Raw genomic sequence first — 57,671 nt, 5'->3', positions numbered from 1 at the left:
CACAAATTTCACTGTATAGTCTTCAACCTGACCATACATTAATTGTCCACAAGGAGTCATATTAGGGTTCTCATCATCTACAAGAACTCTCATTCTTAGCGGAGTGTTAAGCACCACTGAAGCAGGAGCCGTAATGGTAGTACTGTAAGTACCGATAGCTGTAACCGGATCTGCCACAATATTATCTGCTGAAGCAACCAATTCAGAAGCTTCAAAAGTACCGTTATTATTATAATCGATCCACACTCTTACTTCATTATTTGAATCCGTTACATTTACCTGAAGAGTATGAGTTCCAGTTGCAGAAAGCTCAGTTGATGTAGCTTTTAAACAGCTTGATCCTGTATAGTCTTCATAAAAAACGGTAGAACCCTGCCAATATCCGGTTGTGGCATTATTAATATTTCCCAATTTTACAAGAGTTGGCCCTACAAAATAATTACTTGATGCATTTAATATACCACTTGGATTACAGGTTGCGGCAATAGGTGTACCAATGGAAGCAGCAGTTGAAGGAGCAGTTGCCCCTAATGAAGTACTCAGAGAGCCTCTCATTAAAAAGAAGTAAAGAGCAGCTCTGTCATGTTGTCCATTTGTAAATTTAAATGCCGTTGGATTGGTATAATTCATCATGTTATACTGTACTCCCTGATAATTTGATCCTGTACAATAATTCATGTCACTGTTGGTAGGGGCAGGAAAATCATTCAGTAAACTTCTTGATCTTTCTGTATCACAAACCTGGTCGTCAGCTGTAGCACAATTATTGGTAGCTGCCGGGCAGTAAGTTGTAGAAGTTGTTCCTTGTGGCGGTTGAGCATTAGCATTACCAAATGTATGAAGCAGTCCCATACTATGTCCAAATTCGTGAGCAAGCGTAATATCGTCCTGTAGTGTAACCACAAAAGATTTCATGAAGGACTCGTAGTTAGCATCAGCATTTTGAGGCAGCCCGGCCCAGCCCATAATTCCGTATTGTCCTCCACCATCTACTTTATTCATGATGTAGATATTAAAGTAAGAAGCCTCAGGCCAGTGCGGAGCAATTGTTTTTACCTCATCTGTAGTAACACCATTTGTACCACTACGCTTTACTCCATACGTATCATATCCCGTAAGAGTCCCACCGTTATATCTGACAATCCCCGTAGTGGCATTACAGTTCGGGTCTCTTTTAGCCAATACCAACTTAATCGGCATTGTAGCAGCAGTACCAAAATCAGCAGGAATTCCCTGCGCCCATTGATAAGTACCTGCATACATTTGATTACAACGATCAAGCCAAGCCTGAATTTGTGCATCCGTTTTATTGTAAGCTGTTCCGAGAGCAGAACCTGTAGGTACTATCACGTGTACTACTACAGGAATTTCATAAACTCCATTTACAATTTTATATGCGTTTCCATTTTTAGCAGCGGTATTCTGATTACTGCTAATAATTTTGTTACGGATATTGCGAATCATTTCATCAATTTCCTCATTTTGTTTTTGGTGTACTCTCTGTTCATTATCAAAATCACACCACTCTTTTTTGCTGTGCAGATAATGAAAGGGATAGTAACAATGCCCCACAAAGGATAGTTTTCTTCATTTCAATATTTTAAAAAAATTAAACAAGTTGCAAATTTATTAATACTAAATGTAAATCAGTAATATTACTCACTAAAAAAAAGGTTAATAATTTAAAATTTATTACAGTTAGTAGAAAAAAGTTAAATATTGTTACATTTTAAATAAAAAATAAAATTAACACAGTCACAAACAGCAGTTATTTTATTTAAATTATAATCAAAAAATAGTCAAAGAAATAAATAAATCAACAATACAACAAAACCGAAATGTGAAAACAAAACACTGAAAATCAAATCATTATAAAATAGTCACAAAATAAAAAAACCGCACAATAAGTGCGGTTTTTTTATTTAATTTTGAATTATCGTTTTATAAAGAATAATTCGGAGCTTCTTGTGTAATAATTACATCATGAGGGTGGGATTCTTTTAATCCGCTTCCTGTGATCATTACCAGTTTAGAATCTTCCTGAAGTGTTTCAATATCTTTTGCACCACAGTATCCCATACCTGCTCTAAGACCTCCTGTCAACTGGAAAATCACATCTTCCAGTTTTCCTTTATGCGGTACTCTACCTTCAATCCCTTCCGGAACGAATTTTTTAGCTTCACTTTGGAAATATCTCTCTTTACCTCCTCTTTTCATTGCTGAAAGGCTTCCCATTCCCTGATAAGATTTGAATTTTCTACCCTGGAAGATAATTTCCTCTCCTGGAGCTTCATCCGTACCCGCTAAAAGAGAACCAAGCATTACTGCTCCTGCACCACTAGCAATAGCCTTAACGATATCTCCTGAAAGCTTGATTCCACCATCAGCTATTACCGTTACATTTTTTGACTTAGCATATTCGTAAACGTTATAGATCGCAGACAGCTGAGGTACTCCCACTCCTGCAACTACTCTTGTTGTACAGATAGAACCCGGCCCTACTCCAACTTTAAGTACATTAGCACCAGCTTCAATAAGGTCTTTAGCAGCTTCTGCAGTTACGATATTTCCTCCTACAACATCAAGGTTCGGATACGCTCTTCTGATTTCTGAAATTTTGTCTAAAACCCCTTTAGAATGACCATGTGCAGAATCGATTGCTACGATATCAACACCAGCCTGTACCAAAGCCTCAATTCTCGCCAGTGTATCTTCACCTACTCCTACTCCTGCCCCTACAATAAGACGACCGTTCTGGTCCTTATTAGCATTAGGATACTCCAGTTGATTATCAATATCCTTGATGGTAATTAACCCTACAAGTTTATTATCTTTATCTACAATAGGAAGTTTTTCAACTCTGTTCTTAAGAAGGATTTCTTTCGCCTTTTCAAGATTGGTATCCTTGTCTGAAGTGATCAGGTTTTCTTTGGTCATGATCTCTTCCACTTTCATATCAAGATTTTCCTGATATTTTACATCTCTGTTGGTAATAATTCCGATCAGAACATTATCGGCATCTACTACCGGAAGCCCTGAAATCTTATATCTTGACATAAGATCTTTAGCTTCTCCCAAAGTATGGTCTTTAGATAATGTAACCGGATCCGAGATCATTCCGTTTTCGGAACGCTTCACACGGTTTACCTGAGCAGCCTGCTCAGCGATCGTCATGTTTTTGTGAATAAAGCCTAACCCTCCGACTCTTGCCAAGGCGATAGCCAGATCAGCTTCAGTAACAGTGTCCATCGCAGCGGAAACTATCGGAACATTCAGCGTAATTTTGTCGGTAAGTCTTGATTTTAATGAAACCTGATTAGGTAAAACTTCTGAATAAGAAGGGACTAGAAGAACGTCATCGAAAGTGATGGCTGTCTCTACAATTTTGTTATGAATAGACATCTTTACTTTCTTTGCAAAATTAGGTTATTTTGGTGAGATATGAAAATCCTTTTTAATAGTTTAAATAAAATTTAATAATCAATAACTTAAATCAAAAAAAACCGTTCTTTTTAGCAGAACGGTTACGGTACAAAATAATTGAATATGTAGAAACTACTTGTTACGTGTTATAATTTTTGATAAAGGTTATTTAACCAAGTTTCCATTTTCATCCAGATTTTCAATATGCGTCTGATTATTTTTATCCACATACACTTTTAATCTTATTTTACCTTTTGTATCACGGATAAAAATGCCCACATCACCATTAGCCATTTTACCTGCAAAGAAACGTTCACTTCCCAGCTTGCCATTTTCCTGTAGTTGTGCAAATGCTTTTTTGAAGCTTCCGGATTGTTCAGTTTTTTGATAGAATCTCCCGCTTTAATAAGATCTTCCAATGGAAAATTATCCGGTCTGTCCCAAAGCTTCAATCCATATGCTCTTTTTTTATCATTTCCTGCTGATTCAGAATACTGAAGCTGCATAATCTGATCTGTATTCCTCTGATCTACAGAATATACCATTCCGGATCCCTTGTCATTTCCATCATATACCAGACCTCCGCATTCATCCCCCATAGAATTGAAGAAGATAAGCCCTGCCTCTCTTTCACGCGGTTTCATTTCTTTATGGTTTACCAATCCGGGATGCTGGCGTTCTTTATTACTGATCACCATTTTTAAAGTACCATCTTTCTCAATGATATTGATTCGTTCTACATCTATTTCTTTAAAGCGTTCGCTTGATGCCTGGTTTTTAAATGCCAGAAAGAAAAACATGAGACATAATATGGTAAGCACAGCTGCATAGATTTTAAGGATCCGGACTTCTCTTATTAATTTTTCCATGCGATGAAGATTTGGAATTATCAGGATTATTTAACGGAAACAGAATTAATCATTCTTGAGATATCATCTGGTGTGAAATTTCCTTTCACATCTACAAATACCATTTCATTAGTATCAGAGCCTACGGTGAGCAGCATATTTTTAATCACATCTCCATCCTGCTTTACCCTTACATTGATATTATCTTCGTCATGATGTATAGTGGCCCATTCTTCATAATGGTGATCATTCAGATACCGGGCATAGTCATTAAGCATTTCTCTGCTTCCGTTGGTCACAGTAAGCACCTTTATTTTTGAGGCCTTTTTTATCAGACTGATTGTCTCTTCACTTTCCCCTTCTTCCCTTAAAGCCTTTTTAATATAAGATTTAGCAAGAAACATGGGAACATTAACACTCGCAAACTGTGCTCCTTTAAAATCATATTCTGAATTCTGAAAAAATCAATATTCGGTTTTTCTGAAACGATACACGATTGAAGCATACCTACAACCAGAATAGCGAAGAAAATGTTTTTAAGAGTTTTCATAGGGTAGTTTTTATTTGATTTGTCTGAAGCTTCCTCCGGAAACTTTGTCTACTTTCGCATCTACTTCCGGATTTCCTTTCAGCTTCACAGAGGCTCCTGATGAAACACTCACCTTTAATTTATCGGTCACTAACAGAGAGAGACTTGCGCCTGAAGTAGATTCTGCCACCGCTGTAGCAATTTTAAGATCATCTGCTTTACAGGAAGCACCGCTGCTGGCATCAACTACTGCAGAAGCCGCTTCTCCGGATAAGTTTATACTGGCTCCGCTTGAAGCATCCAATACAAGTTTTGAGGTTTTTATATCAACATCCAATACAGAACCGGAGCTTACTTCCACTGCTGCTGCTTCTTTTACATTGAATTTTCCTTTAATAATAGAACCGGATTCCGCTTCAATTGCCAGGCTGTTTTCTGTAACAGGATTCACTGCTGTAAAGACGCTTCCTGATGATGTTCTTATGCTATTAATATTAGGAGCAGAAACATTAATATTCAGGTTTTTAAATCTTAGATTTCTTACACCTTTATTGTCAACATATATCTTTAAAACCCCATCTTCCACCTTAGTAATGACATACTGAAGCTTGTCCGCATCAGCAATTACTTTTACACTTCTTGGATTTTCCTGTTTAAAGGTAACATTTACCCCTACACTGGCATCTATTCTTGAGAATTCACCTACATTTCTGCTGTCGCCGTTCAGGTAGGAGGATGTATTATCTGAAGTAAGACTGCTTCTTACCGAAGATGTAACAGAGGATGTTGCTGTTTCTCCGGAATTGATGATCTTGTTTACATCAGACAATTTCATTTTTCCGTTAAGAATAAAAATAATATTCTCTTCTTTGGAATCAACGTTGAACACCAGATTTTCCAGATAGTTATCTTTTTCATCTTCTGCAAGAAACTTCATCGAAGTCCCGTCACTGTTCATTGACATCAGCTCATTGAAATTGAGAGATTTCAAAGCTTTATTCACCCTGTCTGTCTTCTCTTCGTTCATTTTTACATTGGCAAGATTCTCATCTTTCAGGCGGTCCGGAAAGGTAATTTTGGGGATGATCAGAATTTTAAGACCATCAACATCGTTCAAAATAGGCTTTATTTTTCCTACGTAAGCATCATCAACATCGATGGTGTTTAATAGTTTGAACATCGGTTTTTTGATATTGATGGATGTTACTCCCCATTTTTTTCAAAATCCTGAAAAAGCTTGTTCAGTTTATCAGTCTGTGCAAAAGAAGTTGCAAAGCTGCTTAGCATTATGGCTATTATAAAAAATATTCTTTTCATGAGATTGATCTGATTTTTAGTATTCGCTGTCAAGATTTTCGTTTTTCTGAGAAGATGCTACCGTTTTTTTAAATTCATTTCCTAATTTCATAAAGGAATATTTGGCAACATCTATGGCTTCTTTTTCACTGCTGATTCTTTTTCCGTTTACAATCACATAAGAGTCATTGTACGCAGCTGCAGAATCGCTTAAATTTTTGTTATTTGAGGCATTGCTGACATATCTTGGTCTGGTTTCCTTTTAAGTCTTCCTCTTTTTGGAAGGATTTCATCCATTACATCTTTTTCCGCTACCTGATTATCCTGAAATACGGAATCTTTTTTGTTCCGGAAATAGAATCGGTATGGTTAACGGCAACCTGTTCCTGGTGATCACTGTTTTCTTCAATAAACCCCGATTTCTGCTTCAGGATTTCATCTTTTACCAGCTTTTCTTTATCCTGAACATCCGTATTATAATTATTCAGGAAAAACCCGATACTGAAAACCAGTATTACTCCGGCTGCCATCCAGAACCATTTGGGAAAGGAGGGTTTCTTTTTTCCGTCCAGCGGAATAACAGGTGTAGTATCCTGTTCAGGTTCCGCACCTTCTGCAGTCTGAAGAAAATCCTCAAAGCTCCAGTCCATTTTTTCTTCCTTCATCTCCCGGAAGATTTCGTCGTATTTATTTTGTAATTGATCTTTTTTCATAGCTCATCAGTTGTGAGATTTGTTCTTTTACTTTTTGTCTCGCACGCATCAGGTTTACCCTTACTGCATTTTCCTCCATTTCCAGCATTTCAGAAATTTCGGAAACATCATATTCTTCTACATCTTTCAAGTGGATGACCATCTTCTGTTTTTCGGGGAGCTGATTGATAAATCCTACAATATGTTCCTTAAGGTTATCAACTTCCATACTGTAAAGCTCCGAGCGGTGAAGCTGCATATCCGCAAAGCCGATCTTTACATCGTGATGTTTCAATCTGTTCAGGCATTCGTTCCGGACACACTTCAGCGCATAGGATTTAAAATTCCCCAACTGCTCAAGCTCATCCCTCTTCTGCCAAAACTTCATCATGAGATCCTGTACGACATCTTCTGCTTCATCACTGCTCATGACAAACCGTTTCGCAAAACGATACATCTCGTCTTTGAGAATAAACACCGTATTCTTGAAAGTTTCTTGGGTCATGAGTTTTGTTTCTTATAGGTAAGACAATTGCCGTTACAGATCTATTACATCAAAAATAAAAAAACTTCAAAAAAATTTGAAGTTTTTATTATAACCGAATTAATACGTATCAAAAATATGTTTCAAAATTGCTTTGTCCTCTTCTGATAAAGCTACTTTTCTTCTTGCCATGGCCCTTTCTGCCACTTCATATACTTTGTCAAGTTTGAACCTTTCGTCATCTTTCAGTCCGCCCCATGAAAAGTTTTCTACAAGATTTGGTGGAAAGCCCGGCTTAAAGATATTGGAGGCTACTCCAATTACTGTTCCTGTATTCAGCTGGGTATTGATCGCGGTTTTGGAATGATCTCCCATGATCAGACCTGCAAACTGTAATCCCGTATCTTCAAAAGCTTTGGTCCTGTAGCTCCAGAATTTTACGTTTCCATAGTTGTTCTTCATATTGGAAGAATTGGTATCAGCTCCGAAATTACACCATTCTCCTATTACAGAGTTTCCTACAAAACCTTCGTGTCCTTTACTGGAATATCCGAATATAATGATATTGTTTACTTCACCTCCTACTTTACAATGTGGTCCTACTGTAGTTGCCCCGTAGATTTTTGCCCCGAGATTAAATTTGGAATCATCACAAAGCGCTATAGGTCCGCGAAGATGGCAGCCTTCCATGATCTCAGTATTTTTACCGATATAAATCTTACCTGTTTTTGTATTGATGGTAGAAAATTCCACATACGCTCCTTCTTCAATAAACAGATCTTTTTTATCCCCTAGGAATCCATTGGTTGAAGACAGCTCCTGTGAGGTTCTTCCTTTAGTCAGCAGATCAAAGTCAAAATCAATGGCGTGGTGGTTATAGGTAAACAGATCTTTCGGTCTTTTAAAGAAAATAAGATCTTCTTTAATATCTGTCATTTTCTCAATCTGATTCAGAGAAAACCCTTTCATATTGATTTTTGCAGCGATCAATTCGTCCTCATAGACCAATGCTTCTCCCTGCTTAAGATCTTTAATCTGTTGAATTACAGTTTCTGTGGGAAGGAAATTAGGAACTAAAAAAAGACTTTCTTTTTCCTCCGGACTTTTAAATTTATCCTGAAGATATGTTTCTGTGAAGTAGGTAATTTCTGTGTTTTCCAGAATTTTCTGCCATCTTTCAGCGAATGTAAGAATTCCGCATCGCATAGCGGCAACCGGACGGGTAAAAGTAAGCGGAAGGAAATCTTCCCAATATTGTGCGTCTGAAAATACTAACTGCATCATTCAGTTTTTTAAGTTTAAGGTTTAAAATTCAAGGTTAACAAATTTACAATAAAAAAAGTCTTCCAGAAACTGGAAGACTTTAATATTTTAATTGTACAAAAATTACTTAGCGAATTTTTTGTATTTGTTCATGAACTTATCAACTCTACCTGCAGTGTCAACTAGTTTTACTTTACCAGTGTAGAAAGGGTGAGAAGTTGAAGAGATTTCCATTTTGATTAGAGGGTACTCTTGTCCTTCATACTCGATAGTGTCTTTTGTTTCTGCAGTAGACTTGCAAAGAAACACCTCGTCGTTACTCATATCTTTGAAAACAACAAGTCTATAATTTTCTGGGTGGATTCCGTTTTTCATAATACTATTTTTAAAAAAATTAAACTTTGCTTTCGAAATAGTAATGGATATTTCTCTGCTAAATTTTAGGTTGCAAAAATACAACATTTTTTCTAAATTCCAAATACTCGATTCAATATTTTTTACAGATAAGAAATTTAAAGTATTTTCGTTAAATTTGGAACTTACTTAAACCTTAATTTCAATGAAATTCAAATTATTACTGGCTTTTTCCTTCTGGATGTTACTTGCAGCGGTATCATGTAATAAAGATGATATTACGTTCGACAGCCCTACACAGGAACTGCGTTTTTCCAGCGACACGGTATTCTGTGATACGGTATACCATCAGGTACGTTCAGAAACCTATGTTGTAAAAGTATATAATAATGAAGATAAGGATATCATGATCCCAAGGGTAAATCTTGAAAAGGGAGCTGCCTCATTATACAGAATCAACGTAGATGGAAAACCGGGATATGATTTCAATAATGTTCCTTTAAGAAAAAGGACAGTCTTTATATATTTGTTGAGATTGCACCGGAAGCTACGGGACCGGAAGCTATTGCTGAAGACAAAATTCTTTTCACCGGCCCAACCGGGCAGCAGCATGTGACTTTATTTTCTGTGGTTCAGGATGCCGAGTTTTTTATCCAGACACCCGGAAATCCAAATGTAATTGCCACTTCCACGACATGGAACAATAATAAAGCAAAGATCATCTACGGAAATTTAACCGTTAATCCTAATGTCACCCTTGATATCAATGCAGGAACTAAAGTGTATTTCCATAAAAACAGCGGAATGAAGGTATCTTCCGGAGCTGTTCTGAATATCAACGGAACCCAGGCTGACCAGGTTATCCTTCGTGGAGACAGAAATGATCCTCGTTATGATACGATTCCTAAAAACTGGAATTCTATCAGAATGGAAGCCAATTCTACCCTTAAGATGAACCATGCAAGACTTTTCGGAGGAACAAGAGGGCTTGATATGAGACAGACCAATGCGACAATTACCAATTCTTTTATCCATACATTCTTTGAATACGGAATTTATGCGGTAGGTTCTACGGTGAATGCCAACAACCTGGTGATGAATAACTGCGGCTTATCATGTATCGGAATTTTCCTTGGCGGAAAACACAGCTATACCCATGCTACCATTGCCAACTATTCTGAAACAATGAGCTCTTTTGACAGAACCGGGATTTTTGCAGCCAATGAATGGAAGAATGATGCAGGGCAGACACAGCAGGGAGCTTTACAACTGCTTGACATCAAAAACAGTATTGTGTATTCTGACCGGGATGATGCTATTCATTTTGAACAGACTCCGGGACAGCAATTTGAATTCCTGCTTCAAAATTCATTAATAAAATATACCAGTGCAACGGGATCGGGCTTCACTTTTGACAATAATCCACGAGTGATTCAAACTACCAAGAATACAGATCCACAGTTTGTCAATTATTTTATGGCTAAAATGAATTTAAGAGTAAAACCTGGTTCTCCGGCGCTTGGAAAAGGAAATGCGGCTGTTGCAGCAACGGTCCCTTTTGATATAGTGAATGTATCCAGAACCACTAACCCAACTTTAGGAGCCTATCAATAATGGAAATTACTCAGTTACAGCAGCAGGTAGATGAATGGATAAAAACCATCGGCGTAAGATATTTTAATGAGCTGACCAATATGGCCATGCTGACAGAAGAAGTAGGTGAAGTTGCAAGAATCATTGCCAGAAGGTATGGTGAGCAAAGCGAAAAGGAAAGCGATAAGAATAAAGATCTTGGTGAAGAGCTGGCAGATGTACTTTTTGTAACGCTGTGCCTGGCCAATCAGACCGGAGTCAATCTGCAGGATGCTTTCGACAGAAAAATGAAAATCAAAACTGACCGGGATAAAGACCGGCATCAGAATAATGAAAAATTAAAATAATGATCAATGATGAGTTTTAAATTATTCCTATATTTTTAACTCATCATTTTTTAATGTAGAAAATAATAATGAAGAAGCTGGAAAAATCAAAATTATCAGGAGATAAAACAGTACAGATCAGCGGTTCGAAAAGTATTTCGAATCGTTTATTGATTCTGGAAAGCCTGTTTAGCAATATAAAAATCGGGAACTTATCCAACTCCCAGGATACTCAGTTACTGAAAAAGGCACTATCTGAGAATACAGACGTTGTAGACATTCATCATGCAGGAACCGCAATGCGTTTTCTTACTTCCTACTATTCTATTCAGGAAGGTAAAACGACAATACTTACCGGTTCCGGAAGAATGAAAGAAAGACCCATCAAAAATCTGGTAAGTGCTTTGAGGGATCTTGGAGTAGAAATTGATTATATGGAAAATGAAGGGTTTCCTCCTTTAAAAATCAGAGGAAGAAAGATCGCTCATACTTCAGTAAATGTTCCTGCGAATATCTCAAGCCAGTTTATCACCTCTCTGCTTCTTATTGCCGGAAAGCTTGAAAACGGATTGCAAATTAATCTTGTAGGTGAAGTGACCTCAAGATCTTATATTGAAATGACACTGGATATTCTGACAAAGTTCGGAATCCGAAGCCGTTTTGAAGGGAATACCATCAAAGTAGAATCTTTCACTCCCGATAATTCAGAGGTGGCACATTATGAAGTGGAAAGTGACTGGAGCTCGGCTTCTTACTTCTACTCTATCTGTGCGTTGGGAAGAAAAACCATTCATCTGAAAAGCTTTTACAAAGAATCAACACAGGAGATTCTGCAATTGCCGGCATCTACGAGAAGTTCTTCGGAATCAAAACTACATTCTCTGAAGATGAACATCAGCTAACGCTGGAACCTCAGCATGATTTTTCTTTTCCGGAAAAAATTGTTCTGGATATGAATAATTGCCCTGATATTGCACAGACTCTTTGTGTAACAGCCGCAGCACTGAAAATTCCTTTTGAGATTTCCGGACTGGGAACGTTAAGGGTAAAGGAAACCGACAGACTTCTTGCCTTATACAATGAACTTCAGAAACTGGGTACTGAAACAGAAATTACAGATCTGACCATTAAATCAATCAGTTTCACAGAGCCACAGGACCATATTTCTATCAAAACCTATCAGGATCACAGAATGGCAATGAGCTTTGCTCCGTTTTGTCTGATTCAAGAACTTACTATTGAGGATGAAGATGTAGTGGAGAAGTCTTATCCAATGTTCTGGGAAGATCTTGAAAGTATACTGACCCATTAATGAATACTATAAAGTGTGGTAATCCGAAGATGATTTGTATTTTCGGGTTACCACATTTAATAAATCTGCTTAAAGTTATATTTTTTAATTTTAAAGCGAAGCTTGCCTTAATACCCTCAACACCTTATTATAATCTTAATGTTTCAGTTTAATCAAGTTGAATAATTATGATAAAATCTTTCTTTTCCTTTTTGTTTGTTTTATCTGTTTCAAACTTATATGCTCAGAATCTGAAAAACTTTTCAGTTCCAAAAGCATATAATAAAATTGCAGAAGCAAAAGGTGACCTTGACAAAGATGGAAAAGAGGAAACCATACTGGTATTCGATACAAAAATAAAGGCATCAGATGAAAGAAACCTGGAAGGAACAGCCGACTACAAAAGGGTTTTCTATATTCTCAGAAATGAAAACGGCACCCTTACCGTCTGGAAAGAAAATTCCACCGTTCTTTTCTCAAGCGGAACCGGATTTTATCCTTCTGACAATACACTTGAACTCAGCATAAAAAATAACAGCCTTCATATCGGACAAACCTTTTTTACCAATTCCAGACATACTCAGAAATACAAACATACCTTCAGATTTCAGAACGGAGATTTCTATCTGATAGGTTCTCATGACCATTTTGAAGACACCTGTGATTTCAGCTTTACGAATGAAATCAATTTTTCTACAGGTAAAGTTATTGTTGACAGGGAATATTCATCCTGCGACGAAAACGCAAAAATACCAGCAAACTCCCACAAAGAATTTATCCATAAATTCCCGGCTCTAATTAAAATGAATGATTTTATTATCGGGGAACATAAGTTCAGACTTCCCGGTTTGAAGGAGGATTTTGTTTTTTAAGATGGAAGCATGAAGCTGGATGCTCGAAATTATTCTCTGGTAACTACTTATTGATCCATATTTCATAGTAAAATTGTTATTTTTTTGAATACTGAAAGCTTTTCAATATGAGCAGCCTTCCAACTTCCCGACTTTATACCAACTTAATTATCTCTTAAAGTTAAATTAACTCCTTATACTTTGATATATTCTTATTTTTAAGCTGCATTAAAAATAAAAACTATGTTCAAACAAAGCATGAAACGTTTCACCAACATTACTCTTGGGGTGGTAACTGCATCTGTCTTCTTCTCCTGTTCCAATGACAGTATGATGGAAAGGGATTCTAATGAAATCAGGACTGCTTCTTTAGCAAAAGCAAACAACAGGGCTTCATTATTACCTGTTTCCCTGAATAACTGGATGTCCGGTCTTCAGGATAATATTTCTATTTCAAAGATCTCTATACCCGGTACTCATGATTCCGGAGCACGTATCGATGCCCCTGTTGTATCAGGTACAGCTAAAACCCAAGACCTCAGCATTGCAGAACAGCTGAATGCCGGTGTACGTTTTCTGGATATCCGCTGCAGACATATTGACAATGCTTTCGCCATTCATCATGGCTCCATTTATCAGAATATGAATTTTGATGACGTATTAAATGCGTGTTATGCATTCCTTCAAAGCAATCCGTCTGAAACAATTATCATGTCTGTAAAAGAAGAATATGATGCTTCCAACACCACCAGAACTTTTGAACAGACCTTTGATTCTTATGTACAGAAAAACCCGTCTAAGTGGGATCTAGGAGCGAATATTCCTACGCTGGGATCTGTAAGAGGCAAGATCAAATTGTTCAGAAGATTCTCCTCGGGAACAACGAAAGGGATCAATGCTTCACCATGGGCCGACAATACAACGTTTGACATCAACAATTCAGGCGTACAGCTAAAAGTACAGGATTATTATAAGGTAACAAACAATGATGACAAATGGAATGGAATCTCCAGTCTGCTTAATGAAGCAAAGAATGATACAAATGGCAAGCTTTTCGTTAATTTCACCAGCGGCTATAAGCCTGGAATCTTCGGTATTCCAAGTATTCCTACGGTATCCAATAATATTAATCCAAGACTTAAAACATTCTTCCAGACCAATACTCAGGAACATTCGGAATCATGCCGATTGATTTTGTGAATGCTGAACTTTCCCAGTTGATCGTTAACACCAATTTCTAAATTATTATTTGTTAGATTTATTCAAAGGCTGTCTCTTTTTGAGGCAGCCTTTTTATTTTAAAATGAAATTGAGAGAAAAAACTGCTTCGGATTGAAACAGTCTTTCTTTACAAAGTAAAAAAGTGTAAATCAAAAGTTACTTCTGAATTCCGTAAGCTGCCAGTATTTTGTTGAAGATCTCTATATTTTCAAACAGTCCTGTGAATTCTTTTGAATTCGGTCCGTAAGCAAAAACACTTGATGGAATGGAAGTATGGTCATTTGTACTGAAGTTTCCGAATACCCACCCATCTTTGAGACTCCCATCCAAAAGCGTTAAGCCTCCAGTTTCATGATCTCCTACAACTATGACCAATGTTTCTTTATTTTCATCAGCAAACTTCATAGCCTTTCCTACCACATGATCGAAATCCAGTAATTCTGTGACCAGCTGCTCTATATTGTTGCTATGGCCTCCGCCATCTGTCTGCGAAGCTTCAATCATCATAAAGAAGCCTTTTTTATTGCTTTTTAAATCATTTAAAGTGAGATCAAATGCATCAGCAAGCCAGTTTCCCCTTCCATTGGTAACCCTTTGTGAAGCCAAAGGATCAATCACCAGAATGCGGTTATTTATTTTAGTTACCGATTTAAGATCCTGGTAAAGGTCAATTTTCGCTGCTTTGAATTTCTGCAGATTTTCCTGGGATAATCCGCTTGTAGGCCCACCGATCAGAATTTTTGTTTTGGAGGCGGCAAAGTCTTTCAGGATAGGTTCCGAACTGTTTCTGTTATCTGAATGAGCATAGAAGTCTGCAGGAGTAGCATCTGTAACATCTCCTGTAGAAATCAGTCCGGAAACCAGTCCTTTTTCCGCAATAATATCAGGGATTTGTGCCAGTGCTTTTCCCATATTATCAACACCGACAAAAGTGTTTTTGGTTTTTACACCGGTTGCAAATGCTGTAGAACCCGGTGCCGAGTCTGTAATATAGGCATTGGATGAATTGGTTTTGGAAAGTCCTGTGGATTTCATATTGAAAACGTTCAGCTTTCCTTTATTCGCAGTAAAGGCAGCATAATATTGTGGTAAAGAAGTTCCGTCAGGTATAAGAAGGATCACATTCTTTACTTTTTTCTCCACCCCGTCTGTTTTATAGGTAGGCGTATACGTACTGTACTCTTTTGTATTTTTATAAAAGTTTTTCGGAATAGTGTTCATAAATTTTTTAAGATCAGGAATATGATCGGTATTGATATAATCTACTCCTAAATCCATCAGATTTACCCATGCATTCGGAAAGTCCGGAGCTCCGTAAAAACGAACTGGTTTCTGCTGATCATGAGCTTTGTCAACCGCACTTTTAATTTTTGCAGTTTCCTCATCCCTTGGAATTCCTTTCCCATTCCATTTTACCAATCCGGGAAGGTCTGCACTGAACATTCCGATTCTTTTCAGCTGATCTGCCGAATAGTTTTTATCAAGATCTCCGTCAAAATAAAGGTAGCTCGGATAGCTTTTAAAATCTTCCGGCTGAGGACGGCCTCCGGTAATCACAATTTTAATTCCTGAATTTCCGGTGATCTCAGGATACTTTTTTAAAGTATTGACCAAAGCTGCCAATGACGTTTTATAATCCTGTTTAATATCGATCAGCAACTGAAGCTTTTTACCGGCATCAGGATAGATATTTCCTTTATTCAGCTTAATCTGTTTTGAAATATTGTCGAGATAGAGATTCTCTAAGGTTCTGTCTGCGGAAAGCTCTTTTTCGGTATGGGCTACCCAAAGTTTTCCCTTGACCAGAAATACATCTGCCTCTATAGAACCAAAATTGGCATAATAAGCCTGCCAAAAAGGGATCTCCTGCATATAATCATTATGCGAATGTGCATTCCCTACATTGTAATTTAAATAATTCTGTGCCTGGTTTTCGGAAAAAACAGCCAGGGCCAGAACGGCTAAAATTTTTGATAATTTCATTCGTTTATCGTTATTATTTTATAGGTCAGATGGAACGACCTATCTCCATACCTTTGAAAAAAACTATATCATCACAGAGTGTTCTGCAATGATATAGTGGTTTATATATAGATTAAATTTTACCAGCCCTCATTTTGTTTAATGATCCCGTGACTGTTTACGATTTCAGCCTGTGGAACTGCCCAAACATTATGTACAGCTGGATTAAAGTTTCTTGCGGCCCAGACTACCTGCCCATTGATACCATGCAGAGGTTTAGCATAAGCTGCCTGAGCATCTCCCCAACGCACAAGGTCTCTGTGTCTGTCTGCCCATTCTCCTGCCAGTTCGCAACGTCTTTCATGCTTCAGATCTGCCATTGTACATCCGTTTTTCGGAGAAAGACCTGCACGCACTCTGATCATATTGATCTCCTGATCTGCAGATTTCCCCTGCATCAGTAAAGCTTCTGCTTTGATCAGGATAACCTCCGCATAACGCATAATCGGAACGGCAAGGTCTGTACACGGATAATCTCCGTTGGCACTCACGTGGCCGCTGTTCAGCTGATATTTGAAGGCATCCATATATTTATTGAACTGGTATCCGGTAAGAGAATTACTGGAAGCATAGATTCTTTCCTTTCCGTTAAAAGTAAACTTATCCCCAATTTTAAGAATGGTAGCACTTCTTCTGGTCACCGGTTTCGTATTCATCATACAGTTCTTTTGTCGGCTGGAAATATCCCCATCCGTTATATTCTCCCCAACCTTTGTTTTCAAGCATTACTCCCGGCAGGATACTGCCCCAGGCTGTAAACTTAGGTGTTCCCGGAACAGACCAGATGTATTCTGAGCTGTAGTTATTTTCAGCTTTGAAAACATCAGCAAAGTTACCCAATAAAGCTCTGTTTCCTTTGGTCATTACTTCGTTGGCCCAGAATTCTGCGTTATTCCAGTCTTTCATAAACAGGTATACTTTTGCTAACAATGCCCATGCTGCCGCTTTATGAGGTCTTCCATAATCTTTTGCAGGAAGCTCTGCCTGGGCAGGTAATAATTCTGCAGCTCTTTTCAGATCATTCACTATGTAAGTGTAATTCTCCATTACGTTGGCTGCTCTTGGAATTGGATTGGGATCCGGATCCTTTGAACGGTCGATAATCGGAACTCCTGCTTTTTCGTTTCCGTAAGAATAGGCAAGTTCAAAATACATTCTGCTGCTCATGAACAAAGCTTCTCCAAGGTATTTGTTTTTAATAGCCTGTGAAGTCTGGATATTGTCAACATTACGGATCACACGGTTAGCCACTCCGATCACATTGTATCTTTTATTCCATTGGGTTTCAAGGTCTCCTGCTGCGATATAATTGCTGCTGAAGTTTTTTGCATTATCTGCTTCACTTTTTGCCCTTCCTGTTACCATATCATCACTGGCATTGATAAACCAGAACAAACCTCTTCCGTAGAATTCTCCGTCAAACAAAGGCTTATACATGGCATTTGCTCCGGTAATCAGATCGTTTTCCGTTTTCCAGAAACTGGCCTCAGTAGGGGTTCCTTCCGGCTGAACATCCAGCTCTCCTGTACAGGATAAAAGCATTACGGATATTCCTGATATTAAAAATATTTTATTGAAAAATTTCATTTTCTTACTTTTTGTTGGTTAAAAATTATAGTCCGATCTCTACTCCAAAGATGAATGAACGTGCCTGAGGATATCTTCCGGTATCTACTCCGTAGGAGTTCATTCCTACTTCAGGATCAAATCCTGTATATTTCGTTATCGTAAACAGGTTGTTAGAAGTCATATAAATTCTCACTTTGTTTACATCCAGTTTTCTATACAATTCTTTTGGTAATGAATATCCGATGGTAAGGTTCTTCAGTCTTAGGTAAGACCCGTCCTCCACATAGAAATCTGATACTTTGGAGTAATTACCACTCGGGTCACCGTGTACCAGCCTTGGAATATCGGTATTGGTGTTCTGAGGAGTCCATGCATTCAGGATATCTCTGTCCATATTATAATTCTGTCCTGTACCGCCCGGATTCAAGGAAATAAACTTCATTCCGTTGAATATTTTATTACCGTAAACTCCCTGGAAGAATAAGTTCAGATCAAAGTTTTTCCAGGTCATGTTATAAGAAAATCCGTAAGAGAACTTAGGATAAGGACTACCAAGATTGACAAAATCGTTATTATTAAGCACACCAGTATTTCCTTCTTTCTTCAGGAATTTGATATCTCCGGGTTTTGCATTCGGCTGGATAAGGTTTCCGTTGGCATCTTTATAATTATTGATCTCTTCCTGAGTCTGGAAAATTCCTCCGGTCTTATAACCATAGAAAGAATACAGAGGATCACCTACTTTCACGCGGGTTGGTTTCAACACTCCTCTTACCCCATTGTCATTGATAAAGATCTCATCTACATTGGCAAGCTGCTTCACCGTATTTTTTAGTTGACTCATTGTCGCTCCAACTGAGAAAGTAAAATCATCGGAGACTACTTTGTTGTAATTGATCCCCAGCTCATATCCTTTATCCTGGAATAATCCGGCATTCACATACTGATTATTGTACGTTGCCGTACTCGGTAAGCTTACGTTGAAGATCTGATCTTTGGAATTTTTCACGAAGTAGTCAAACTGTAAAGAAAGACTGTTATGAAGAAATGAAGCATCTACCCCGAAGTTGGTCTGCTCAGATTTACCCCATTTCAGATCCGGGTTGGGACGTGTGGTGGCATAATAAGCTATATTCTGAGAAGGATCCTGTCCGAAAATAACGTTGTTATCTCTCGTCATCAAAGGATTTACAGCTTGTGGTGAAATTCCTCCAAGATTCCCAAGAATACCATAACTTCCTCTCAACTTCAGGCTTGAAAGCCATGAAATATCCTTCATAAAGTTTTCTTTCGAAACCACCCATGCCCCGGAAACAGCATAATAATTAGCAAATCTGTTTTGTTTGGCTACCAGTGAAGAACCATCGCGTCTTCCCAATAAACTCACGATATACTTTCCTGCATAGTCATAGTTTACCCTTGCCAGATAAGAAACCAAAGTCTGTTTGAACCGGTAGCTGGAAACATCTTTATTGGTGTCTGCTGCATTCTGAAGATGTTGGAAAACCTCAGCTTCACTTCGGAAATCATACGATTTTGCCACAAAGCCGTCATCAATCGTTTTCTGGAAAGTAAAACCTCCAAGGAAGTCAAAATTATGCTGTCCTAAAGCTATTTTATAAGTCAGCAACTGTTCTGCAAGTGCTGTAGAAGAATTGTTGGATTGGTATTCCAAATTATTGGTATCAAAAATTTTCCCGACTTCCAGAACTCTGTACGTGAAGTTCTTTACATCTCCCAGTTTAAAAGTCTGTGAGAAGTTGGAACGGAATTTTAAATCTTTGGCCAGCGTAATTTCAGCATAAGGATTGATCAAAATCTCATGAGTAGGATTTCTGATACTGATCCTTTTAAGATAAGCAACAGGATTGATCATATCTCCATATCCACCAGCCACATCAATCGGAAGTCCTGAAAATGCACCACTGGGTGTATATACCGGAACATTCGGCGGATAATACATGGCAGCAACCAAAGCTCCTGTATATCCACTTTTGGTATCGGCTGTATTTCCGTCAGAGTAATTGTAGTACATGTTTTCTCCGATCGTCAGCCAGTCTTTAACTTTATGTTCAGAATTCACTCTGAAATTGTATCGTTTTGCCTGGGTATTCAATAAAATTCCCTCTAGGCTTCTGTGGTTCATCCCTACAAAATATCTGGATTTTTCACTTCCTCCGCTAAGGTTTACATTATATTCCTGAATAGTTCCTGTTCTGAAAATTTCTTTCATCCAGTCTGTTCTGGTAATTCTTCCGTCAGGATACTGATTGGGATTAAAAGCCATCGGTAAGCTTCCCAGTTTTCCGGCATTTTCATAGGCTTTGTACATGACATCCTGGAATTCTGCTGCATTCAGGGATTCTTTCAGCCTCCATGCCTGGTTTACGCCATATTTAACATCAAAATCTACGGTAAGATTTCCCTTCTTTCCTTTTTTAGTGGTAATAAGGATAACCCCTCCGGAGGATCTGGCTCCGTAAATGGCTGCAGAAGCATCTTTCAGTACAGAAATATCCTGAATATCGTTTGGATTGATAGACGGTGTTCCGTTGAAAACTACCCCATCCACTACATACAGAGGAGTTTCTCCGTTGATCCCCCCAAACCACGGATATTGACCTTAGGTGATCCGTTGGGATCTCCACCCTCATTCACAACAGTTACTCCGGGAGCCTTGCCCTGAAGAACTTCCCCTACTCCGGATAAAGATCTGGAAGTAAGCTTATCCAGTGAAGCCTCCGAAACAGCCCCGGAAACTTTACTTTTTTCTGCGTTCCGTACCCAACCACGACAATCTCGTCGATGGATTTTTCTTTTAAGCTGTCTTTTTTCTGAGCGAGGAACATCGGTGAAGCTGATATTGCACCAATAAGTAATACCCTACCTGTTAAATAAGTTACAGAGACAGGGATTTTAAATACATTCATGATATCCTTTTTGATTAGGTGCAAAATTAGAACAGCCTGCACCCACCTATCATTAAGGTTTTCTTATGTTTTTATTAAGAAATTTTGGCTTTTTTCAGACACCCTCTACCACAAAACAAAATTAAACAACTGTATTTCAGTAATATATGTAATTAAAAGTAATCATTCCTCAAATATTGTATGCATGGTTGAGATTAAGTTTACTTTAAGTTTATGCAAAACAGAAAAACAAATGAAGAAAACGTTAAAATTATTTCAGGAATAATAAATAACTGAGTTCATTTTTCTTTTTTTACATTTGCTGAAAATAGATTTTACTTTTGAACAAAGACATTTAAAAAACGTCTCTTTGACATCAGAAGAAAAATAAAACATTAAACATCATACGAATTCAATGACCATCATTATTACAGGAACCTCATCAGGAATCGGGTTTGCATTGGCAGAATATTTTGGTAAAAAAGGACATAAAGTATATGGCCTGAGCCGGAAGCATACAGAAAGTAAATACTTCAAATCCATACCTACGGATGTAACAGATAATACCGCTGTACAGAATGCCGTTGCGGAGGTTTTAAAAACAGAAAGCAAAATTGATGTTCTGATCAACAATGCCGGAATGGGAATGGTAGGCGCAGTAGAAGATTCTACGAAAGAAGATATTTTAAAATTGTTCAGCCTGAACCTTGCCGGACCTGTACAGATGATGAGTGCTGTCCTTCCGAACATGCGTGCGCATAAATTTGGAAAGATCATTAATGTTTCCAGCATCGGAAGTGAAATGGGTCTTCCTTTCCGTGGATTTTATTCAGCGTCAAAATCGGCATTGGATAAAGTAACCGAAGCAATGAGATATGAAGTATATCCATGGAATATCGACGTTTGCTCTCTGCATCTTGGAGATATAAAAACCAATATAGCAGACAACCGAGTGATTGCACAGATTTCCCAGCCTTACAAAAACGTTTTTGACAAAGTATATGCTTTGATGAACTCCCACGTAAATGACGGAACTGATCCTTTGGAAGTAGCAGAATACGTTGAAAAACTTTTAGCAAAAGATAAATGGAAAGCTCATTATTATTTTGGTAAATTCGGGCAGAAAATCGGGGTTCCTTTGAAATGGATTCTTCCGCAGGGAACTTATGAGAATTTGATGAAAAAATATAATAAACTGGATAAAAATTAGTTGATTGATAAGGCGCATTGTCATTCTGAACACTGACTGAAAGTCTGCGGACATAGTTCAGAAGTGCAGTGAAGAATCTTTTTACTGAAGATTTCAATTCCCTTAACATTCATAATGATAAATTGAAACTGTTTCTGAAAATATTTTTTGTACTGTTCTGCGTTTTTACACAAGCGCAGAAGAAGCAGTATTGGCTGATTGATACAGAAACCAAGATCAGAAAAAAGTAAAAGATTCTACCTCTGCAGTAAAATTCCTGGATTCATTAGCACAGAATAACTATTTCTTTACCAGACTGAAAGACGTAAAAGTAAAGGGAGACAGTACTGAAATTTTCTATGATAAAGGAAAGAACTTTAATGAAACTTATGTAAACCTCACAGATTCTCTGGTTCAGAAACTGAAAATTCAGAAAGATTTTTTCACTAAAAATTTAGATTCCACCAAAAAAAGTATCAACAAGACGTATATTGATGAGGGCTATTCTTTCAGCAGAATCAAATCTAAATATAAAGGTCAGAAAAACGGCTATCCGATCGTAGAACTTGACATCAATAAAAACGATAAAAGAACGATCAACGGATTTGTAGTAAAAGGATATGAAAAAGTTCCCAAACGATTTATTAAAAACCTTGAAAAGGAATTTAAAGGCAAAAATTATGATGACAAAAACCTTTTAGCCATCAATAAAACCTTCCAGAGCCATCCTTTTTTAACGCTGGAACGGCAGCCGCAAACTCTGTTCACAAAAGATTCCACCAGCATTTTTCTGTTCCTGGAAAAGAAAAAGACCAATACTTTTGACGGGGTAATCGGTTTCGGGAACGATAAAACTTCCAAGTTTACCTTAAACGGAACGATGAATGTGAATTTCAGGAATATGTTCAACGGTTTTGAAACCGTCAATTTATACTGGCAGAGAAACCCGGATAAAGGACAGACTTTCGATCTCCAGGTGGATATTCCGTACCTGTTCAAATCCAATGTCGGGATGAATGCGAAAGTGAATATCTACAGGCAGGACTCTACGTTTGCCAATGTGAAGTTCCTTCCTGCTTTCTATTATCACATCAATAACCGGAACAAAATAGGTTTAAGAGGAACCCTGGAAAGCTCTACCATTATTGACTCCTTATACGTTCAGGGGAAAGACTATAACAAAAAAGGGATCGGGGTATGGTTTGAAATGACGGAACCTACCGATATTGATCTTTTCCTTTATAAGACAAGGATCAATGCAGGATATGATTTTTTGACAACCACCTATTCTAAAGATAATATCAAAGCTAATCAAAACCAGTTTTATTTCTTTGGGGAACACAATTATCATATTTCCGGAAACCATTTCCTGAATATTAAAGGGGAAGGAGCCATGATGGATTCAAAAATAGAATTCTCCACCAATGAATTATACCGTTTCGGAGGGTGGAATTCCATGCGTGGATTCAATGAAAACTCGCTCGCCGCCGACTTCTATTATTATGGAAGCCTGGAATACCGGTATCTTATCGGTAATCAGGCCTTCTTCGATGTCTTCGGGCAATATGGACAGCTCAATAATAAATCTTTGAATGTAAGGCCTAAACTTTACAGTGTCGGGCTTGGTTTCAATTTCTTTATTCCTATCGGCCTGATGAGCTTCCAGCTGTCTAACGGTAATGAATTTGGAAATCCTTTCAAATTTAATGATACAAAAATCCACTGGGGAATTCTGAGCAGGTTTTAGAAATAGAAAGGAAGAGGGTAGCTGGAGGCCGGAAGTTATCGAAGTCACTGTTTTACTATCCTGTTATTTCTATAGAAAGATTTTCTTCAAAAACTTATTACTGAGGGCTTCAAGAACTTGACAACACCGCAATAACTTCCTGCTTCCCTCTCCCAGCACTGTCTAATGGTAATGAAAAGGAAGAGGGAAGCTGGAGGCCGGAAGTTATCGAAGTCACTGTTTACTATCCTGTTATTTCTATAGAAAGATTTTCTTCAAAAACTTATTACTGAGGGCTTCAAGAACTTGACAACACCGCAATAACTTCCTGCTTCCCTCTCCCAGCGCTGTCTAATGGTAATGAATTGGAAAGTCCTTTTAAGTTTAATGATACAAAAATCCACTGGGGAATTCCGAGCAGGTTTTAGAAATAGAAAGGAAGAGGGAAGCTGGAGGCCGGAAGTTATCGAAGTCACTGTTTTACTATCCTGTTATTTCTATAGAAAGATTTTCTTTAAAAACTTATTACTGAGGGCTTCAAGAACTTGACAACACCGCAATAACTTCCTGTCTCCCTCTTCCAGCGCTGTCTAATGGTAATGAATTGGAAAGTCCTTTTAAGTTTAATGATACAAAAATCCACTGGGGAATTCTGAGCAGGTTTTAGAAATAGAAAGGAAGAGGGTAGCTGGAGGCCGGAAGTTATCGAAGTCACTGTTTTACTATCCTGTTATTTCTATAGAAAGATTTTCTTCAAAAACTTATTACTGAGGGCTTCAAGAACTTGACAACACCGCAATAACTTCCTGCTTCCCTCTCCCAGCTTCCTACCTTATAATAATATATAATAAAGCAAAATCCCTTATACAAAGGGCATTTTCAATTTTACCTTTCTATTAATTCTTCCTGTTAAAAAATATTAAATCGTATTTTTATTTTAATACATCATTAAAATACAGGTAACAGTGCCCTGCTAAATTTGTCTTCAAAAAAATGAAGAAAACTCTAGCCACTTTTGCCGTTTTTTTACTTCCTCTTTATTTTTCTGCCCAGGAAATCAATATTACCGGAAATGTAAAATCAGAAAACGGTTCCAGTGTTTCCGGTGTGAATATCACCGACAAAAATACAGGAAAGACCGCAACTACTGATGAAAACGGTAATTTCACCATTTCTGCAAATCCCAAAGATATTCTTGAATTCTTTGCTCCTGACTTTTCTGTTTATACCGTTGAGGTTTCTTCCAAAAAACAGTATTCCGTTGTTTTAAAAAAGCCGAACGAAAAGCAGATTGAAGGAGTCGTTATTACCGCTTTGGGTATTGCCAAGAAAAAGAAAAGATTGGTTATGCCACTCAGGAAGTGGGAACAAAGCAATTTGAAACGATTACCACACCAAGTATCGGGAATTTATTCTCCGGACAGGTTGCAGGTCTGAATGTTTCCAATCCAACAGGAATGCAGCAGGCTCCACAGTTTACGCTGAGAGGAAATTCAAATCTTATTTTTGTTATTGACGGTGTCATTGTGGAAAAAGAGGTCTTCCAGAATTTAGATCCCAACAATATTGAAAATATTAACGTTCTGAAAGGTGCTACAGCTTCTGCCTTATATGGATCAAGAGGCCGCTACGGAGCCGTTTTGATCACCACAAAAAATGCGAAGAAGAAGGGATTCTCTGTTGAATTCTCCCAAAATACGATGATCACAGGAGGGTTTACCAATCTCCCGAAAACTCAGACCGAATATGGTAACGGTTCTCATGGGAAATATGAATTCTGGGATGGGGCTGACGGGGGAGTTAATGACGGAGATATGATCTGGGGTCCAAAGTTTGTTCCCGGGTTGCAGATTGCCCAGTGGAACAGTCCGATCAGGGATAAAGTAACAGGCCAGGTCGTTCCGTGGTACGGAGCTGTAACAGGAACCCAGTATGATGATAAATCAAGGTATGAAAGAGTTCCGATCGACTGGAAATACCATGATAACTTAAATACTTTTTAAAACCTGCGGTTATCAACAATAATAACTTTGCTATCAGCTACAGAAATAACAAGGACGTCTACAGGTTCTCCGGGAATTTCATGAATTATGATGACAGGGTCCCGAATTCCTATCTTCAGAAATACGGAATCAACTTCTCTTCTGAAAACCATCTTGGTGAAAAATTAATCTTTGATACAAAATTTAACTTCAACCAGGCCTTCACCCCTAACATCCCCAACTACGATTACAACCCAAGCGGACACATGTACACCATCCTGATCTGGATGGGAGGTGATGTAGACGGCAAAGCGCTTAAAAATCATATGTGGATCCCAGGAAAAGAAGGAAGAGCACAGGCCAACTGGAACTACGCATGGTACAATAACCCATGGTTCGGAGCTGAGTATTATAAAAATCAGAACAGAACGAATATCATCAATGCACAGACAGGTTTAGAGTATAAAGCTACGCAGGATCTTTCGGTAAAAGGAAAAATATCCATTGTGGAAAACCACAGCAAAACGGAAATATTGAGCCCTTATTCCTATTTCAATTACAGTGCACCGAGAAGTGGCGGCTACATTCTGAAAGATAATAAAACATGGAACCTTAACTACGATATCCTGGCAACTTACAAGAAAAAAATATCTGATAACTTTGATTTCACCATCAATGCCGGAGGTTCTGCTTTCTATTATAAAAACAACAATAATGAAAGGTCTACGGACGGATTGAAAATTCCTGAAGTATACACCTTTGAAAACTCTATCGGAACACTGAAAAATTATACCTACCTGAAGGAAAAGCTGATTTACAGTGCTTATTCTACAATTGATATCGGATTGTACAACGCTTTCTTCATTAATATCTCAGGGCGTAATGACTGGTCATCCACACTTCCTAAAGCCAACAGGTCTTACTTCTACCCTTCTGCATCCGTAAGTGCGGTTATTTCAAACCTGGTAAAAATGCCGGAGTCCATCAATATGTTAAAGCTTTCCGCTTCATGGGCCAAAGTAGCGTATGATTTCCAGCCTTATGCGATCAGGAATTATTATCTGAATAACCAGGGAATCACATTCAATGGAAATCCTACGTATTATTATCCAACAACCCTGAACGTAGAAAACTCTTTGAAGCCGGAACAGACAAAATCATATGAATTAGGGTTAAGTGCAGGTTTCCTGAATAACAGAATTACCCTGGATGCCACTTATTTCAGAACATTGGATTATAATAATATTCTCCAGTTCCCGGCAGCTGAATCCTCAGGCTTCACTTCACAATATGTAAACGGGAATGAGTATACCACGAAAGGTTTTGAAATTACTCTTGGTATGGTTCCGGTAAAAACAGCTGATTTCAGCTGGAAAACCTTAATCAACTGGAGTACTTATGAACAAAAGCTGACTTCCATTTATGATAATATGCCCAACTATCAAAATATTAAGTTGGGTGAAAGAATGGACAGCTATTATGACTATACATGGCAAAAGTCTCCGGACGGAAAAGTCATTCTTGATGCCAATACAGGAATGCCAACAAGAGCTAATGCCCCAACGAACTTAGGACATTTCAATCCGGACTGGACTTTTGGTTTTAATAACACCTTTAAATACAAGAAGTTTACTTTAAATATAGGAATCGATGGCAGCATCGGCGGTGTCATGAGATCGCAGGTTGTTGAAAAGATGTGGTGGGGAGGAAAACATCCTAATTCTGTAGCGTACAGAGATCTTGAGTATGCAAATCCGGGAACGTATTATTTTGTACCGGATGGGGTAAATTACAATCCTGCGACAGGCCTTTATACTCCGCATACAAAAGCAATCAGCTTCCAGGACTGGGCACAGAATTATCCATACCAGGCAAGAGTAACACAGGATGAAAGCGAAGAATTTGCCAACGTTTTCGACAGGACTTTCGTTAAGCTCAGATCTGTAGTCCTGGAATATGACTTTTCTTCGTTACTAAACCCGAAAGGAATGGTAAAAGGCTTTACTGCCAATATTTCTGCCTACAATCTGGCGATGTGGAAAAAATCCAAGAACCTTTACTCCGATCCGGATTTCCAGATCAGGTCAGGCAGAAGCGGAGATATCGCTAATGATATCCAGGACCCATCCAGCAGATGGTTCGGAATCGGTTTTAATCTTAAGTTTTAACTAAAAAGTACATCAAGACAATGAAAAATACCATAAAGAATATAAAAGGACAAAAAGGTAAAACGGCAAAATGGCTGATGAGGTCTATAGTTGCTGCAGGACTTCTGACATTGGCTTCATGCGAATCCAACCTTGACACCATCAATGAAAATCCTAATGACCAGGCCAGCATTGAGCCTAAATATCTTCTAACCTATGTGGAAAAATATACATTTCAGGTCAATGGAGATAATATGTATGCTTCAAGAATGATGATCGGTACCGACGGCGAGAATTCTTATCAGTATATGAAATGGAATGACACCTCTTTTGAAGTGTATACCAAAGGACTCCTGAATACAGGAAAAATGATGCAGGAAGCAGAGAAAAGAGGAAATAAAAATTATCTGGCCATCGGGAAATTTCTGAGAGCCTATCATTTTTTCAACATCAGCTTAAAAGTGGGAAGTGCCCCCTATTCTGAGGCAGCCAAAGGTGAATCCGGAATCACACAGCCTAAATATGACACACAGGAAGCGATCATGGCCGGAATTTTATCAGAGTTGAAAGAAGCCAATGATCTTATTAATACCAGCGACAAAATTGAGGGGGATATTGTATACAACGGAGATGCCTTAAAGTGGAAAAAACTGATCAACTCCTTCCGTCTGAAAATTCTGATCACTTTATCTAAAAAAACAACGGTAGGAAGCTATAATATCGCTTCAGAATTTGCATCCATTGCAGGAAGCCAGTCTCTTATGACCTCCATTGCGGATAACGGCGAACTTAAGTTTGCTGATGCCGCAGACAGCAGGTACACGATGTTTAATAACAGCGGATACGGCTCCAGTTTGTATATGGCAGATTATTTCATCAATATGTTCAAAGACAGACATGACCCGCGTTTGTTTACTTTTGCAGCACAGACTACGGGAGCAAAAGAAGCAGGAAAAGCAATCACAGATTATACAGCTTATAACGGTGGAAATCCTACTTCGCCGTATTCTGACAATGCGGCTCTGATCACTGCTAAAAATATTTCCAAAGTAAACGACCGCTTCTATAAAGATCCTACCAATGAACCTGCTTCTGTATTAAGCTATTCAGAACTTGAGTTTATCCTGGCCGAGGCTGCGGCAAGAGGCTGGATTTCCGGATCTGCAAAAACACATTATGATAATGCGATCAAAGCCAGTTTCAGTTTTTATCAGACGTATGTAAAAAATCCGGGACAATATTTCTCAGGTTTTGATGTGAATCAGTACCTTACAACGCCTTTAGTCGTTTATAATGACGCCGATCCTTTACAGACACAGCTGGAAAAGATCATGACTCAAAAATACATGACTATGTTCCATCAGGCGCAGTGGACTTCTTATTATGATTATTTAAGAACAGGCTATCCGAATTATCCGTTAAAGTCCGGAGTTGCTGCACCTTTCAGGTTCAGATACCCGCAATCTGAATACAATTATAACAGCAATAATCTAAAAGCTGCTTTAAACGCTCAGTACGGAGGTAATGATAATATCAACTCCAAACCATGGTGGTTACAATAAAAATCTGATTATTTTTATATAAAAACGAAGAAACCGCAGGAAAATCCTATTAACTTGCGGTTTCTTTCTTATTACGATTGAACATGAACAGAAGAGAATTTTTAGAGAAATCAAGTCTTTTATTAGCAGGTTTAGGAACTTCAGGCGTACTGCATCCTTCCATTTTAAAAGCTTTAGCCATTGATCCGGCTGCCCAGTCTACATTTTATGATGCAGAACATGTCGTAATCCTGATGCAGGAGAACCGTTCTTTTGACCATGCTTTTGGTGCTCTTAAAGGAGTAAGGGGCTTTTTAGATAAAAGAGCTTTTGTAAAGCAGGATGGACATTCTGTTTTCTTTCAAAAGAATGACGAAGGGAAATATGCATCTCCCGCCCGTCTGGATTTAAGAAATACGAAATCTACCTGGATGAGCTCTCTGCCTCATTCATGGGCAGATCAGCAAAAAGCGCTTAACAAAGGAAAATTTGACCAGTGGCTTCAGGCCAAAGCTTCAGGCAATAAAGATTATAAAAATATTCCGCTGACATTAGGCTATTACAACCGTGAGGACCTTCCGTTTTATTATCAGCTGGCTGATGCATTTACCATATTCGACCAGTATTTCTGTTCTTCCCTTACCGGGACTACTCCTAACAGATTATTCCTTTGGTCGGGTACATTGAGAGAACAGCAAAACGGAAAAGTGAAAGCCAATGTTGTCAATGAAAATATTGATTACGATAAAGCGAGACAGGCCAAATGGAAAACCTTCCCGGAGATTCTGGAACAGCAGAATGTTTCGTGGAGAATTTACCAGAATGAAATCAGTCTTCCAAAAGGAATGTCCGGCGAGCAGGAAGCCTGGCTGAGTAATTTTACCGATAACCCGATTGAATGGTTTTCAAAATTCAATGTTAAGTTTTCGAAAGGATATTATGAAAACATCCCCAATATCATAACCTATCTGAAAAAGGAAATTGAAAAAAATCCTGATCAGAAAAAACGGCTGGAAGCTATGCTGGCTGAAGTTCAGGAAGACCAGGTAAAATACCATCCTGATAATTATTCAAAACTTTCAGAAGAAGAGAAAAACCTTCACGAAAAAGCTTTCACCACCAATATAAATGATCCTGATTACTGGAAGCTGGAAATAGGAAAAGATGAAAACGGAGAAAGGCTTGTAGTTCCTGAAGGTGATGTATTATTCCAGTTCCGTAAAGATGTGGAAGAGAAAAAGCTTCCGCTGGTTTCATGGCTGGTGGCACCCGAACATTTTTCTGACCATCCGGGATCACCGTGGTATGGAGCATGGTATATTTCCGAGGTTCTGAATATTTTGACCAAAGATCCTGAAACCTGAAAAAAACAATATTTATCATCAATTATGATGAAAACGACGGCTACTTTGATCATGTACTGCCTTTCGCCCCTCCGATGAATCCAAGCCAGCCCGTTGATATGAACGGAAAAGAAGGTGCAGAATATGTAGACAGGTCCCAGGAATATATGTCCGATCCCTCTTTAAAAAATTATGAAAAAATTGAAGGAACCGTAGGATTGGGCTACAGGGTTCCCATGATCATTGCTTCCCCATGGACAAAGGGCGGTTTTGTTAATTCCGAAGTATCAGACCACACTTCGGTATTACAATTCCTGGAGAAATTCATCATGAAAAAATTCAATAAGAATGTTCATGTTGAGAATATCAGTGACTGGAGAAGAGCGGTATGCGGAGATCTTACCTCTGCGTTTAATTCTTCCAGTGTAAAAGCTCCGCGGATGGATTATCTGAATCAGAAAGATTACGCCAAAACCATCAATGCTGCCAAAAATAAGCCGGTACCCAACCTGAAATGGTATTCTGAAAATGAACTGAATGAGAATTTACTTGATATTCAGGAAAGAGGTTTGAAACCATCCAATCCTTTACCTTATCATTTCCATGTCAATTTGGAAGGGAAAAAGATCAAAATGTCCAATTTAAAAGAGAATGGAGTTCCGCTTTTGGTGTATGACAGGACTCAATTCAACAATAGCAGTTATCATTTTTCATATGCCTTATATTCCAGACAGACACTATCCCATGCTGTACATTCAGGAGCATATGATTACGAAATTTTCGGTCCCAATGGCTTTTTCAGGAAGTTTAAAGGAGATAATATTCCGGAAACAGAGGTTATTTTGACCAATACAACTTCAAAAATCAGATCGAACTGACCATCAGAACTCATCAAAAGAAAAATATTTCTATAATCCTGGAAGATCTGTACAGAAAAACGAAGAAATCCATTGCTGTACAAAAAACGGAAGAAAAAATTATTATCGATCTTGATAAATATAAAGGCTGGTATGATCTGAAAGTCAAATTAAACGATCACCTGTGGCATTTTGCCGGAAGAATAGAAACCGGAAAAGTTTCCGTTTCCGATCCGCACTGGGCTTAAAAAAGGCTTATAATAGTAATAAAAACCTGTACAAATTTGTACAGGTTTTTTTGAGTTATTTCACAACTATAATGCATTACATATGACAAATAAATACTCATATAAAAAATGTGGTATATTTTTTCACCGTATACTGAATTTTCTTATCTTCACTTAACTAATTAACAGTGTCATGAAAAAACTAAATTTAACTATTGCAGCGTCTTTATTTACGCTTGCTCTATCAGGGAATCTGAGCGCACAGGATACCAATACAGATACCCATACAGTCACAGTTTCTATTCCTGAAGTGGCCCTGGTAGATATTGAGCCAGCTGCCACAAAAAACATTACTCTTGGCTTTACAGCGCCTACAGAAGCAGGAAATCCTATTATTCCTGCTGCGGCCAACACTACTTTATGGCTTAATTATTCTTCCATTAAATCTGTTGCAGACCCTACCCGTAACGTAAGTGTAAAAATGAACGCTATCATTCCGGGAGTTGATATCCACGTAACTGCTGCTGCTGCTACCGGAGCAGGTGCAGGAACGTTAGGAACATCTGCAGGTCTGCTGACCTTAAGTGCGGCTGACCAGACTATTATTTCCGGGATTGGAAGTGCTTATACAGGGAATGGCGCCAACAACGGCCACAATCTTACCTATGCGCTTGCTGCAGGAAGCGGCCCCGGAGGAGTAGCAGCCTACGCAGATTTACAGGCAACAGCCACTGTAGTAGCTACCGTTACCTATACAATATCAGACAATTAGAATTTAAACAAGATTCTATTTTTCATTCAAAAACAAGGAGAAGTTGTTATCAGTTTCTTCCTGGTTTTGTATTACTATGATTTAACTCCAAACTTTATATATGATAAAGCGTATTCTTATTTTGATCACCCTGATTTTGCAGTTCTGCTTTTTACATGCCGGCATTGTGATTCTCAACGGGCTTACGCATTCTTACAAAATAGAAAACGGAAAGGTTTATAAAGGGAAAATTGCCATTGAAAATACAGGCAGCAATCCTCAGAGTGTAAAAATATTTTTACAGGATTACACCTACCATGCTGACGGAACGATCAACTATACGGCATTACATACCAATAAACGCAGTAACGGGGAGTGGCTGAAACTCAATACCAATCTGGTTACTTTGAAAGGTAAGGAAAAGACTGAGGTATTTTATGAAATAACTGTTCCCAATGAGGCCATGGATCCGGGAAGTTATTGGAGCGTTATCATGGTAGAACCGGTAGAGGAGATAAAGCCCAGCGACAAAAAGCCTGGTGTAAGTATTACTTCTGTTATACGATATGCCATTCAGGTCATTACAGATATTGAAACTGAAAAGGCCAAACCGGACCTTAAATTTGAAAGTGTAAAAGTAGAAAAACAAGAAGGAAAGAAAACCGTAAAGATCGCAATTGCCAATAATGGCAATCTGTATTGTAAACCGACGGCAGCCATTGAAATCTATAACCGTAAGACAGGTGAAAAAGTGGGAACATACTCAAGTTTAACGATGGGACTGTTACCAAATACTTCCAAAACATTTTACATTGATATCAATACCGTACCACCGGATAAATACAGAGCCGCTATAATAGCCACAGATGAAGAGGAAAATGCATTTGCGCTGAATGTGGAATTAGAAGTAAAAAATGATTAGAACCTGGACATTATTTATTATCATATTATCATTCCCGGCATTTATTTTTCTCAGCAGCAATCCAACCGATTGACCAGTAAAAAAGATAGTTTAATGCCGGGAATGTCCACTTCTATTCCCTTTACATTAGAAAATAATTCAGCAGAAAGCAGGACTTATGATATTTCAGTCAGCACATCAAGTTCGTCTATACATCCTATTTTAGCTAAAGGGGAATTTCAGCTTGCTCCTTATGAAACATCAGCATATCTGGTTCCATTACGCATCGGTATAGAAACAGGAAAAGGTTCCTATTCTGTAACACTGAATATTGTTGATCGTAACAACGGAATATCTTTTACAAAGACTTCGGAAATCACAGTTTCCGGAAACAGGAATCTTTTGGTCACCATTCTGGATTCCCCTGAGTTTGTAAGAGCCGGAGAAACCATTAAGGCCTCTTTCCTTTTAAAAAATAATGGTAATGTAACCGAAAGCATTGCGCTGGAAAGTAAAAATGCAGTTGTTGACCATGAGTCATCGCTCATACTGGCTCCTAATGAATCAAAAATGATCAGCATTCACAAAGCCACAAGCCCGGATCTCATTCAAAATGAATTTCAGAACCTAAATCTTTCGGTACATCCGGCTGCCAATCCAAAAGAAAGCCAGGATTACTATTCAAGCACACAGGTTATATCGCTAAAACCCTCTGAAAAGGATATTTATCACAGGCTGCCGGTTGCTTTTTCTTTATCCTTTATCGGGATGCAGAATATGGGAATTTATCATGATGGTTTTCAGGGCGAAATCTATGGCAAGGGGACTCTTGATAAAGACAATAAAAATCAGGTCGAATTCAGGGCTGTCACACATAATCCTGTTGAACTTAACACTTTTACCCAATATGAGGAATATTTTGTGAATTATCAACGAAACAATTTTTTCTTCATCTCGGTGATAAAACCTATTCTTCATCCTATCTCACAGAGTTTGCAAGATACGGACGCGGGGCAGAAATCCGGTATGATTTTAATAAAGTAAGCTTTGGCGGATTTTATAATCATCCCAGATTCTTCAGAGATATAAAAGATGAATTGAATATCTATTCAGCCTTCAGGATCCGGAAAGAGTCTGAAATTTCTGTAGGTTATCTCTTTAAAACACCAAGAAAGGAAGAAATCAGGTATGGAGAGGTAAGACTTGATTCTGATGCTCATCTCCCCTACACAAAAGGAAAATTTAAAATTTCGAAAAACATCAACCTGTCCGGAGAATTAGCGTACAGTACAACGCAGAAAACAGACGGAACGGCTTATTTGCTTCAGGCAGAAGCCGTTTTCAAGAAGTTAAACGGAAGCTTGATATACATGAGAGCCAGCCCGGATTTTGCCGGATATTTTACCAATACGAATACCTTTAATGGAAATGTGTATTACAATATCACAAAAAAATCAGTGTATTTGCCAATTATATGCAGGATGCAAAAAACTTCCAACGGGATACCCTGTTGCTGGCTGCACCCTACAGAAAGTATTTCCAATATGGCATACAGTACAGATATCTGCCCAACGGTTTTATTACACTTAATAATGGCCATCAAACGTATAAAGACCGCCTGGAGCCCAAACAGTTTGACTATTATGAGCGTTATTTCAAAGTAAGTATCAATCAGCAGATCGGAGTGTTCCAGATCAACCTTGATGGGCAGTTTGGTAAAACGGATAATTACCTGACAGGTTTCAGCGGTAATTCCAGTTTCTATTCTGCCAATCTTTCCTTCCAAAAATTCAGAACCTCTTTTAACATTTTCGGGAGTTATGCCATCAGCTCAAGATATCAGCTTCAGAATCAAAAAAACCTTTATTATGGAGCAAGGATATTTAGCCGATTCTCTGATAAGACCAGTTTAAGCCTTTTTTATCAGAACAATTATATGCCGGAGGAATATTTTAAAGACAGGAATCTTTTTGAGCTTCTTTTTCACCAGCAATTATTTCCGGGAAACGAACTTGATCTTTCTGGAAGATATTCATTGCAAAGAGGAGAAATCGGGGATAAAGATTTTATATTTTCGATGCGTTATACATGGCGTCCCAATATTCCGGTGCAAAAAACTGCTGAGTATACTTCGCTGTCGGGCAATGTTGCCAACCTGGGGGTTAAAAAGACAGATGGAATCAGATTAATGCTTGGAAGTTATCTGTCTGTTACGGATAAGGATGGAAATTATATGTTTAAAAATGTTATTCCTGGTAATTATTTCCTTGAAATAGACCGTTCAACCACAGAAATCAATGACATCCCCACCCAGACATTTCCAGCCGCCCTTTCACTCGTGAATAAGGAGAATATTTTTAATTTCGGAATAACAGCTGCAGCCCATATTCAGGGATACGTGAGGTTCCTGGAAACAGGAGAAAAGGATCAGGCAGATATTGAACAGCTGCAATCAGGAAAAGGAAAGAAAAAAGAGAAAGTATTATTGTAGAAGCCAGCAATAACGACCAGGCTTTCCGTAAAGTATGCTATATAGGGGAAGAGTTTGATTTCACTTATCTCCGGCCGGGAGACTGGACTGTTAAAGTTTACCGTAACGGACTGGATAAGCGCTATAAAATATCTACAGACAAATTTATGTTTACATTAAAACCTTCGGAAACAAAGAAAATAACCATCAATGTTGTCAAGCATCAGTTAGAAATCAAATATCAGCAGGAATCCCTGAAAGTAGGATATAATGAAATAAAAAAGAAAAAATGATTCGTTCCATACTATTAATAATAGCATTTATTGTATCTGGCTCCATGTATTCCCAGACCGCAAGTACTACTGTCAGCCTTACATTGCCCGTAGTAACTTTAATGGATATTGAACCCGCAGGAAGTATTACGCTGAATTTTACGGCTCCTACCGAGGCAGGAAATGCGCTTGGAACCCCAACTCCCAATACGTCAAAATGGGTCAACTATACGTCTGCCATTACTCCCGGCGGACTTACCAGAAGAATTACAGCCTCAGTAAATAAAGTAATAGCAGGAGTCAATATAAGACTTCAGGCTGCAGCAGCATCCGGAGCCGGTGGAGGAACATTGGGAACATCATCAGGCCAGGTGATCCTTACCACTACTCCTGTCACAATCATTAGTGGTATTGGAGGAGCTTATACAGGGAATGGTGCCAATAACGGACATGCACTCACCATTTCACTGGCTACAAATACCTATGCTAATTTAGTGGCACAGGCAAATACGGCTATTGTCATCACCTACACCATCACAGAGTAAACCGAAAAATGAACACTAAAAATCCCATCATAAAACCGTCCCTGAAAAGATATCTATACCTTATTATTTTAATAACGGGAAACATTCTTAAGGGGCAAACCATAAATATTACGGGCACCAGCTGGACTGCAACTGTACCTACTATTACGGAAGCCGGAACTAATTATGCCGGAACTTATGATAATCCCAGCCTGCTAACATTATCAGGCCATTTACCCGGATCTTTTCTGAACCTTCTTACAAGCTCCGGAGCCAGGATCAGCATGCAGCATGTTCCCACTTCCTGGAACAGCTCTCTGAAACTTTATGCAAAAAGAAGTGGAGGTACAGCAACAATCAACGGTCTTTGTGTATTGTGTAGCGCTACAATTAATGGCGGAACGGCTAATTATATAGAAATACCGCAAGCTACTGCCGCAACACTTTCCACAATAACTTTCAGTGGAGTACTAGGACTCAGTAACAGTGTAGATTATTCCGGTATTAATGTACAGCTGGAGATAGGCGGCGTTTCCGTGACAATTCCTGCTGCTGCATACAGTACACAAGTAGTTTTCACAATTGGAGCCAATTAAAACTCCAAAGTCAGTCCATACTTATCATAATTAATTGAATAATCCATTTAAAGGGATATTCAGTCAATTTTGTATCAAAAAAACAATCCCTTTCAAAATCAGAAAAGGATTGTTTTTTTGTATTTAAACTTTAATTAATGTTTGGCCCACCAAAGAGGGGTCAGTACAGCATCTGTGCCGCCAAGTAATTGTACAGCCTTGTCATATCCAGACTGATCAGTATTTCTGAAAGTACTTGGATATCTTAATCTCTGAGGGAAATTCTGAATAGAATTCGTCATATAGTTTCCTGAGTTCAGATTAGGCAGGTTTGGCAATGGAGTTTCGATGGCTGGGTTTTCAAAAAACGGCAGCCCAAGTCTTCTCTGATCATTCCAGGATTCTAACGGCAACCAAGGCATATTGGCAATATATTTCTGGGTAATAATTTTTGTCAGTTTATCATTCTTTACCGATCCATTCTTATAAATGGTATTTACAGGATATTTAATTTCAACAGAAACTAAGTTCCCGGTTACGGGGTCTTTATATTTCATCGTATGGCTCACTCCCGGTTCTGTAATATGGCTGTAAGAAACAGAAGTACCGTCACGGTTATAATCCGTTGAAGTAATATATTGACCATAGAATTGTGAAACTCCATTATAAACAAAACTTTCCTGAATTCCTTTATTATATGCAGCTTCATCACTCATTGGAACTGTCCAGCCTTTTAATGCAGCTTCCGCCAAAAGGAAATAGGTTTCCCAGCTGGCAAAAAATATTCTTGCATTCTTACTTTCCCTGTACTGCTTACCTAAAGCCGGCATACATCCTACTACATTTCTCAAGCCGTTTCTCTGTCCTTTTACTCCCCAATTTCCAATGGTATAGGCATTCCAGGTATTTACGGTATTTATTGTTATTTTAGAATTATCTTCAAACGTAAGATCTCCGTGGTTGGTAGTTGCCTGATTGGTATAAGTCGGATATAATGAGTAAACCGGGCTTGTAAGATCACCCGGAATATAGAATGTTTTATATGCTCTCGGATCGATTTTATTGGGTAATCCGTCCAACCAATATCCTGCACTTGGGTCATTGGTCATTGTAGTGAACTGCTGATCATATTTTATACCAATATAATCAGGTGCCTTTACCTGTGTATGTTGAGCCGCTGGTAATTGGTCTGTAGAATTTACTCCTCCTAGCCCAATGTATAAATTATTAAGGGTTGCTGATAAAATTTGAGAGTTCCATTCTCTGGACATTACACCTGTTAAGGCATCCCATCCCGGTTTTTCAGCAACTTTAAAGTTATCTGCACTTGAAGCGATAAACATATTTGAATTAGCCGCTGCTTCAAATTCTGTTTTTGCTTTTGAAGGATCTACTTCGGCGATTCTCATGGCAATTCTCATCCTCATAGAGTTGGCATACTTTACCCACTGAGTCCAGTTAAACCCATAAACCATATCATAAGCATTAGCATTTGATGGTACTCCCTGCGTTGTGTCCATTTTTGCGACTGCATCTTTCAATTCTTCCAAAATAAAATAATACACTTCTTTTTCAGAATTAAAAGTAGGATTCGTTCCCTGAAAAGCCTGAATAGGTTGTGGTCCGAAATTATCCGAAAATTCACTCATTAAATAAGCTCTCCAAATTCTGGAAACCTGAATGACATTATCATAATAAGGTTTTCCCTGTCCGGCCGTCTTTTTTTCATTAGCCAACTGAATGGCCGCATTCGCATTATTCAGCCAGTCTGAAATGTATTTCCAATATTCGGAAGTCCAGGAATCGTCGTAAGTTCCACCTGCAATTCCGGTTGTCAAATGCTGTCTTGCTGCCGTTTTCCAGTATAAAACAAAAACACGTTCTGCAATATTAGGATCTTGCTGGGCACCGAGAATTGAGTTATTTAATAAATATTCAGGTTCTGCCTTATTAGTATCTACAGCAAACGGGTTATTATTGATGTCTTCAAAGTCATTGCATGAAGTACATAGTAAACCAATCGTAAAAAATGATAAGATATATTTTTTCATTGTTTCAGTTGTTAATTAAAAGCCTAAAGTGATTGTAAATAAATAAGATCTTGAAGTAGGAAAAGCAAGGTTTTCAAATCCTGTAGCATTAGAGTTAATTGCGAATACGGATTCCGGATCAATTCCTTTGGCTTTACTGTAGATCATCCATACGTTATTTGCCGTAAAAGCTACTTTAGCACTCTGTAAGGCTAGTTTTTGGAAAATACTTTTAGGAAAATTATAGGTCAGCTGAATATTTCTTAAACGAATATTGGTAGCATCATAAATGTTTTGCTCTGTAATTCCTAAATTTCCAGCGGTTACAGCTCCCCAATAATCCTGTTGAGTAATTTCTTTAGTATTTGCTGTATAACCGCCATTTCCCTCCACTACGGCATCCAAGATCATATTATCACGTTTTCCTCCGGGTGCAGTGTCTGCGGCAAGCCCATTCGCTTGTAATGCAGCTTGCGTTGCAGAGAAAAATTTACCTCCGATTCTTCCATCAATTAAAAATGAAAGTCCAATATTTTTATAAACAAAGCTGTTTGTAAAACCAAACAAAGCTCTTGGGGTTTGATCTCCCAGATAATATTGATCAGGAGCTGCCTGTGGTAATCCGTTTTGATCCACAATCAATTTTCCGTAATAAGGACTGCTGGCATCTTCTACTCTCAGGAATTTTGTTCCATAAATGGCCCCGTAAGGCTTTCCTACTTCTGCGAAGAAAGCAACGTTATCAAAACCTGATAAAGGATATTTTGAAACAATTCCATCAATTTTATCGATGTTACTTTTTAGAGTTGAAAAGTTGGCATTGACATTCCACACAAAACTTTCCTTCTTAAAGATATCTGTATTCATTACGAATTCAAACCCTTTATTATGCAGTCCTCCTGAATTAATCATCATTCTTTCATATCCGGAAAGTGGATTTATCGGAATAGCTATAAGCTGATCGGTAGCATTATTATTAAAATAACTTATATCCAGAGATACTCTGTCAAAAAACTTCATATCTGCCCCGACTTCAAAAGTTTTAAGCTTTTCCGCATGCAAATCCGGATTAAAAAGTATCTTATTTCTTGCAAGTACAATATGTCCGTTTGGATCAGTGGAAGCGAGATATGTATTGTACAAGCTTTGAGGCGGTAAAGAGTTTCCTACGACTGCGTAGGCCGCGCGAAGCTTAGCAAATGTTAAGGCATTTAAAGTTGTACCATTTATTTTCTTCAGCATATCTGTCAAAACTAATGAAGTACTGACGGAAGAATAAAAATAAGACCTGTTATTAATACTTAAAGTAGAAGACCAATCATTTCTTGCCGTAGCATTCAGAAACCAATATCCGTCATAATTAATTTCAGCAGCCGCAAATACTGAATTAATTTTTTTCCACATATCAACTTCAGTCGTCGTAACAGAAGCAAGATCACTCGTATTAGATGTGCTGAAAACATTGGCAATGATAAGATTCTGCGTGGAAAAATATAATGCCTTATCCCTGCTTTCCATCATCTGTCCATAAACAGAAAGCGATCCTCCCCATTTACCAGCAATATTATCTTTTTTAGCATTAAGACTTATGATATAGTTATTCTCATAAAACTTTTCCTGACCAGTAGAGTAAGAATTATTACGGCCAGATCCTGTCCAAACACGTGCATCAGTATTTAAAGAATAAAAATCCGTTCCTAATCTTACATCAGCGCTCAACCAGTTATTAAATTGATATTTAAGATAACCGTTTAATAAAAACCTGTCTTTTTTATCAGCGTTCAATGCATTATAAGCCGTCCAATAGGGATTAATTCCATTGGAGGTTATCCAGCGAGATGTCACTCCATTTTGCATCTGCCCCTCACGATAATCTCTTACATCAACATTTTGAGGCATCAGAAGGATTCTTGGATAGTAATTTCCATCACCTTGCCCTGCAGAAGGTCTGTTTGTACCTTTAACACTCATATACTGGGCTTTCACCTCAGTAGTCCATCTTTTATTAGCTCCAAAATTAGCATTCATTTTTGCCATAAAATTGAACCTCTCATATTTTGAGTTGGGAATCTGGCTGTTACTGTTTAAATAATTAGCAGAAGTGTACAAGCTTGACCCTTCGCCTAAGGTCTCCTGAAAGCTCAATGTATGCTGTGCGGTAGTTCCTGTCTTAAAAAGTTTTTTAAGTTATCATGGACCGTCATACTTGATCCTTCAAAGGCAGGTCCCCAAGAAGTTGTATTATCAACCCCTTGTGGATTGGGTAAACCATTACTTCCCTGGGCGAAATTATGCTGCAAATCAGGTTTCATAAAAATATTTTCAAAGCCTAAGCTTGTAGAATATGTAATTCCTAATCCTCCTTTTCTTTTACCGGTTTTGGTTGTAATCAAAATCACACCGTTTCCACCTCTGGAACCATAAAGAGCAGAAGCAGCACCACCTTTTAAAACGGAAAGGCTTTCAATGTCGTCCGGATTGATATCACTTAAACCATTACCCATATCAAGATCCGGATTCCAGAAATCGTTATTAGAGTCTTTTCCATTCTGCTTAACCTTTGCCCCTAAGCTATTACTTAACGGGACTCCATCTACCACAATAAGAGGCTGATTGTCTCCTGTAAAAGAATTAAACCCCCGGAGATTAATTTTGGAAGAAGAACCAGGTCCAAAACCTCCTTTAATAACCTGCATTCCGGCAACTTTTCCTACTAATGCATTGGTTATGTTATTTTCTTTTGCATCGACAAGGGTTTGGCCTTTCACATCCTGGAAAGAATATCCAAGTGCTTTTTTTTTTTTACCCCATAAGCTGTAACAACTACTTCATCAATCTTTGACGCTTTAGTTGAATCACTTTGTGCATACAATCCACCGAAAAAGAATAAGGATTGGAGCAGTCCAACCTTAAAAATGGTTTTTTTCATAAAAATTAGATTTGGTATATATTTAACAATATCACAAGATATTTCAACAAATAAACGTAATTCTCATTAAATTAATATACAATCATTAATTATTTATGCTAAATACATTAATAAAAGCAACCAAAGCTTGTTAATCATAACATATTAAATCATTAATATGAGTATAAAGCTTTTGATACTTAAATAATTAAGTAAAATTGAAGTTAAATGGGCTATAGTCTAAATCTGGTACTTTGTAGGAATTGAGTTAAAGAAAATAATGGATTTACTTAAACTCCTGCGGAGTGACAGTTGGATATGTTATAAATGATCATTAAGTACTCATCGTAAATCTTGAGTTGTCAGATCCCGATTAAGAATGATCAATTTACATAGTAATCTAATACTTCCGACTATGTCATTTCGCAGGAATCCAGACTTAGTTATCAGAGCTTCAGGTCCCGAAGTTGAGTGGTCAAAGGCTTTGGATGTTGAAGATTTATAATGAACTATAATTTCAAATGTAAAGTGGCTTGTTTAGACTCCTGCGGAGTGACAACGTGAAGGGAATGATAAACGGTAATAGTGACAGCAGTACATCATTTACTGATAAGAGATCAATGATGAATGATGTTACAAGACTCGGGATACGGGTTCTGTGGTATGTACGTGCTTCTGAGTTTTAATCCATACCATAAATTATAAAGTTGTAAACCGTGGGTTATAATGCTTCTGTCTCAATGGTCTTAATCCTGTTCCAATTGTGTCATTCGCAGGAATCCAGGCTTAGTAACCAGAGCTTCAGGATCCCAGAGTTGAGTGGTCATAAAGGCTTTGGATGCTTAAGATTTATAATGAACTATAATTTCAAATGTAAAATGCATTGTTTAGACTCCTGCGGAGTGACAGGGGGTAAGTGATGAGTGGTAAATGATAAACGATGAATGATAAGTTATTAATGATGGGAACCGGGGTTCGGGATACGGGTTCCGGGGTATGTGCTTCTGAGTTTTAATCCATACCATAAATTATAAAGTTATACACCGTGGGTTATAATGCTTCTGTCTTAATGGTCTTAATCCTGTTCCAATTGTGTCATTCCGCAGGAATCCAGACTTAGCTATCAGAGCTTCAGGGTCCCAGAGTTGAACAGTCAAAGGCTTTGGATGCTTAAGATTTATAATGAACTATAATTTCAAATGTAAAGTGGCTTGTTTAGACTCCTGCGGAGTGACAACGTGGAGGGAATGATAAACGGTAATAGTGACAGCAGTACATCATTACTGATAAGAGATCAATGATGTATGATGTTACAAGACTCGGGATACGGGTTCCGGGGTATGGATTTCTGGGGTTTGGGATGGAAGTAATAAAGAGTTATAAAACATGGGTTAATGCTTCTGTCTCAATGGTCTTAATCCTGTTCCAGTTGTGTCATTCCGCAGGAATCCAGACTTAGTTATCAGAGTTTCAAGGTTCCAAAGTTGAGTGGTCAAAGGCTTTGGATGTTGAAGATTTATAATGAACTATAATTTCAAATGTAAATGCATTGTTTAGACTCCTGCGGAGTGACAACGTGGGATAAACGATGAATGATGAACAATAAACGATGAATGATAAATAATGAGTGATTGGTGTATCGTTTATCATTCATCAATTATTACTGATTACTCATTACTCATAGCTTAAGCCTGTCTTGGGTATAAAGCAAAAAAATCCTTTATCGTTATGATAAAGGATTTTTAAAAATAAAATAAAAACTGGCGGCGGCCTACTCTCCCGCGTTAGCAGTACCATCGGCGCTGGTGGGCTTAACTTCTGTGTTCGGAATGGGAACAGGTGAGCCCCACCGCTAAAACCACCCTAAAGAAGGTATATAAGATATCAGAGGGGAGATCTCAGATTTCAGATTGTATGGTCTGTTATCTGATGTCTTACATCTGACATCTGTTTTAAGCGATAAAAACTTTCACAAAGACAAAACCTTTTCTGCGCATAAAGAACTTGTCTTTTTATTTTCGATACAGTAACCATAGACTATAAATCTACGGGTAATTAGTACTACTCGGCTATGACATTACTGTCTTTACACCTGTAGCCTATCAACGTCGTCATCTACAACGACCCTTAAAAGATGTCTCATCTTGAGGCGAGTTTCGCACTTATATGCTTTCAGTGCTTATCTCTTCCAAACGTAGCTACTCAGCGGTGCACCTGGCGGTACAACTGATACACCAGAGGTTTGTTCAATTCGGTCCTCTCGTACTAGAATCAAGCCCTCTCAAACATCTAACGCCCGCAATAGATAGAGACCGAACTGTCTCACGACGTTCTGAACCCAGCTCGCGTGCCACTTTAATGGGCGAACAGCCCAACCCTTGGGACCTTCTCCAGCCCCAGGATGTGACGAGCCGACATCGAGGTGCCGAACCTCCCCGTCGATGTGAGCTCTTGGGGGAGACTAGCCTGTTATCCCCGGAGTACCTTTTATCCTATGAGCGATGGCCCTTCCATACGGAACCACCGGATCACTATGTCCTGCTTTCGCACCTGATCGACTTGTAGGTCTCACAGTCAAGCACCCTTATGCCATTACACTCTACGCACGGTTACCAAGCGTGCTGAGGGTACCTTTGAAAGCCTCCGTTACTCTTTTGGAGGCGACCACCCCAGTCAAACTACCCACCACGCAATGTCCTTCCATAGGAAGTTAGGCTCCAAGTAAGTAAAGGGTGGTATTTCAACGACGGCTCCACAAACACTAGCGTGCCTGCTTCAAAGCCTCCCACCTATCCTACACATTACTTACTCAAAGTCAATACGAAGTTATAGTAAAGGTTCACAGGGTCTTTTCGTCCCATTGCGGGTAATCGGCATCTTCACCGATACTACAATTTCACCGAGCTCGTGGCTGAGACAGTGCCCAGATCGTTACACCATTCGTGCAGGTCGGAACTTACCCGACAAGGAATTTCGCTACCTTAGGACCGTTATAGTTACGGCCGCCGTTTACTGGGGCTTCAGTCAATGCCTTCGCTTACGCTAAGCACCTTCCTTAACCTTCCAGCACCGGGCAGGTGTCAGACCCTATACAGCATCTTTCGATTTAGCAGAGTCCTGTGTTTTTGATAAACAGTCGCCTGGGCCTCTTCACTGCGGCCACCATTGCTGATGGCGTCTCTTCTTCCGAAGTTACGAGACTATTTTGCCTAGTTCCTTAGCCACGACTCACTCGAGCACCTTAGGATTCTCTCCTCGACCACCTGTGTCGGTTTTGGTACGGGTTGCTTCACTTCGGCTTTTCTTGGATCAGATTACTCTACAGCAGCTTCGCCCGAAGGCTAGGCCTTGACTATTCCGTCAGTCTCCAGCAGATACATCCAACCGTCCCCTTTTATTGTGAGCAAGTCAGGGAATATTAACCCTGTGTCCATCCACTACCCCTCTCGGGTTCGCGTTAGGTCCCGACTAACCCTCAGCTGATTAGCATGGCTGAGGAAGCCTTGGTCTTTCGGTGAGCAGGTTTCTCGCCTGCTTTATCGTTACTTATGCCTACATTTTCTTTTCTATCCGCTCCACAATACCTCACAGTACTGCTTCGGCGCAAATAGAATGCTCTCCTACCAGATATAATAATTATAAATCCATAGCTTCGGTAATATGTTTATGCCCGATTATTATCCATGCCGGACCGCTCGACTAGTGAGCTGTTACGCACTCTTTAAATGAATGGCTGCTTCCAAGCCAACATCCTAGCTGTCAATGCAGTCCAACCGCGTTGTTTCAACTTAACATATATTTGGGGACCTTAGCTGTTGGTCTGGGTTCTTTCCCTCTCGGACATGGACCTTAGCACCCATGCCCTCACTGCCGACGAACATTTATTAGCATTCGGAGTTTGTCAGGAATTGGTAGGCGGTGAAACCCCCGCATCCAATCAGTAGCTCTACCTCTAATAAACTTAACATCGACGCTGCACCTAAATGCATTTCGGAGAGTACGAGCTATCTCCCAGTTTGATTGGCCTTTCACCCCTACCCACAGGTCATCCGAAGACTTTTCAACGTCAACCGGTTCGGTCCTCCACTCTGTGTTACCAGAGCTTCAACCTGCCCATGGGTAGATCACAAGGTTTCGCGTCTAATCCTACTAACTCACCGCCCTATTCAGACTCGCTTTCGCTTCGGCTCCGGTACTTAATACCTTAACCTCGCTAGTAAAATTAACTCGTAGGCTCATTATGCAAAAGGCACGCCGTCACAGCTTAATGCTGCTCCGACCGCTTGTAGGCGTACGGTTTCAGGTTCTATTTCACCCTTCTATTCGAAGTGCTTTTCACCTTTCCTTCACAGTACTTGTTCACTATCGGTCTTTCAGGAGTATTTAGCCTTGGAGGATGGTCCCCCCATATTCAGACAGGATTTCACGTGTCCCGCCCTACTCATTTATCATCAATATATACCTTTCGAATACCGGGCTATCACCGTCTTTGGCTGTTCTTTCCAGAACATTCTTCTAAATATATAAAGACTTTTGGGCTAATCCGCTTTCGCTCGCCACTACTTACGGAATCTCTTCGATTTCTTTTCCTCCGGGTACTTAGATGTTTCAGTTCTCCGGGTTTGCTCCTCTTACGAGGTGACATATCTTCAATATGCCGGGTTGCCCCATTCGGATATCTGCGGATCAATTCGTGTGTGCCAATCCCCGCAGCTTTTCGCAGCTTACCACGTCCTTCGTCGCCTCTGAAAGCCTAGGCATCCGCCATACGCCCTTAACGATTTCTTTCCTATTGGTTACTCAAGCGCTTTATGCGCTCGGTTTTCTCTTTGTGATGTCTTTACCGTTAATGTCAATGATCTTTATTTCTTTCTTTCAGCTTGATCAACAGATGTTGTTGTTGGCTCCATCCGTAACTTTTAAATCAAACTTCCAAAACTGTGGAGAATAAGGGAGTCGAACCCTTGACCTCCTGCGTGCAAGGCAGGCGCTCTAGCCAGCTGAGCTAATTCCCCCTCTAGTAGACTAAGAGACCCCAGAGGCCAGATACAAGACTTTTTAATTGTGTCTTGACTCCTGACTCTTTCATCTTCCCGTCTTTTTAATTAGTAGTCTCGGGCAGGCTCGAACTGCCGACCTCTACATTATCAGTGTAGCGCTCTAACCAGCTGAGCTACGAGACTGTCTTTTTAGACTTTTAGATCCAAGATGCTAGATACAAGACTTTCTATCGTCTTGGGTCTGGGCTCTCGGCTCTTGTATCTCTTCCCTGTACTAATTTCTAGTGGGTTTTGTATTGTTATATAGCAACCAAACAAAAAACTAAAGCTTTACTTTGAAGCAAGTACTTTGTATCTTACGATACTGATTTTGTTTAACGTCTTTTGACGCTCTAAAATGAGATGTTCCAGCCGCACCTTCCGGTACGGCTACCTTGTTACGACTTAGCCCTAGTTACCTGTTTTACCCTAGGCAGCTCCTGTTACGGTCACCGACTTCAGGTACCCCAGACTTCCATGGCTTGACGGGCGGTGTGTACAAGGCCCGGGAACGTATTCACCGCGCCATGGCTGATGCGCGATTACTAGCGATTCCAGCTTCATAGAGTCGAGTTGCAGACTCCAATCCGAACTGAGACCGGCTTTCGAGATTTGCATCACTTCGCAGTGTAGCTGCCCTCTGTACCGGCCATTGTATTACGTGTGTGGCCCAAGGCGTAAGGGCCGTGATGATTTGACGTCATCCCCACCTTCCTCTCTACTTGCGTAGGCAGTCTCACTAGAGTCCCCAACTTAATGATGGCAACTAGTGACAGGGGTTGCGCTCGTTGCAGGACTTAACCTAACACCTCACGGCACGAGCTGACGACAACCATGCAGCACCTTGAAAAATGTCCGAAGAAAAGCCTATTTCTAAGCCTGTCATTTCCCATTTAAGCCTTGGTAAGGTTCCTCGCGTATCATCGAATTAAACCACATAATCCACCGCTTGTGCGGGCCCCCGTCAATTCCTTTGAGTTTCAAACTTGCGTTCGTACTCCCCAGGTGGCTAACTTATCACTTTCGCTTAGTCTCTGAACCCGAAAGCCCAAAAACGAGTTAGCATCGTTTACGGCGTGGACTACCAGGGTATCTAATCCTGTTCGCTCCCCACGCTTTCGTCCATCAGCGTCAGTTGTTGCTTAGTAACCTGCCTTCGCAATTGGTGTTCTAAGTAATATCTATGCATTTCACCGCTACACTACTTATTCCAGCTACTTCAACAACACTCAAGACTTGCAGTATCAATGGCAGTTTCACAGTTAAGCTGTGAGATTTCACCACTGACTTACAAATCCGCCTACGGACCCTTTAAACCCAATAAATCCGGATAACGCTTGCACCCTCCGTATTACCGCGGCTGCTGGCACGGAGTTAGCCGGTGCTTATTCGTATAGTACCTTCAGCTAGATACACGTATCTAGGTTTATCCCTATACAAAAGAAGTTTACAACCCATAGGGCCGTCGTCCTTCACGCGGGATGGCTGGATCAGGCTTGCACCCATTGTCCAATATTCCTCACTGCTGCCTCCCGTAGGAGTCTGGTCCGTGTCTCAGTACCAGTGTGGGGGATCACCCTCTCAGGCCCCCTAAAGATCGCAGACTTGGTGAGCCGTTACCTCACCAACTATCTAATCTTGCGCGTGCCCATCTCTATCCACCGGAGTTTTCAATATTAAGTGATGCCACTCAATATATTATGGGGTATTAATCTCCCTTTCGAAAGGCTATCCCCCAGATAAAGGCAGGTTGCACACGTGTTCCGCACCCGTACGCCGCTCTCAAGATCCCGAAAGATCTCTACCGCTCGGCTTGCATGTGTTAGGCCTCCCGCTAGCGTTCATCCTGAGCCAGGATCAAACTCTCCATTGTATGTTTGTCTGACTCACTCAAAGTTTTTAACGCTTTAGTTTTTCCTTACTTGGTTGTTATATTGTATGTCAATGATCTTTATATCTTCCGCTTTATAACGAAGCAATCTCTCTGTCAGTGTCGCTCCGTATTTGCGAGTGCAAAAGTAAAACTTTATTTTGTAATGACCAAATGTTTTTAAAGAAAATTTTAAAGTTTTTTAAGTAACCTTAATCCTTATCCAACATCTCAATCACCCTGCTCCTGCGCTCCGATTTATTCGGACTGCAAAGATACAAACTCTTTTTTATCCCGCAACTCTTTTTACAAAAAGTTTTGAAGTTTTTTTCGTCTGTCTCTTTTCGGAGTCATATTGTCTCTGCCTATCCAAAGGCTCTTCTGCGCTTACTGATCTACTCTCGTTTTCAGTGGGGCAAAGATAGCAACTTCTTACAACGCAAAACAAGTTTATTTAACTTAAATTTTACCGTTTCGTAATATTTCAGCTTAAAGCGCTGGCAGGCAGGAAGAAAAATTTTAAACAAAAAAAATTATTTGAATAGTTATTTTTTAAGATAAATCCTAAAATAACTCTTATCATTGATTTTTATGGGTTATTCTCTTTATAAATTACGCTTAAAAATTCCGCATAAGACTTTTCCAGACCAATAATATCTCCGGATTTCAGATTCAGACCTCCCACTCCTGTATTATCTGACTTTACTTTCAAAGATGAAACCTGGAAATAAAGATTATCATCATTGGCTTTTGGCTGAACTTTTACTGTAGAGCCTAACAATTTTTTTGTTGAGATGGTATAGATTTCTCCCGGGACAACTTTTAATTTTAAAAATGTTCTTGGCGGAATGGTATAGTCTTTACGGTTGATGTTTATTTTCTGATCTTTTTCAGAGGATGCAAATATATACATCTCTCCATGCTTAGTCCCCAATTTTTCTTTAGGTGTATAATATAAAGCAACTTTATAATTGGCAGCATTGAATGGCTGAGGCGTACCGTCAACATTCTCGAAAGGTTTTAACTGAAATGTGTTGGCACCGATCTCTTTTGCTTTTTTATATACGAGAGAAAATACAAGTGCATCATCTTTTGAAAATCCCTGTACTTCTACTTCTCCTAAATAAACAGCATCTGTGGCAGTGTCCTCTTTTCTGTAAAAGAATTTATCTGAGTTGTCATTTGTTTTTTCAACTCTGGTCATATAAACATTCTGGGCGCTCCACAGCTGGATCCATAACATGGAAAAGATGATTGCAATATTCTTCATATTATCTATTATTGGTGTGCAAGTATTTCAACACATTCTTCAAGACTGTTTTCCCAATGTTTGGGTTCTATTTTGTATGTCTCTTCAATTTTATCCAAAGACATAGTGCTTCTTACAGGCCTTTTGGCCGGAGTAGGATACTGTTCGGTGGTTATGGCATTTAATTTTACCGGTGATTTTGAAAACTCAGCAATTTTTTTGGCGAATTCAAACCAGGTTGTCTCCGGGTAGTTTGAGAAGTGGAAGATTCCATAGGTTTTTTGCGGAGCCTGGATGATCTGCATAATTGCTTCTGCCAAATCGTTCGCATTGGTAGGCTGCCCAAACTGATCAGCCACGATTCCCAACTCATCTTTCTGAGAGAAAAGGATCAGCATGGTTTTCACAAAGTTCTTATTGAATTCAGAGTACAGCCATGAGGTTCTCAGAATAATCGTTTTTGGGTTGATTTCCAAAGCAAGCTCTTCGCCTTTTCTTTTTGATTCTCCATACACCCCTACCGGATTGGTAAAATCATCTTCGGAATACGGAAGATTGGTAGTACCATCAAAAACATAATCCGTAGAAACATGAATCAAAATGGATTTATATTCTGCACATGCCTGAGCAAGATGGGCTACTCCATCAGCATTTACAGCAAAAGCTTTATCTTTTTCCTTCTCTGCCAGATCCACCGCTGTATATGCAGAAGCATTGATGCAGTAATCAGGTTTGTTTTCATAAAAGAAATCGTTCACCTGTTCTTCACTGGTAACATCTAATGTAGAGGAATCGGTAAATAAGAATTCATATTGATGCTCAAAGTCAGGAGCTATCTTTTTTATGCAGTTGCCTAATTGTCCGTTGCTACCTATTACTGCTATTTTTTTCATTTGTTTATTATTAATTTCTAAATTGGAACCTTTAAGAAATAAGATTAAGAGTTTTTGGCATTCTGGCTCCTTAAGAACTTCACTCTTGACTGGAAGTCTTTCTGGATCAGATCTACATAGAATTTATCAAAAATTCCTTTGATCTCTTCAGGATGGACTTCAGATTTTCTTGTTTTGACGTTAAAATAAATAACAGTCACCCAAAGTACGGCATGGATTGTTTTTTCATCCAGGCTTTTCATCAGAATTTCGACTTTTGCCGTTCTATCCTGAACATCGATGGTTTTACTGCTGATTACTACCTGCGTATTGTATCTTACTTCTTTTAAATAGGCTATTTCATTTTGAATGGCAATCCAGGTACAGCCGGTTTTCTTGGTATATTCTTCGTAAGTGAATCCATAAAATGTTTCTACATGATCTTCTCTGGCATTGAACATATAATCCAGATATTTTACATTATTCAAATGTCCTATCGGATCGCAATCACTAAACCTAACCTTGACCGTTGTTGATACTTCTTTTTCCATTCCGCAAAAATAAAAAAACCACCTCTAAAAGAGGCGGTTGGTTTTATAAATCTTTGTTAATTTGCTGAAATTATTGAATTCCTAATTCTTTTTTTACAGCTGGAGTTGCATCCGGTCCTGCTTTATAAAGGAATGCTGTTGAGTTTGCATCCATAATATAATCGTATCCGTTAGCTTTAGCTACTTTTTCTACTGCATCATTTAATTTTTTCTCAATAGGTCCGAAAGCTACATCTTGCTTAGCCTGCAGATCTTTTTGAGCTTTTTCCTGCATTTGCTGAATTTCATCAGCTAGTTTTTTCATCTCCTCTTCTCTAGCTTTGTTTTCATCAGCTGTTTTTTTAGGAGCTTCTGTCTGATATTGCTGATATTTAGTCTGAGCTGCGTCTGCTTTTTCTTAATCTCAGCTTGTTTAGTATCTAAGAATGTTTTAAGATCAGCATCTGCTTTCTTTTTCTCCGGCATTGCGTTAAGAACTCCCATTACATCTAAAGTAGCAATTTTTTGAGCTTTTGCCATACCTACAGATACAACCATCATTACTGCTGCAAATAATACACTTAATTTTTTCATAACTGGTAAATAAATAATTTAATTTGTTTTTAGATTTTAAAATATAGCAAAAGTTAATTCTATCGTTATTTTTTGCCTTTGCTGTTTGTTTTTTCCTTCTTGTCTGTTCCTTTCAACAGAATAGACAATACTTTCTCGGTGTAATCATACTTTGACTGAAGGAAAATAACACTAATGTTATTGCTTTTATCAAGAACTATGCCCAAGCCATTTTTTTCGGACATTGTTTTGATGGCTCCCCAGATCTGATCCTGAAAAGGCTGGACCAGATTTGTTCTCAGTTTTGTAATTTCACCGTTAGCTCCAAAACGTAAGCTTGTTGTCGTTTTAATATTTTTATCAAGGTCTGTAACTTCTTTTTCCCGAAGTTTAAGCTGATCGCCTATCAATAATACTTTTTCACTTTCAAAAGCAGCTTTTTTCTTTCATATTCAGACTGAAGATTCTGAAGTTCAGACTCCCAGGTGTCGATCTGAGAATTTAATCTTGCTTCAGCTTCTTTATACTGAGGTAATTTATTCAGAATTTCGTTGGTATCCACTACTCCTATTTTCTGGGCATTGTTTAACCCGAAAAGCAAAAGTAATGCGAATGTGAAGATTATTTTAAAGTGCTTCATATCTGTAATTATAATGTTTGGTTCATCAAGAAGTGGTTTCTCCATCCGGACTTATCACCTGATAATGTCTTATCAAGACCTAATGCAAAATCAAATCCGATCAATCCAAATGCTCCCATATAAACTCTTACACCAATCCCCACTGATCTTTTCAGCTGGAACGGGCTGTAAGTACTCCATGAATTCCATACGTTACCTCCTTCAGCAAATGTTAATGCATAGATTTTTGCAGTCTGGCTCATTGAGATCGGGTATCTTAATTCCAGAGTAAATCTGTTGTAGATTGTACCTCCTCCCTTCTGAGTAATATCTTCTGCCTGGCCTCCTTCTGTAGTGGCATTTTCATAACCTCTTAAAGGAATCAATTCTCTACCATCATATCTACCCCCGAAAAGACCTGTACCTCCCATATAGAACCTTTCAAATGGCGGAGCTCCCAACTGGTTGTTGTATCCATCCATGAATCCCATTTCAGCAGAAGACCTTAAAACAAGTTTCCCAATGATCTCATTGTAAACGTCTGCTTTAAATTTGATTTTGTAGAATTCCATCCACTTGTACTTGTCAATGGCTGACATTGATGAGTAGTCTTTTTTCTTAAACAATGAGTATGGAGGAGTCAGTTTTGCTGAAAGCTCTATATTGGATCCCATTGTCGGGAAAATCGGGTCGATACCTGCTGAATTTCTGCTCAATCCTAAATTGACACTAAAGTTATTGGCGGTACCATTATATTCTGTAGTTTCACCAAACTGGAACGGATAATTGTTGAAGTCATACTTCTGGAACTGTAATCCTGTATACAATGAGAAGTAATCATCAGGCCAGTTCAATAATCTGTTCAATCCTGCTGAAGCAGAGAAAATATTCAATTTTTGGGCACTTCCATATTGATCTGTATATCTTACTCTGGAGTTGTTCAAACTTACAGAAAGGGCTGTTGCTCTTGTACCAAATAACCAAGGCTCTGTGAATGATATTCCATAGTTCTGGAAGTATTGGCCGGCCTGCACCTGAATAGAGAATGTTTGCCCATCTCCCTGTGGTACCGGTTTGAAATCTTTAAATTTAAGGAAGTTCTTTAATGAGAAGTTATTAAATGTCAATCCTAAAGTTCCGATAAAGCTGTTACCACCGTAACCTGCCTGCAGCTGAACCTGAGAAGATCCTTTTTCTACAAGCTTCCAGTTTATATCAACAGTATTATCCACCTGGTTTGGCTGAATATCCTGACCGATCTGCTGAGGGTCAAAGAATGACATCCCTGCCAAATCGAAATACGTTCTCTTAATTTCTGTTTTCTTGAAAAGCTCTCCGGGTTTTGTTCTTAGTGCTCTAAGAATCACGTGGTCATGGGTTGTGGTATTCCCCTGCCATGTTACTTTGTTCCATGTAGCCTGCTCTCCTTCATTAATTCTTACTTCAAGGTTTACCGCATCTCCTGACACTGATTTTTCAACAGGGGTTACATTAGAGAAAAGGTAACCGTTATTCATGTAAACAGATTTGATATCTGAATCATCTTCTTTACCTCCGTCTTCTCCAACTTTTTTGTTGAATCCTACTGCATCGTAAATATCCCCTTTCTTATATCCTAATAATCTTTGTAAGTATTCTGTAGAATATACCGTATTACCCGTGAACGTAACGTCTCCAATGTAATATTTTTTACCCTCATTAAGTTTTACATTGATTTCGTAGTTATTTCTTTTGTTTCTCCATACTGAGTCTGAAACGATTTTCGCGTCTCTATACCCCAGAGAGTTATAATAACTGATAAGATTCTGTTTATCTTCCTGATATTTATCTTCAATGAATTTTGAGGATTTTAAAATACCTCCGATCCCGAAACGCTTTTGTTTAGTTTCTTTGAAAGCTTTGTTTCTAAGTTTTCTGTCGGTTACATTTTCGTTTCCTTCAAATTCAATATGGTCAATTTTAATTCTTTTACCCTTATCTACATTGATCGTCCAGTCTACCAAAGCAGGGTCTCCTGCATTTACTTTATCCTGAATCGTGATTTTGGCATCTGCAAAACCTTTTTTAATATAGTCTTTAGGGACATTGGTTTTAAGGCTTGAAACCAGGTTCTGAGTAATTTTGGTTCCCGGTTTAAGGTTATTATCCTTCGCCAGCTTTTCGCTTTTAGATTTACCGATTCCTTTCCCTGCAAATTTCACTTCTCCGAGTTCTTTCAGATCCTGTAGGTAAAATTTCAGGACGATAGTCTGTCCTTCAATGCTTTGAACATAAACTTCCACTTCAGAAAAAGATTGGGTATCCCAAAGTTTTTTTACAGCGTTGCTGATTTTCTGTCCCGGAATGTCTACACTTTCTCCTTTAGTAAGGCCCGTGAATCTCAAGATCTGAGCTGGTGTATATTTTTTTACCCCATCTACAACGATGTCTTTAAGTGTATAGGTTCCTGCCTCATTTTCTGCATGTACAGCATTATTTACTTTTGTGCTGTCTTGTGGAGTTACTTGTCCATAAAAATGTGCAGAAGCAGCAAACATAATGATGGGTAATAGTCTAAACTTCATTTTATCGAGTCTTTCTTTTCTTAAAATTTTATTGGCCTTTTACTTGCTCACCGGTTAAACCGTATCTTCTTTCTTTGTTTTGATAATCTACAATACATTGGAAGAAAATATCTTTGGTGAAGTCCGGCCACAGAACATTTAAAAACTGTAATTCTGCATAAGCAATCTGCCAAAGCAGGAAGTTGCTTATCCTTATTTCACCGCTGGTTCTGATCAGTAAATCTACAGGAGGAAAATCTTTTGTGTACAGATAGCTTTCGAATAAACTTTCGTTTATATTTTCTATCTCAACTTTTCCTTCTTTTACATCAGAGCTTATATTTTTTACGGCTTCCAGTATTTCATTTTGTGAGCCATAGCTTATAGCCAATACAAGGTTTCCTTTTGTGTTTTCTTTTGTGAGTTCTACCACACGTTCCAACTGCTCTCTTACCAATGGAGGCAGCTTGTCCAGATTTCCTATAACATGCATCCTTAAGCCTTTGCTGAAAATCTCTTCTGCTTCAAGCAGTAAGGTTTCTACCAACAGGTTCATAAGGGTATTCACTTCTTCAGCCGGACGACTCCAGTTTTCTGATGAGAAGGTATACAATGTTAAATAGGGGATATTGATCTCATTACAGGCATTAATGGCATTTCTTACAGCATTAATGGCATTTTTGTGGCCGAAAGTTCTTTCTTCGCCACGAGATTTTGCCCATCTTCCATTACCATCCATAATGATGGCTACGTGTTTCGGTAAATTCTCAGAATTTATTTTATCTTTAATCAACGACATATTATTCACAATAACATGGAGGTCTTCCGAATGAATAAGTAAGTCCTAAGCTGAACGTATTTATCCAATCATTAGATCTGGTATCTCCAATATTTCTCTTTTTAATAAACTCTGCTTCTCTTTCTTTAGAAACTGCATAGTAATTTCCTGACTGTAATAATGAACCTCCCGTAGCAGGGTCCAGAATATCAGCATTAAAAGAACTTTTTACATCTTTGGAAAGGATTTTACTGTAATCCAGCTGATCCGTCAATGTATATCTGAATGTAGCTTCTGCAAATACAGCCCATGAGTGGTTGAATTTATACTTCAAACCTACACCAAAAGGGATATGCATGGTTACTTTTTTCCCTAATGAATAATTGGTTGTAGTGGTAAAATCCAATTCATTGATCGGAGCCTGTGCCACACCATCCGCATCTCTTCTGAAATCATTCACAAGAGTAGCCTTGGGAGCATCAAACATCAAAGCTCCTACCCCTCCAAAGATGTAAGGGCTTAACATGCTGATCTGCTCATTATTAACAGGAAAAAAGTTATATTCAAACATTAAACTCGCCTCATACACGTTATTTTTTCCGTATGAGTTTCTATTTCTTCTATAATCTTCTTTTGCCGCTTTATCACTAAACTGGATCTGGTTATATCCTAAATCCAATCTAACAGTCTGATGCGGGTTAAAATTAAATCTATATAATAAACCACCATAAAACGGGACACCCCAATCTGACGTTCTGCTTAAATCCAACGGCTTTTGTAAAATATAATTTGTCCTTCCTACATCTCCCACTAGGTTACTCATACCTAGACGAACTCCCAATTCGTTTCTTTGTGCTTTAACACCTACCACTCCAAGGAAGGCAAGGAAGCTAAACAATAATTTTTTATTCATAAAAGAATATGGATTTATGGTTATTTTAAAATTTAATTTTTGCAAATATAAAACATTTTTATATTAATGATAATCTTAATGTTTAGTTAAAAATAAACAAAAAAACATAATTTGTTATAAAGTAAACGGCAAAGTGGCAAAAATATTCTTTTTTCATAGAATGAAAATACCGTATATATGAAAAAACCCCATTAAATGAGGGTTTAATGCTTTATTTTTTATTAAATAATACCTGTACTCTATTTCTGATTCTTATCAATAACGGCTCTTTATAATTTTTATCTTCATCAAAATAGCCATAACCGTAACCATATCCGTAGCCATAACCATATCCGTAGCCATACCCCTGTTTCGTATTGTAGTCGTTATAAACAAGTCCCAAATTATCAATTTCATTATTGTGATACTTTTCGGTAATCATTTTCAGCATATACTTTTCTGTGTATTCATGGCGCACAACATAGAGGTTTGCATCAGAATACTTCATCAGTTCATATGAATCTGCCACTAATCCTACCGGAGGTGAATCTATTATAATGAAATCGTATTTTTCTTTAAGTTCTTCTATAAA

44 protein-coding genes, 2 tRNA genes, 3 rRNA genes and 5 pseudogenes (2 of these 54 cut by a window edge) are annotated in these 57,671 nt (G+C 38.6%); 19 read left to right on the top strand and 35 right to left on the bottom strand.

Annotation, left to right across the window (positions count from 1 at the left end; all coding sequences use genetic code 11):
* The 10 genes from OWR28_RS04170 to OWR28_RS04125 all read right to left on the bottom strand — a co-directional run.
* Positions 1–1,572, bottom strand: partial view of a GEVED domain-containing protein gene (locus tag OWR28_RS04170; RefSeq protein WP_332385605.1) — the 5' portion only. It extends 279 nt beyond the left edge of the window; only the first 1,572 of its 1,851 coding nucleotides appear in the window; the start codon lies at positions 1,570–1,572; its stop codon lies beyond the left edge, outside the window.
* Positions 1,573–1,941: 369 nt separating this feature from the next.
* A complete protein-coding gene (gene guaB / locus OWR28_RS04165; RefSeq protein WP_332385604.1) occupies positions 1,942–3,402 on the bottom strand; it encodes an IMP dehydrogenase in 1,461 nt (486 codons plus the stop codon).
* Between the two features lie 263 nt (positions 3,403–3,665).
* Positions 3,666–4,292, bottom strand: coding sequence for a hypothetical protein (locus OWR28_RS04160; RefSeq protein ID WP_332385603.1), 627 nt, complete (start codon positions 4,290–4,292; stop codon positions 3,666–3,668).
* A 26-nt stretch (positions 4,293–4,318) separates the two neighbouring features.
* The gene (locus OWR28_RS04155; protein WP_332385602.1) at positions 4,319–4,675 is read right to left on the bottom strand and encodes a DUF4252 domain-containing protein; all 357 of its coding nucleotides are present in this window, start codon (positions 4,673–4,675) and stop codon (positions 4,319–4,321) included.
* Between the two features lie 156 nt (positions 4,676–4,831).
* The gene (locus tag OWR28_RS04150; protein ID WP_332385601.1) at positions 4,832–5,980 is read right to left on the bottom strand and encodes a DUF4252 domain-containing protein; all 1,149 of its coding nucleotides are present in this window, start codon (positions 5,978–5,980) and stop codon (positions 4,832–4,834) included.
* Positions 5,981–6,133: 153 nt separating this feature from the next.
* Positions 6,134–6,274 carry a hypothetical protein gene (locus tag OWR28_RS04145; protein WP_332385600.1) on the bottom strand — a complete coding sequence of 47 codons (141 nt, stop codon included), beginning with the start codon at positions 6,272–6,274 and terminating at the stop codon, positions 6,134–6,136.
* Between the two features lie 133 nt (positions 6,275–6,407).
* Positions 6,408–6,809, bottom strand: a complete 402-nt coding sequence (locus OWR28_RS04140; RefSeq protein WP_332385599.1) for a hypothetical protein — start codon at positions 6,807–6,809, stop codon at positions 6,408–6,410.
* Positions 6,784–7,293, bottom strand: coding sequence for a GFO_1088 family ECF-type sigma factor (locus tag OWR28_RS04135; RefSeq protein ID WP_332385598.1), 510 nt, complete (start codon positions 7,291–7,293; stop codon positions 6,784–6,786). Before OWR28_RS04135 ends, OWR28_RS04140 begins: the two co-directional genes overlap by 26 nt.
* A 99-nt stretch (positions 7,294–7,392) precedes the next feature.
* Positions 7,393–8,553: a putative sugar nucleotidyl transferase gene (locus OWR28_RS04130; protein WP_332385819.1), complete on the bottom strand. Its 1,161-nt coding sequence runs from the start codon at positions 8,551–8,553 to the stop codon at positions 7,393–7,395.
* A 105-nt stretch (positions 8,554–8,658) separates the two neighbouring features.
* Entirely contained in the window at positions 8,659–8,910 is a 252-nt protein-coding gene (locus OWR28_RS04125) for a type B 50S ribosomal protein L31 (protein WP_002976190.1), read from the bottom strand.
* Between the two features lie 184 nt (positions 8,911–9,094).
* Between OWR28_RS04125 and OWR28_RS04120 the strand changes: the two genes are divergently transcribed.
* From OWR28_RS04120 to OWR28_RS04095, 6 genes and pseudogenes are all read left to right on the top strand, one after another.
* Complete coding sequence (locus OWR28_RS04120; protein WP_332385597.1) at positions 9,095–9,505, top strand: hypothetical protein; 411 nt, start codon at positions 9,095–9,097, stop codon at positions 9,503–9,505.
* Positions 9,502–10,503 carry a hypothetical protein gene (locus OWR28_RS04115; protein WP_332385596.1) on the top strand — a complete coding sequence of 334 codons (1,002 nt, stop codon included), beginning with the start codon at positions 9,502–9,504 and terminating at the stop codon, positions 10,501–10,503. Before OWR28_RS04120 ends, OWR28_RS04115 begins: the two co-directional genes overlap by 4 nt.
* On the top strand, positions 10,503–10,829 hold the full coding sequence (locus tag OWR28_RS04110) for a nucleotide pyrophosphohydrolase (RefSeq protein ID WP_034692883.1): 327 nt from the start codon (positions 10,503–10,505) through the stop codon (positions 10,827–10,829). Before OWR28_RS04115 ends, OWR28_RS04110 begins: the two co-directional genes overlap by 1 nt.
* 68 nt (positions 10,830–10,897) lie before the next feature.
* Positions 10,898–12,120 (top strand): annotated as a pseudogene (locus OWR28_RS04105) (3-phosphoshikimate 1-carboxyvinyltransferase).
* 167 nt (positions 12,121–12,287) lie between these two features.
* Complete coding sequence (locus tag OWR28_RS04100; protein WP_332385595.1) at positions 12,288–12,971, top strand: hypothetical protein; 684 nt, start codon at positions 12,288–12,290, stop codon at positions 12,969–12,971.
* 222 nt (positions 12,972–13,193) lie between these two features.
* Positions 13,194–14,150 carry a phosphatidylinositol-specific phospholipase C gene (locus OWR28_RS04095; protein ID WP_332385594.1) on the top strand — a complete coding sequence of 319 codons (957 nt, stop codon included), beginning with the start codon at positions 13,194–13,196 and terminating at the stop codon, positions 14,148–14,150.
* A 177-nt stretch (positions 14,151–14,327) separates the two neighbouring features.
* Here OWR28_RS04095 and OWR28_RS04090 read toward each other — a convergent pair whose 3' ends face one another.
* The 6 genes from OWR28_RS04090 to OWR28_RS04065 form a co-directional block, all read right to left on the bottom strand.
* The gene (locus OWR28_RS04090) at positions 14,328–16,154 is read right to left on the bottom strand and encodes an alkaline phosphatase (RefSeq protein ID WP_332385593.1); all 1,827 of its coding nucleotides are present in this window, start codon (positions 16,152–16,154) and stop codon (positions 14,328–14,330) included.
* A 119-nt stretch (positions 16,155–16,273) separates the two neighbouring features.
* On the bottom strand, positions 16,274–16,852 hold the full coding sequence (locus OWR28_RS04085; RefSeq protein WP_332385592.1) for a RagB/SusD family nutrient uptake outer membrane protein: 579 nt from the start codon (positions 16,850–16,852) through the stop codon (positions 16,274–16,276).
* Entirely contained in the window at positions 16,806–17,780 is a 975-nt protein-coding gene (locus tag OWR28_RS04080; protein ID WP_332385591.1) for a RagB/SusD family nutrient uptake outer membrane protein, read from the bottom strand. Before OWR28_RS04080 ends, OWR28_RS04085 begins: the two co-directional genes overlap by 47 nt.
* Before the next feature lie 25 nt (positions 17,781–17,805).
* Positions 17,806–20,334 (bottom strand): SusC/RagA family TonB-linked outer membrane protein, encoded by a 2,529-nt coding sequence (locus OWR28_RS04075; protein ID WP_332385590.1) that lies wholly within the window; start codon positions 20,332–20,334, stop codon positions 17,806–17,808.
* Positions 20,334–20,495, bottom strand: coding sequence for a TonB-dependent receptor plug domain-containing protein (locus OWR28_RS04070; protein ID WP_332385818.1), 162 nt, complete (start codon positions 20,493–20,495; stop codon positions 20,334–20,336). The genes OWR28_RS04075 and OWR28_RS04070 overlap by 1 nt, the downstream gene beginning before the upstream one ends.
* Positions 20,459–20,692 (bottom strand): hypothetical protein, encoded by a 234-nt coding sequence (locus tag OWR28_RS04065; protein ID WP_332385589.1) that lies wholly within the window; start codon positions 20,690–20,692, stop codon positions 20,459–20,461. The genes OWR28_RS04070 and OWR28_RS04065 overlap by 37 nt, the downstream gene beginning before the upstream one ends.
* Positions 20,693–21,086: 394 nt before the next feature.
* Here OWR28_RS04065 and OWR28_RS04060 point away from each other — a divergent pair, with 394 nt between their 5' ends.
* The 13 genes and pseudogenes from OWR28_RS04060 to OWR28_RS03990 all read left to right on the top strand — a co-directional run bounded on the left by OWR28_RS04060 (position 21,087) and on the right by OWR28_RS03990 (position 37,197).
* Entirely contained in the window at positions 21,087–21,881 is a 795-nt protein-coding gene (locus OWR28_RS04060) for an SDR family oxidoreductase (protein WP_332385588.1), read from the top strand.
* 865 nt (positions 21,882–22,746) lie between these two features.
* Positions 22,747–23,607, top strand: coding sequence for a hypothetical protein (locus OWR28_RS04055; RefSeq protein WP_332385587.1), 861 nt, complete (start codon positions 22,747–22,749; stop codon positions 23,605–23,607).
* Positions 23,608–24,579: 972 nt separating this feature from the next.
* Positions 24,580–27,736: pseudogene (locus OWR28_RS04040) on the top strand (SusC/RagA family TonB-linked outer membrane protein).
* Between the two features lie 20 nt (positions 27,737–27,756).
* A complete protein-coding gene (locus OWR28_RS04035; RefSeq protein ID WP_332385583.1) occupies positions 27,757–29,277 on the top strand; it encodes a SusD/RagB family nutrient-binding outer membrane lipoprotein in 1,521 nt (506 codons plus the stop codon).
* 83 nt (positions 29,278–29,360) lie between these two features.
* Positions 29,361–30,620: an alkaline phosphatase family protein gene (locus tag OWR28_RS04030; protein ID WP_332385582.1), complete on the top strand. Its 1,260-nt coding sequence runs from the start codon at positions 29,361–29,363 to the stop codon at positions 30,618–30,620.
* Positions 30,617–31,477 carry an alkaline phosphatase family protein gene (locus tag OWR28_RS04025; RefSeq protein WP_332385817.1) on the top strand — a complete coding sequence of 287 codons (861 nt, stop codon included), beginning with the start codon at positions 30,617–30,619 and terminating at the stop codon, positions 31,475–31,477. Before OWR28_RS04030 ends, OWR28_RS04025 begins: the two co-directional genes overlap by 4 nt.
* Positions 31,478–31,876: 399 nt before the next feature.
* Entirely contained in the window at positions 31,877–32,455 is a 579-nt protein-coding gene (locus OWR28_RS04020; protein ID WP_332385581.1) for a hypothetical protein, read from the top strand.
* 100 nt (positions 32,456–32,555) lie between these two features.
* Positions 32,556–33,356, top strand: coding sequence for a WxL protein host-binding domain-containing protein (locus tag OWR28_RS04015; RefSeq protein WP_332385580.1), 801 nt, complete (start codon positions 32,556–32,558; stop codon positions 33,354–33,356).
* A gap of 93 nt (positions 33,357–33,449) precedes the next feature.
* Positions 33,450–34,379: a hypothetical protein gene (locus OWR28_RS04010; protein WP_332385579.1), complete on the top strand. Its 930-nt coding sequence runs from the start codon at positions 33,450–33,452 to the stop codon at positions 34,377–34,379.
* A gap of 466 nt (positions 34,380–34,845) precedes the next feature.
* The gene (locus tag OWR28_RS04005; protein WP_332385578.1) at positions 34,846–35,826 is read left to right on the top strand and encodes a hypothetical protein; all 981 of its coding nucleotides are present in this window, start codon (positions 34,846–34,848) and stop codon (positions 35,824–35,826) included.
* A gap of 146 nt (positions 35,827–35,972) precedes the next feature.
* Positions 35,973–36,098, top strand: coding sequence for a hypothetical protein (locus OWR28_RS04000; protein ID WP_332385577.1), 126 nt, complete (start codon positions 35,973–35,975; stop codon positions 36,096–36,098).
* Positions 36,095–36,622 carry a hypothetical protein gene (locus tag OWR28_RS03995; RefSeq protein ID WP_332385576.1) on the top strand — a complete coding sequence of 176 codons (528 nt, stop codon included), beginning with the start codon at positions 36,095–36,097 and terminating at the stop codon, positions 36,620–36,622. Before OWR28_RS04000 ends, OWR28_RS03995 begins: the two co-directional genes overlap by 4 nt.
* 8 nt (positions 36,623–36,630) lie before the next feature.
* Positions 36,631–37,197, top strand: coding sequence for a hypothetical protein (locus tag OWR28_RS03990; protein ID WP_332385575.1), 567 nt, complete (start codon positions 36,631–36,633; stop codon positions 37,195–37,197).
* Positions 37,198–37,331: 134 nt separating this feature from the next.
* Here the strand turns inward: OWR28_RS03990 and OWR28_RS03985 are convergent, their stop codons facing one another.
* The 19 genes and pseudogenes from OWR28_RS03985 to OWR28_RS03895 all read right to left on the bottom strand — a co-directional run.
* The gene (locus OWR28_RS03985; RefSeq protein WP_332385574.1) at positions 37,332–39,227 is read right to left on the bottom strand and encodes a SusD/RagB family nutrient-binding outer membrane lipoprotein; all 1,896 of its coding nucleotides are present in this window, start codon (positions 39,225–39,227) and stop codon (positions 37,332–37,334) included.
* Positions 39,228–39,242: 15 nt separating this feature from the next.
* Entirely contained in the window at positions 39,243–41,234 is a 1,992-nt protein-coding gene (locus tag OWR28_RS03980; RefSeq protein ID WP_332385573.1) for a hypothetical protein, read from the bottom strand.
* 113 nt (positions 41,235–41,347) lie between these two features.
* Complete coding sequence (locus OWR28_RS03975) at positions 41,348–41,974, bottom strand: TonB-dependent receptor plug domain-containing protein (RefSeq protein ID WP_332385572.1); 627 nt, start codon at positions 41,972–41,974, stop codon at positions 41,348–41,350.
* A complete protein-coding gene (locus OWR28_RS03970) occupies positions 41,971–42,135 on the bottom strand; it encodes a hypothetical protein (protein WP_332385570.1) in 165 nt (54 codons plus the stop codon). The genes OWR28_RS03975 and OWR28_RS03970 overlap by 4 nt, the downstream gene beginning before the upstream one ends.
* Before the next feature lie 1,737 nt (positions 42,136–43,872).
* Positions 43,873–43,980 (bottom strand): 5S ribosomal RNA (gene rrf / locus OWR28_RS03965).
* A 169-nt stretch (positions 43,981–44,149) separates the two neighbouring features.
* A 23S ribosomal RNA gene (locus tag OWR28_RS03960) occupies positions 44,150–46,902 on the bottom strand.
* Between the two features lie 153 nt (positions 46,903–47,055).
* Positions 47,056–47,129 (bottom strand) — tRNA-Ala (locus OWR28_RS03955).
* Between the two features lie 94 nt (positions 47,130–47,223).
* Positions 47,224–47,297: transfer RNA gene (locus OWR28_RS03950), tRNA-Ile, on the bottom strand.
* A gap of 212 nt (positions 47,298–47,509) precedes the next feature.
* A 16S ribosomal RNA gene (locus OWR28_RS03945) occupies positions 47,510–49,026 on the bottom strand.
* The 16S, 23S and 5S rRNA genes sit together here with 2 tRNA genes alongside, the layout of an rRNA operon.
* 586 nt (positions 49,027–49,612) lie before the next feature.
* Positions 49,613–50,293: a hypothetical protein gene (locus OWR28_RS03940; RefSeq protein ID WP_332385569.1), complete on the bottom strand. Its 681-nt coding sequence runs from the start codon at positions 50,291–50,293 to the stop codon at positions 49,613–49,615.
* An 8-nt stretch (positions 50,294–50,301) separates the two neighbouring features.
* On the bottom strand, positions 50,302–51,180 hold the full coding sequence (gene rfbD, locus OWR28_RS03935; protein WP_332385816.1) for a dTDP-4-dehydrorhamnose reductase: 879 nt from the start codon (positions 51,178–51,180) through the stop codon (positions 50,302–50,304).
* 29 nt (positions 51,181–51,209) lie between these two features.
* Positions 51,210–51,695: an acyl-CoA thioesterase gene (locus OWR28_RS03930; RefSeq protein WP_002983678.1), complete on the bottom strand. Its 486-nt coding sequence runs from the start codon at positions 51,693–51,695 to the stop codon at positions 51,210–51,212.
* A gap of 70 nt (positions 51,696–51,765) precedes the next feature.
* Positions 51,766–52,029, bottom strand: a pseudogene (locus OWR28_RS03925) (OmpH/Skp family outer membrane protein); the annotation flags it as partial.
* Positions 51,996–52,268 carry a hypothetical protein gene (locus tag OWR28_RS03920; protein WP_332385568.1) on the bottom strand — a complete coding sequence of 91 codons (273 nt, stop codon included), beginning with the start codon at positions 52,266–52,268 and terminating at the stop codon, positions 51,996–51,998. The gene OWR28_RS03920 and the pseudogene OWR28_RS03925, both read right to left, overlap by 34 nt.
* 65 nt (positions 52,269–52,333) lie before the next feature.
* Positions 52,334–52,887 (bottom strand): annotated as a pseudogene (locus tag OWR28_RS03915) (OmpH/Skp family outer membrane protein).
* Positions 52,888–52,895: 8 nt separating this feature from the next.
* Positions 52,896–55,430, bottom strand: coding sequence for an outer membrane protein assembly factor BamA (bamA, locus tag OWR28_RS03910; RefSeq protein WP_332385567.1), 2,535 nt, complete (start codon positions 55,428–55,430; stop codon positions 52,896–52,898).
* Positions 55,431–55,458: 28 nt separating this feature from the next.
* Positions 55,459–56,208, bottom strand: a complete 750-nt coding sequence (uppS, locus tag OWR28_RS03905) for an undecaprenyl pyrophosphate synthase (protein ID WP_041462081.1) — start codon at positions 56,206–56,208, stop codon at positions 55,459–55,461.
* 1 nt (position 56,209) lies between these two features.
* The gene (gene porG / locus OWR28_RS03900; protein WP_332385566.1) at positions 56,210–57,100 is read right to left on the bottom strand and encodes a type IX secretion system protein PorG; all 891 of its coding nucleotides are present in this window, start codon (positions 57,098–57,100) and stop codon (positions 56,210–56,212) included.
* A gap of 211 nt (positions 57,101–57,311) precedes the next feature.
* Positions 57,312–57,671: pseudogene (locus OWR28_RS03895) on the bottom strand (polysaccharide biosynthesis tyrosine autokinase); it runs 2,142 nt beyond the window's last position.

Origin of the sequence: Chryseobacterium sp. 1B4, from assembly GCF_036631475.1 — a bacterium.
Taxonomy (GTDB): domain Bacteria; phylum Bacteroidota; class Bacteroidia; order Flavobacteriales; family Weeksellaceae; genus Chryseobacterium.
Note: the sequence above shows the minus strand (reverse complement) of the source record. Positions and strands in the feature narration are given on the sequence as shown.

What these genes read in the sequence shown, in the direction of transcription:
- guaB (WP_332385604.1), bottom strand. Translation starts at nt 3,402, where the DNA reads ATGTCTATTCATAACAAAATTGTAGAGACAGCCATCACTTTCGATGAC.
- OWR28_RS04160 (WP_332385603.1), bottom strand. Translation starts at nt 4,292, where the DNA reads ATGGAAAAATTAATAAGAGAAGTCCGGATCCTTAAAATCTATGCAGCT.
- OWR28_RS04155 (WP_332385602.1), bottom strand. Translation starts at nt 4,675, where the DNA reads ATGTTTCTTGCTAAATCTTATATTAAAAAGGCTTTAAGGGAAGAAGGG.
- OWR28_RS04150 (WP_332385601.1), bottom strand. Translation starts at nt 5,980, where the DNA reads ATGTTCAAACTATTAAACACCATCGATGTTGATGATGCTTACGTAGGA.
- OWR28_RS04140 (WP_332385599.1), bottom strand. Translation starts at nt 6,809, where the DNA reads ATGAAAAAAGATCAATTACAAAATAAATACGACGAAATCTTCCGGGAG.
- OWR28_RS04135 (WP_332385598.1), bottom strand. Translation starts at nt 7,293, where the DNA reads ATGACCCAAGAAACTTTCAAGAATACGGTGTTTATTCTCAAAGACGAG.
- OWR28_RS04130 (WP_332385819.1), bottom strand. Translation starts at nt 8,553, where the DNA reads ATGCAGTTAGTATTTTCAGACGCACAATATTGGGAAGATTTCCTTCCG.
- OWR28_RS04125 (WP_002976190.1), bottom strand. Translation starts at nt 8,910, where the DNA reads ATGAAAAACGGAATCCACCCAGAAAATTATAGACTTGTTGTTTTCAAA.
- OWR28_RS04120 (WP_332385597.1), top strand. Translation starts at nt 9,095, where the DNA reads ATGAAATTCAAATTATTACTGGCTTTTTCCTTCTGGATGTTACTTGCA.
- OWR28_RS04110 (WP_034692883.1), top strand. Translation starts at nt 10,503, where the DNA reads ATGGAAATTACTCAGTTACAGCAGCAGGTAGATGAATGGATAAAAACC.
- OWR28_RS04100 (WP_332385595.1), top strand. Translation starts at nt 12,288, where the DNA reads ATGATAAAATCTTTCTTTTCCTTTTTGTTTGTTTTATCTGTTTCAAAC.
- OWR28_RS04095 (WP_332385594.1), top strand. Translation starts at nt 13,194, where the DNA reads ATGTTCAAACAAAGCATGAAACGTTTCACCAACATTACTCTTGGGGTG.
- OWR28_RS04090 (WP_332385593.1), bottom strand. Translation starts at nt 16,154, where the DNA reads ATGAAATTATCAAAAATTTTAGCCGTTCTGGCCCTGGCTGTTTTTTCC.
- OWR28_RS04085 (WP_332385592.1), bottom strand. Translation starts at nt 16,852, where the DNA reads ATGATGAATACGAAACCGGTGACCAGAAGAAGTGCTACCATTCTTAAA.
- OWR28_RS04080 (WP_332385591.1), bottom strand. Translation starts at nt 17,780, where the DNA reads ATGAAATTTTTCAATAAAATATTTTTAATATCAGGAATATCCGTAATG.
- OWR28_RS04065 (WP_332385589.1), bottom strand. Translation starts at nt 20,692, where the DNA reads ATGAATGTATTTAAAATCCCTGTCTCTGTAACTTATTTAACAGGTAGG.
- OWR28_RS04060 (WP_332385588.1), top strand. Translation starts at nt 21,087, where the DNA reads ATGACCATCATTATTACAGGAACCTCATCAGGAATCGGGTTTGCATTG.
- OWR28_RS04035 (WP_332385583.1), top strand. Translation starts at nt 27,757, where the DNA reads ATGAAAAATACCATAAAGAATATAAAAGGACAAAAAGGTAAAACGGCA.
- OWR28_RS04030 (WP_332385582.1), top strand. Translation starts at nt 29,361, where the DNA reads ATGAACAGAAGAGAATTTTTAGAGAAATCAAGTCTTTTATTAGCAGGT.
- OWR28_RS04020 (WP_332385581.1), top strand. Translation starts at nt 31,877, where the DNA reads ATGAAAAAACTAAATTTAACTATTGCAGCGTCTTTATTTACGCTTGCT.
- OWR28_RS04015 (WP_332385580.1), top strand. Translation starts at nt 32,556, where the DNA reads ATGATAAAGCGTATTCTTATTTTGATCACCCTGATTTTGCAGTTCTGC.
- OWR28_RS04010 (WP_332385579.1), top strand. Translation starts at nt 33,450, where the DNA reads ATGCCGGGAATGTCCACTTCTATTCCCTTTACATTAGAAAATAATTCA.
- OWR28_RS04000 (WP_332385577.1), top strand. Translation starts at nt 35,973, where the DNA reads ATGTTTACATTAAAACCTTCGGAAACAAAGAAAATAACCATCAATGTT.
- OWR28_RS03995 (WP_332385576.1), top strand. Translation starts at nt 36,095, where the DNA reads ATGATTCGTTCCATACTATTAATAATAGCATTTATTGTATCTGGCTCC.
- OWR28_RS03990 (WP_332385575.1), top strand. Translation starts at nt 36,631, where the DNA reads ATGAACACTAAAAATCCCATCATAAAACCGTCCCTGAAAAGATATCTA.
- OWR28_RS03985 (WP_332385574.1), bottom strand. Translation starts at nt 39,227, where the DNA reads ATGAAAAAATATATCTTATCATTTTTTACGATTGGTTTACTATGTACT.
- OWR28_RS03980 (WP_332385573.1), bottom strand. Translation starts at nt 41,234, where the DNA reads ATGAATGCTAATTTTGGAGCTAATAAAAGATGGACTACTGAGGTGAAA.
- OWR28_RS03970 (WP_332385570.1), bottom strand. Translation starts at nt 42,135, where the DNA reads ATGAAAAAAACCATTTTTAAGGTTGGACTGCTCCAATCCTTATTCTTT.
- OWR28_RS03940 (WP_332385569.1), bottom strand. Translation starts at nt 50,293, where the DNA reads ATGAAGAATATTGCAATCATCTTTTCCATGTTATGGATCCAGCTGTGG.
- OWR28_RS03930 (WP_002983678.1), bottom strand. Translation starts at nt 51,695, where the DNA reads ATGGAAAAAGAAGTATCAACAACGGTCAAGGTTAGGTTTAGTGATTGC.
- OWR28_RS03920 (WP_332385568.1), bottom strand. Translation starts at nt 52,268, where the DNA reads ATGAAAAAATTAAGTGTATTATTTGCAGCAGTAATGATGGTTGTATCT.
- bamA (WP_332385567.1), bottom strand. Translation starts at nt 55,430, where the DNA reads ATGAAGTTTAGACTATTACCCATCATTATGTTTGCTGCTTCTGCACAT.
- uppS (WP_041462081.1), bottom strand. Translation starts at nt 56,208, where the DNA reads ATGTCGTTGATTAAAGATAAAATAAATTCTGAGAATTTACCGAAACAC.
- porG (WP_332385566.1), bottom strand. Translation starts at nt 57,100, where the DNA reads ATGAATAAAAAATTATTGTTTAGCTTCCTTGCCTTCCTTGGAGTGGTA.